At 62.4% G+C, this 57,054-nt stretch carries 50 protein-coding genes and 1 pseudogene (1 of these 51 only partly in view); 20 read left to right on the top strand and 31 right to left on the bottom strand.

Annotated elements, in window-relative coordinates; translation table 11 throughout:
* On the top strand, positions 1-286 hold a 286-nt coding region (locus QOS90_RS07115; protein WP_283600545.1), incomplete at its 5' end, for a transposase.
* 1,018 nt (positions 287-1,304) lie between these two features.
* Here the strand turns inward: QOS90_RS07115 and QOS90_RS07120 are convergent.
* Entirely contained in the window at positions 1,305-2,765 is a 1,461-nt protein-coding gene (locus tag QOS90_RS07120; RefSeq protein WP_085273760.1) for an MFS transporter, read from the bottom strand.
* 98 nt (positions 2,766-2,863) lie between these two features.
* On the opposite strand from QOS90_RS07120, the gene QOS90_RS07125 reads away from it, so the two are divergent.
* Complete coding sequence (locus QOS90_RS07125) at positions 2,864-3,694, top strand: helix-turn-helix transcriptional regulator (RefSeq protein ID WP_050580792.1); 831 nt, start codon at positions 2,864-2,866, stop codon at positions 3,692-3,694.
* Between the two features lie 447 nt (positions 3,695-4,141).
* Here the strand turns inward: QOS90_RS07125 and QOS90_RS07130 are convergent, their stop codons facing one another.
* Positions 4,142-4,657: a cupin domain-containing protein gene (locus QOS90_RS07130; protein WP_097151358.1), complete on the bottom strand. Its 516-nt coding sequence runs from the start codon at positions 4,655-4,657 to the stop codon at positions 4,142-4,144.
* Positions 4,658-4,814: 157 nt separating this feature from the next.
* Here QOS90_RS07130 and QOS90_RS07135 point away from each other — a divergent pair, with 157 nt between their 5' ends.
* The 4 genes from QOS90_RS07135 to QOS90_RS07150 all read left to right on the top strand — a co-directional run bounded on the left by QOS90_RS07135 (position 4,815) and on the right by QOS90_RS07150 (position 10,421).
* Positions 4,815-6,602 (top strand): thiamine pyrophosphate-requiring protein, encoded by a 1,788-nt coding sequence (locus QOS90_RS07135; protein ID WP_085273763.1) that lies wholly within the window; start codon positions 4,815-4,817, stop codon positions 6,600-6,602.
* Positions 6,603-6,700: 98 nt separating this feature from the next.
* Positions 6,701-7,228 carry a (2Fe-2S)-binding protein gene (locus QOS90_RS07140; protein WP_027596505.1) on the top strand — a complete coding sequence of 176 codons (528 nt, stop codon included), beginning with the start codon at positions 6,701-6,703 and terminating at the stop codon, positions 7,226-7,228.
* Entirely contained in the window at positions 7,225-8,226 is a 1,002-nt protein-coding gene (locus QOS90_RS07145; RefSeq protein ID WP_085273764.1) for an FAD binding domain-containing protein, read from the top strand. Before QOS90_RS07140 ends, QOS90_RS07145 begins: the two co-directional genes overlap by 4 nt.
* On the top strand, positions 8,223-10,421 hold the full coding sequence (locus tag QOS90_RS07150; RefSeq protein WP_085273765.1) for a xanthine dehydrogenase family protein molybdopterin-binding subunit: 2,199 nt from the start codon (positions 8,223-8,225) through the stop codon (positions 10,419-10,421). Before QOS90_RS07145 ends, QOS90_RS07150 begins: the two co-directional genes overlap by 4 nt.
* 124 nt (positions 10,422-10,545) lie before the next feature.
* Here QOS90_RS07150 and QOS90_RS07155 read toward each other — a convergent pair whose 3' ends face one another.
* The 4 genes from QOS90_RS07155 to QOS90_RS07170 all read right to left on the bottom strand — a co-directional run bounded on the left by QOS90_RS07155 (position 10,546) and on the right by QOS90_RS07170 (position 15,740).
* Entirely contained in the window at positions 10,546-11,799 is a 1,254-nt protein-coding gene (locus QOS90_RS07155) for an OprD family porin (protein WP_027596502.1), read from the bottom strand.
* A 58-nt stretch (positions 11,800-11,857) separates the two neighbouring features.
* Positions 11,858-13,162: a CitMHS family transporter gene (locus QOS90_RS07160; protein WP_027596501.1), complete on the bottom strand. Its 1,305-nt coding sequence runs from the start codon at positions 13,160-13,162 to the stop codon at positions 11,858-11,860.
* A gap of 122 nt (positions 13,163-13,284) precedes the next feature.
* Positions 13,285-14,598: a C4-dicarboxylate transporter DctA gene (dctA, locus tag QOS90_RS07165; RefSeq protein ID WP_027596500.1), complete on the bottom strand. Its 1,314-nt coding sequence runs from the start codon at positions 14,596-14,598 to the stop codon at positions 13,285-13,287.
* A gap of 62 nt (positions 14,599-14,660) precedes the next feature.
* Positions 14,661-15,740 (bottom strand): 4-oxalomesaconate tautomerase, encoded by a 1,080-nt coding sequence (locus QOS90_RS07170; RefSeq protein WP_027596499.1) that lies wholly within the window; start codon positions 15,738-15,740, stop codon positions 14,661-14,663.
* 147 nt (positions 15,741-15,887) lie between these two features.
* Here QOS90_RS07170 and QOS90_RS07175 point away from each other — a divergent pair, with 147 nt between their 5' ends.
* Positions 15,888-16,781, top strand: a complete 894-nt coding sequence (locus QOS90_RS07175) for a LysR family transcriptional regulator (RefSeq protein WP_085273766.1) — start codon at positions 15,888-15,890, stop codon at positions 16,779-16,781.
* Between the two features lie 60 nt (positions 16,782-16,841).
* Here the strand turns inward: QOS90_RS07175 and tcuB are convergent, their stop codons facing one another.
* From tcuB to QOS90_RS07195, 4 genes are all read right to left on the bottom strand, one after another.
* Positions 16,842-18,023, bottom strand: coding sequence for a tricarballylate utilization 4Fe-4S protein TcuB (tcuB, locus tag QOS90_RS07180; protein ID WP_027596497.1), 1,182 nt, complete (start codon positions 18,021-18,023; stop codon positions 16,842-16,844).
* Positions 18,004-19,458 (bottom strand): FAD-dependent tricarballylate dehydrogenase TcuA, encoded by a 1,455-nt coding sequence (gene tcuA / locus QOS90_RS07185; protein WP_085273767.1) that lies wholly within the window; start codon positions 19,456-19,458, stop codon positions 18,004-18,006. The genes tcuB and tcuA overlap by 20 nt, the downstream gene beginning before the upstream one ends.
* A 148-nt stretch (positions 19,459-19,606) precedes the next feature.
* On the bottom strand, positions 19,607-20,527 hold the full coding sequence (locus QOS90_RS07190; protein ID WP_085273768.1) for a LysR family transcriptional regulator: 921 nt from the start codon (positions 20,525-20,527) through the stop codon (positions 19,607-19,609).
* Between the two features lie 120 nt (positions 20,528-20,647).
* Positions 20,648-21,442 (bottom strand): substrate-binding domain-containing protein, encoded by a 795-nt coding sequence (locus QOS90_RS07195; protein ID WP_027596494.1) that lies wholly within the window; start codon positions 21,440-21,442, stop codon positions 20,648-20,650.
* 568 nt (positions 21,443-22,010) lie between these two features.
* On the opposite strand from QOS90_RS07195, the gene QOS90_RS07200 reads away from it, so the two are divergent.
* Entirely contained in the window at positions 22,011-22,499 is a 489-nt protein-coding gene (locus QOS90_RS07200; protein ID WP_085273827.1) for a DUF2878 domain-containing protein, read from the top strand.
* On the opposite strand, the gene QOS90_RS07205 is transcribed toward QOS90_RS07200, so the two are convergent.
* From QOS90_RS07205 to QOS90_RS07225, 5 genes are read right to left on the bottom strand one after another with little or no spacing between them, the layout of a single operon-like run.
* Positions 22,473-22,619, bottom strand: a complete 147-nt coding sequence (locus QOS90_RS07205; RefSeq protein ID WP_081717559.1) for a DUF2256 domain-containing protein — start codon at positions 22,617-22,619, stop codon at positions 22,473-22,475. The two genes, QOS90_RS07200 and QOS90_RS07205, sit on opposite strands and share 27 nt — an antisense overlap.
* The gene (locus QOS90_RS07210; protein WP_027596492.1) at positions 22,616-24,157 is read right to left on the bottom strand and encodes a cryptochrome/photolyase family protein; all 1,542 of its coding nucleotides are present in this window, start codon (positions 24,155-24,157) and stop codon (positions 22,616-22,618) included. The genes QOS90_RS07205 and QOS90_RS07210 overlap by 4 nt, the downstream gene beginning before the upstream one ends.
* Complete coding sequence (locus tag QOS90_RS07215) at positions 24,151-24,456, bottom strand: DUF6482 family protein (protein WP_027596491.1); 306 nt, start codon at positions 24,454-24,456, stop codon at positions 24,151-24,153. Before QOS90_RS07215 ends, QOS90_RS07210 begins: the two co-directional genes overlap by 7 nt.
* Positions 24,453-24,989 carry a DUF3833 domain-containing protein gene (locus QOS90_RS07220; protein ID WP_027596490.1) on the bottom strand — a complete coding sequence of 179 codons (537 nt, stop codon included), beginning with the start codon at positions 24,987-24,989 and terminating at the stop codon, positions 24,453-24,455. Before QOS90_RS07220 ends, QOS90_RS07215 begins: the two co-directional genes overlap by 4 nt.
* 2 nt (positions 24,990-24,991) lie before the next feature.
* Entirely contained in the window at positions 24,992-25,528 is a 537-nt protein-coding gene (locus tag QOS90_RS07225) for a chalcone isomerase family protein (RefSeq protein ID WP_027596489.1), read from the bottom strand.
* 201 nt (positions 25,529-25,729) lie between these two features.
* Between QOS90_RS07225 and QOS90_RS07230 the strand changes: the two genes are divergently transcribed.
* Complete coding sequence (locus QOS90_RS07230) at positions 25,730-27,058, top strand: SDR family oxidoreductase (protein WP_085273769.1); 1,329 nt, start codon at positions 25,730-25,732, stop codon at positions 27,056-27,058.
* A 38-nt stretch (positions 27,059-27,096) separates the two neighbouring features.
* Here QOS90_RS07230 and QOS90_RS07235 read toward each other — a convergent pair whose 3' ends face one another.
* Positions 27,097-27,621 carry a hypothetical protein gene (locus tag QOS90_RS07235; protein ID WP_027596487.1) on the bottom strand — a complete coding sequence of 175 codons (525 nt, stop codon included), beginning with the start codon at positions 27,619-27,621 and terminating at the stop codon, positions 27,097-27,099.
* A gap of 185 nt (positions 27,622-27,806) precedes the next feature.
* Between QOS90_RS07235 and QOS90_RS07240 the strand changes: the two genes are divergently transcribed.
* The 10 genes from QOS90_RS07240 (at position 27,807) to QOS90_RS07285 (ending at position 37,539) form a co-directional block, all read left to right on the top strand.
* Positions 27,807-28,664 carry an SDR family oxidoreductase gene (locus QOS90_RS07240; protein WP_027596486.1) on the top strand — a complete coding sequence of 286 codons (858 nt, stop codon included), beginning with the start codon at positions 27,807-27,809 and terminating at the stop codon, positions 28,662-28,664.
* Positions 28,665-28,830: 166 nt separating this feature from the next.
* Positions 28,831-29,295, top strand: a complete 465-nt coding sequence (locus tag QOS90_RS07245) for a PA2171 family ribosome-binding persister protein (RefSeq protein ID WP_027596485.1) — start codon at positions 28,831-28,833, stop codon at positions 29,293-29,295.
* A gap of 150 nt (positions 29,296-29,445) precedes the next feature.
* Positions 29,446-30,366, top strand: a complete 921-nt coding sequence (locus tag QOS90_RS07250) for an ABC transporter substrate-binding protein (RefSeq protein WP_027596484.1) — start codon at positions 29,446-29,448, stop codon at positions 30,364-30,366.
* Positions 30,363-31,511: a phosphotransferase enzyme family protein gene (locus tag QOS90_RS07255; RefSeq protein WP_085273770.1), complete on the top strand. Its 1,149-nt coding sequence runs from the start codon at positions 30,363-30,365 to the stop codon at positions 31,509-31,511. Before QOS90_RS07250 ends, QOS90_RS07255 begins: the two co-directional genes overlap by 4 nt.
* An 11-nt stretch (positions 31,512-31,522) precedes the next feature.
* Complete coding sequence (locus tag QOS90_RS07260) at positions 31,523-32,401, top strand: sulfurtransferase (protein ID WP_050580791.1); 879 nt, start codon at positions 31,523-31,525, stop codon at positions 32,399-32,401.
* Positions 32,402-32,521: 120 nt separating this feature from the next.
* On the top strand, positions 32,522-34,687 hold the full coding sequence (locus QOS90_RS07265) for a TonB-dependent siderophore receptor (RefSeq protein WP_085273771.1): 2,166 nt from the start codon (positions 32,522-32,524) through the stop codon (positions 34,685-34,687).
* A gap of 9 nt (positions 34,688-34,696) precedes the next feature.
* A complete protein-coding gene (locus QOS90_RS07270; protein ID WP_085273772.1) occupies positions 34,697-35,530 on the top strand; it encodes an HAD family acid phosphatase in 834 nt (277 codons plus the stop codon).
* A 19-nt stretch (positions 35,531-35,549) separates the two neighbouring features.
* Positions 35,550-36,146, top strand: a complete 597-nt coding sequence (gene pnuC / locus QOS90_RS07275; protein WP_027596479.1) for a nicotinamide riboside transporter PnuC — start codon at positions 35,550-35,552, stop codon at positions 36,144-36,146.
* Entirely contained in the window at positions 36,143-36,931 is a 789-nt protein-coding gene (locus QOS90_RS07280; protein ID WP_085273773.1) for a GntR family transcriptional regulator, read from the top strand. Before pnuC ends, QOS90_RS07280 begins: the two co-directional genes overlap by 4 nt.
* Positions 36,928-37,539, top strand: coding sequence for an HAD family hydrolase (locus tag QOS90_RS07285; RefSeq protein WP_085273774.1), 612 nt, complete (start codon positions 36,928-36,930; stop codon positions 37,537-37,539). Before QOS90_RS07280 ends, QOS90_RS07285 begins: the two co-directional genes overlap by 4 nt.
* A 9-nt stretch (positions 37,540-37,548) precedes the next feature.
* Here QOS90_RS07285 and bcsC read toward each other — a convergent pair whose 3' ends face one another.
* From bcsC to QOS90_RS07340, 12 genes are all read right to left on the bottom strand, one after another.
* Positions 37,549-41,067, bottom strand: coding sequence for a cellulose synthase complex outer membrane protein BcsC (gene bcsC, locus QOS90_RS07290; protein WP_085273775.1), 3,519 nt, complete (start codon positions 41,065-41,067; stop codon positions 37,549-37,551).
* On the bottom strand, positions 41,055-42,170 hold the full coding sequence (bcsZ, locus tag QOS90_RS07295; protein ID WP_085273776.1) for a cellulose synthase complex periplasmic endoglucanase BcsZ: 1,116 nt from the start codon (positions 42,168-42,170) through the stop codon (positions 41,055-41,057). The genes bcsC and bcsZ overlap by 13 nt, the downstream gene beginning before the upstream one ends.
* Entirely contained in the window at positions 42,170-44,452 is a 2,283-nt protein-coding gene (gene bcsB, locus QOS90_RS07300) for a cellulose biosynthesis cyclic di-GMP-binding regulatory protein BcsB (protein ID WP_085273777.1), read from the bottom strand. Before bcsB ends, bcsZ begins: the two co-directional genes overlap by 1 nt.
* The gene (bcsA, locus tag QOS90_RS07305) at positions 44,449-47,058 is read right to left on the bottom strand and encodes a UDP-forming cellulose synthase catalytic subunit (protein ID WP_085273778.1); all 2,610 of its coding nucleotides are present in this window, start codon (positions 47,056-47,058) and stop codon (positions 44,449-44,451) included. Before bcsA ends, bcsB begins: the two co-directional genes overlap by 4 nt.
* Entirely contained in the window at positions 47,055-47,759 is a 705-nt protein-coding gene (gene bcsQ, locus QOS90_RS07310) for a cellulose biosynthesis protein BcsQ (protein WP_027596472.1), read from the bottom strand. Before bcsQ ends, bcsA begins: the two co-directional genes overlap by 4 nt.
* Positions 47,756-47,974 carry a cellulose biosynthesis protein BcsR gene (bcsR, locus tag QOS90_RS07315; RefSeq protein WP_027596471.1) on the bottom strand — a complete coding sequence of 73 codons (219 nt, stop codon included), beginning with the start codon at positions 47,972-47,974 and terminating at the stop codon, positions 47,756-47,758. Before bcsR ends, bcsQ begins: the two co-directional genes overlap by 4 nt.
* Complete coding sequence (gene bcsG, locus QOS90_RS07320; protein WP_085273779.1) at positions 47,971-49,590, bottom strand: cellulose biosynthesis protein BcsG; 1,620 nt, start codon at positions 49,588-49,590, stop codon at positions 47,971-47,973. Before bcsG ends, bcsR begins: the two co-directional genes overlap by 4 nt.
* A complete protein-coding gene (bcsF, locus tag QOS90_RS07325) occupies positions 49,583-49,768 on the bottom strand; it encodes a cellulose biosynthesis protein BcsF (protein WP_085273780.1) in 186 nt (61 codons plus the stop codon). The genes bcsG and bcsF overlap by 8 nt, the downstream gene beginning before the upstream one ends.
* Positions 49,765-51,255, bottom strand: coding sequence for a cellulose biosynthesis protein BcsE (gene bcsE, locus QOS90_RS07330; RefSeq protein WP_085273781.1), 1,491 nt, complete (start codon positions 51,253-51,255; stop codon positions 49,765-49,767). The genes bcsF and bcsE overlap by 4 nt, the downstream gene beginning before the upstream one ends.
* A gap of 138 nt (positions 51,256-51,393) precedes the next feature.
* The gene (locus QOS90_RS07335; RefSeq protein WP_085273782.1) at positions 51,394-51,588 is read right to left on the bottom strand and encodes a hypothetical protein; all 195 of its coding nucleotides are present in this window, start codon (positions 51,586-51,588) and stop codon (positions 51,394-51,396) included.
* Complete coding sequence (locus QOS90_RS27575; RefSeq protein ID WP_371098643.1) at positions 51,582-51,836, bottom strand: dermonecrotic toxin domain-containing protein; 255 nt, start codon at positions 51,834-51,836, stop codon at positions 51,582-51,584. Before QOS90_RS27575 ends, QOS90_RS07335 begins: the two co-directional genes overlap by 7 nt.
* A 77-nt stretch (positions 51,837-51,913) precedes the next feature.
* Positions 51,914-54,427, bottom strand: a complete 2,514-nt coding sequence (locus tag QOS90_RS07340; RefSeq protein ID WP_143491086.1) for an immunoglobulin-like domain-containing protein — start codon at positions 54,425-54,427, stop codon at positions 51,914-51,916.
* A gap of 251 nt (positions 54,428-54,678) precedes the next feature.
* Here QOS90_RS07340 and QOS90_RS07345 point away from each other — a divergent pair.
* A pseudogene (locus tag QOS90_RS07345) lies at positions 54,679-54,879 on the top strand (hypothetical protein); the annotation flags it as partial.
* 36 nt (positions 54,880-54,915) lie between these two features.
* Here QOS90_RS07345 and QOS90_RS07350 read toward each other — a convergent pair.
* The 3 genes from QOS90_RS07350 to QOS90_RS07360 form a co-directional block, all read right to left on the bottom strand.
* Positions 54,916-55,557: an alpha/beta hydrolase gene (locus QOS90_RS07350; protein ID WP_027596464.1), complete on the bottom strand. Its 642-nt coding sequence runs from the start codon at positions 55,555-55,557 to the stop codon at positions 54,916-54,918.
* Positions 55,547-56,674 carry an MFS transporter gene (locus tag QOS90_RS07355; RefSeq protein WP_085273828.1) on the bottom strand — a complete coding sequence of 376 codons (1,128 nt, stop codon included), beginning with the start codon at positions 56,672-56,674 and terminating at the stop codon, positions 55,547-55,549. Before QOS90_RS07355 ends, QOS90_RS07350 begins: the two co-directional genes overlap by 11 nt.
* 134 nt (positions 56,675-56,808) lie before the next feature.
* Positions 56,809-57,054, bottom strand: the 3' end of a protein-coding gene (locus QOS90_RS07360; RefSeq protein WP_085273784.1) for an RraA family protein. It continues 417 nt past the right edge of the window; 246 of the gene's 663 nt are visible here — the last part of the coding sequence; its start codon lies off the right edge, out of view — the gene reads right to left on this strand; the stop codon is at positions 56,809-56,811.

Below are 57,054 nucleotides of genomic sequence, written 5' to 3' on the forward strand. Positions count from 1 at the left end.
TCACAAGACTGACAAGGTCAGGGCGTGGCTTGCGGCGAGGCCACGCTACAACATCCACTTCACGCCCACCTCGGCATCCTGGCTGAATTTGGTTGAGAGGTTTTTCTCAACGCTGAGCGAGAAGTGGATCAAGCGGCAGGCACATGTCAGCGTTAAGGATCTGGAGGCGTCGATTGAGCACTACCTGGAAACCTACAACCAGAATCCGAAGCCATTTCGGTGGCACAAGAAGGCCGAGGACATCCTTGCCTCAGTCGCTCGCGCGGCACGAGCGCTGGGTAGATGATTTTCAGTGGTATTTCTGAAACACCACACTAGGAGCTGAGCTCTACGACGCGGAGCTTGCCTATTATCGGAGTCGTTACTATACCGACGGTGAATTGACTCACCATTTCCCTCACCTGCAACTCCGGCCCTCAGACCACCGCGACCTCGTTCAGGCGGTTATTGAAGGGGTGAATGACACCCCATGCGACCGAATGTTGGCTCTCCTGATGATCGTCTGGCGCCTACGCAACAATCTCTTCCACGGCGCAAAATGGGCTTATGAGCTTCGCGATCAGCGCGAGAACTTCAGTCATGCGAACAGCGTTTTGATGCGAATACTCGAACGCCATGGCCAGCTCGGCTAAGAGCGCAGCCGCCCTTGAGGACCGTTTCCTAGCCAAATTGAACGAGTCCTCCGCGCTTGATCCAGGCTTCAGGCTCCCCGAATGCGCAGCGGAGGACCGTAAGCCTCACGATCCCATCAATAAATACATCGCTGCTCAAGCGAAGCAACCGCCGACCTCAAAGTGCCAGTATGGTAGCGCAGCAGTGAGAGCATTTGGAACCGGAGCGTCGTCTACGCTCACGCGCCATGCTTGGCGTCATACCCTAGGCACCAGTCTTCAGGCATGCCCGAACAAGCCGAGAATGGCGTACACTGAAGGCCGCTGACGACCACCCTCGCCCGTGTCAGAAATCGCCAGTCGCGATCGCCCGTGCACCTGGGGCGACTGGGGGCAAAACTGGGGGCATAGCTTCAAAATAGTCTTCTGAAACCACCGCCCTAGAGCCATGTCAAAATGTTCTTTGGGGATCCTGACAGCCTTTAAGGCGATTTAGAGGCATTGAAAAGCCGCCTCCAGCGTTGCGAGCCATGTATCAGCGATTGATGTCGAGCATTGTCGCAGGAACGCCCGTTCATCACTGGGGATAGCGACTGGCACGAATCCAATGCGTAAGCTGCGCCCTTAACCACGCCGCCTAAGGCTCAAATGGGCGCTAGCACAATCAGTTCACGTGCCATCGCACGCTTTCTCTCAACTGCCTACCGCCGGCTGCTGTGCCTTCGCCAACATCAGCAACAAAAGGCCAACCAGCAGCGCTGCCACCAAGTTGTAGAGCATGCCCGTGACGAAAGCCGCCACGTAGTGACCTGCCAGCACGACCCCGCCATCACCCGCGACCAGCGCCTTGTTGAACAGGATGCCCACTACCCCTACTCCCAGAGCCGCCCCCACCTGCTGGACAGTCGAGATCACTCCCGACGCCATACCGGCCTGGGCTTCATCGACAAAACCCAATACCAGGTTCAGCAGTGGCGTCATGATGAAACCCTGGCCGGCGCCGACCACCATCAGTACGGGGATCAACCCCGTGGGCCTCAGGGCCGCGCCCGCCATCCAAACCTGCGCAATCAATAGCCCGATCGAAACGGCATACACCATCGCACCTACAACGATGGCGCTCGCCCCCCATCTCGCCACCAGCTTGGGCGCGACGAGCGACGCTAGTACGAATCCCACGCTGCAGGGTGCGAAAATGCTACCCGCAGTCAAAGGATCAAGCCCCAGCCCGGTCTGCACCAACAAGGTGAAGCACAAGAAGAACGAACTGGACGTGGAATACACCAAAAACACCAGCAATGCGCCCAACGCGAAGTGACGCTGGGCCAGCAAGCGCATATCCACCAGTGGCAATCCGCCGTCTGCTCTTCGCTGCTCCTGCTGTCTATGGAAAAGTACCAGCAGTACTCCCGCCAGGCCCAACGACCCTAGACACCAGGCTGGCCAGCCTAGCGCCGGTCCTTCGATCAACGGCACTAGCAGCAGCACTAGGCCGGTGCTGACCAACCCTACGCCCGCCCAGTCCAGGGTAGGTCGCTGTGGTGCGCGCGACTCAGGGATATAACGTGCCGCCGCGATGGCCAACAGGCCGATAGGCACGTTGATGAGGAAGATGCTACGCCACCCCAGGCCGAACAGGTCGGCATGAATCAACCCGCCACCCAGCACTTGCCCTGCGATGGCGGCCAGCCCCAGGGTCATTCCCAGTAGACCAAAAGCACGACGGCTGTCGCCGTCATTGAAATTGACACGGATAGAGGCATAGATCTGCGGGAACAGCAACGCCGCCGCCAGCCCCTGTAATACCCGCGCAGCAATCAGGAAGCCGGCAGTGGGGGCCAGCCCGCACAGCAGGGAGGCGAAGGTGAACCCGGCCATGCCGATCACGAAGAGGCGGCGGCGCCCGAACAGGTCGCCCAGACGGCCGCCGGTAATCAGCAAGACGCCAAACGCAAGTTCATAGCCGGCCACGATGAAGCCAACCTGTGCGAAGCTGGCCGCCAACCCTGCTTGCAGGCTGGGGATGGCCACATTGACCACGAACAGATCGAAAATCGTCACGAAACCGGCTAATAGCAGCACCGACAAACCGAGCCAGGGCGGGCCGTCAACAGTGCGCACAGGCAGTACTGAAGGGTGGGAGTTCGAGTTCATCTTGCGCATCCTGAGAAGAGACGTCAGCATTCTCGAACCACCGTTAAGCGATTACAATTTAACCCTTTATGCTATTACTCAAAGTAACGAGATAAGCAATGCGAACCTTGGCACGAACACGCGTCGATCTGGCGGCATTCCTCCTGGCGCACCGCCAGCGGCTATCGCCTGTAGATGTGGGCCTACCCAGTGGTGGTCGCCGCCGCACGCCTGGGCTGCGACGTGAAGAAGTTGCCGCACTCGCAGGTGTCGGTTTGACCTGGTACACGTGGCTGGAACAGGGCCGTGACATAGGGGTTTCGGCTGCTTTTCTGGACAACCTGGCGAGGGTGCTGAAGCTGGATGCCGCAGAACGACGCCACTTGTTCCTGTTGGCTCACGAACGGCCACCTGCCGAACCCGGCAAAACATGGTGCGTGCTACCCCCACTGGTACGGCGCCTGATGCACGACTTGCCGCACCCCGCCTTTGTACTCAACCTGCGCTGGGATGTACTGGGCTTCAATGCGCTTGCTGATCAGCTGTTTAACTTTGGCTCGCACACACCCGAGCGTCGCAATTTACTGTGGCTGCTGTTTACCGATTCTGTTCTGCGAGAGCAATTGTATGACTGGGATGAACAGGCGCCGCAGATGTTGTCGGGCTTCCGGCGCGACTTCGCCCGCGCCCCACAAGATGCCGACATACATGAACTGGTGTCGGAGTTGGAGCGCGTTTCACCGGAGTTCAAAGTTTGGTGGCGCCGGCACGATGTTCACGCCCCCTCTGCAGGCATGCGCAAGCTGACGATTGACGGCAAGATCGAGCTGTTCGAGCACACCTCGCTGACCATCGACGAAGACCGCCACCTACGCCTGGTGGTCTATGCCAAGTTAGCAGAGCCTTCCGTCGCTCTGCAGGCACCCTCTGGCTATCAGCAGGCCGAATAGAGGGTGAACAACCAGAAAAGGCGCTCCGCCATGAAGCCAGCAAAACCACATACATTACTGCTCGCGTTGTGCCTGAGCCTGGGCGCCCCCCTTGCCTTGGCTGCCACAGACCTGAACGAACAGCGCGCCCCGGGCACACAATCCCATGACAATGGGCACATGAACGGCCAAGGCGATGCGACGGGCTCAGGAACACCAGGCGATAGCATGGGTACCGGTGATGGCGGTACTGATGACAATGGGACGGACAACACCGGAGGTGACGGTACCAACAGTAGCTCGGGAACCGGCGGTAATGGCTCTGGTGATAGTGGCACAGGCTCGGGCAGTGGAAGCAGCGGCTCGGCCGCTAGCGGATCAGGCTCAGGTTCCGGCAGTTAACTGAAATAGCCGATGCTATCTGGCGGCCCTGAGAGCGTTTTAGCGCAAGCCCCGTTAGCCGCGCACTTAACGCCAATGCGTCATCAATGCACCGCGGATGCCACTGACCGGGTCTTGCTCAGGGAGCGGCACCTTGGCGATGCGCGCCAGCGCGTGCGGGTGGGCGGCGCTGGCGGGCCGCTGGATGTCGTAGTCTTCCTGCCCGTGTGGATAGGCGCCGACCACCAGAAAGTCATCGCTGCATTGGATGCAGCGATGACCCGTGCCTGCCGGCAGCACCAGCACATCGCCGCGTTTTACGCTGACGCTTTGCCCAGATGCTCCGCCAAGCGTCAATCGGGCCTGCCCGCAAGCAATGCCCAGCGCCTCATGAGCGTTAGGGTGAAAGTGGTGATAATCGAAGATCCCGTCGCGCCACAGCGGGGTCCATTGGTGAGCCGCAAACAGTGCTTCGAAAGCACGGGCATTATCCACCGACGGATCAAGCTTCAGCCGATAGAACAGCACGGGAAAACGGCTGTTCGGCGTAGCGCCGTCGTCCTCGAAATACAACGCCTGTACGGCGGCATCTGCTGTGTTCATGAGCGTCACGATGCGCATCCTGATCGGTTGATGGGTTCAGGTTCGAACCCACCCGCTGTTGCCAAGTTCCAGCCGGCAGACGGGTGCGCATACCGTTGAAACTTTCCCGACACCTGCCAAGTCCAGACCCCTATCGATCACTAAACGGGAGCAGGTAATGACCGGCACGGTAGGCGACTTTCTGGTGGAGCGTTTGTATCAATGGGGCGTGCGGCGCATCTTCGGGTACCCCGGCGACGGCATCAATGGCGTGTTCGGCGCGCTGAGCCGGGCCAACGGCAAGATTGAATTCATCCAGGCCCGGCATGAGGAAATGGCCGCCTTCATGGCCAGCGCCCATGCCAAGTTCACCGGCGAGCTCGGTGTTTGCATCGCGACCTCCGGCCCGGGCGCCTCGCACTTACTGACCGGGCTGTACGATGCACGCATGGACCATCAGCCAGTGCTGGCCATCGTCGGTCAACAGGCCCGTGCAGCACTGGGCGGGCACTACCAGCAGGAGTTGGACCTGCTGTCGATGTTCAAGGATGTCGCCGGTGCCTTCGTCCAGCAGGCCTCTACGCCAGAGCAGGTGCGCCACCTGCTCGACCGTGCAGTGCGTACGGCCGTCGGCGAACGCCGGGTCACCGCTGTTATTCTGCCCAACGACTTGCAGGACCTGCCCTACAACGAGCCCCCGCGGGCTCACGGTACGGTGCATTCAGGCATCGGCTACAGCAAGCCGAGGGTATTGCCGTTCGACGAAGACCTGCAGCGCGCCGCCGCTGTACTCAACACCGGGCGCAAAGTGGCGATACTGGTGGGTGCCGGCGCCCTGCAGGCGACTGAGCAAGTAATGGCGGTCGCCGAACAACTCGGCGCTGGCGTGGCCAAAGCGCTGCTGGGCAAGGCTGTGCTACCGGATGATCTGCCGTGGGTCACCGGGTCGATCGGCTTGCTCGGCACCGAACCCAGTTATCAGCTGATGAGCGAATGCGACACCCTGCTAATGATCGGCTCCGGCTTCCCCTATTCCGAGTTTTTGCCCAAGGAAGGCCAGGCACGGGGCGTGCAGATCGACCTGCAACCCGACATGCTCAGCCTGCGCTACCCGATGGAGGTCAACCTGGTCGGCGATGCCTGCGAAACATTGCGCGCACTGTTGCCGTTACTTGAATACAAGACCGAACGGCGCTGGCGCGACAAGGTGCAGACCTGGCGTGCGCAGTGGGACAAGACCGTGGCCAAGCGCGCCCTGGTCAAGGCTGCCCCGATCAACCCGCAACGTGTAGTGCATGAGCTGTCCCCTCGCCTGCCCGACCAGGCCATCATCACCAGCGATTCCGGCTCCTGTGCCAACTGGTTTGCCCGCGACCTGCAGATTCGCCAGGGTATGCAGTGCTCGCTGTCCGGCGGCCTGGCTTGCATGGGCGCAGCCGTGCCTTATGCGATTGCTGCCAAGTTCGCCCACCCGCAACGGGCTGTGGTTGCCCTGGTGGGCGATGGGGCGATGCAGATGAACAACCTCGCCGAACTGATCACCGTGGCCAAGTACTGGCAACAGTGGGACAACCCACAATGGATTTGTGCTGTGTTCAACAATGAGGACCTCAATCAGGTGACGTGGGAGCAACGGGTCATGGAGGGCGACCCCAAGTTCGAAGCGTCGCAGTCGATCCCTGACGTGCCCTACCATTTGTTCGCTATTTCCATTGGCCTGCAAGGTATCTACGTAGACCGCGAAGAGGACGTTGCCGCTGCGTGGGAGCGCGCGCTGGCTGCGGATCGGCCGGTACTGATCGAGTTCAAGACCGACCCGAACGTGCCGCCACTGCCACCGCACATCAAGCTGGAGCAAGCGAAGAAGTTTGCCAGTACCTTGCTCAAGGGCGACCCCGACCAGGCGGGCATCATCGTCCAGACAGCCAAGCAGGTGCTCGGCTCGGTGCTACCAGGCAAAAAGTGATGGGCACGTCGGCTAACCGGCTGAACGTTTGCTCAGCCGGCCAGGTCGCACAACAAAGACGCAGCGGACTGCGCGAACCCTGACCGTGAGGACCTACCATGAGCGCGATCTCTCCCCATGGGGCTGAAGAATACCCCCTCCGCCTGACCCTCAATGGTCAACCCCGAACACTGCAGGTGCACCCCTGGACCACCTTGCTCGACCTGCTGCGTGAGCAGTTGGACCTGGTCGGCACCAAGAAGGGCTGTGACCATGGCCAGTGCGGGGCCTGCACCGTGCTGCGCGATGGCAAGCGTGTCAATGCTTGCCTGACGTTGGCCATCATGTGCGATGGGGCCGAGTTGGTAACCATCGAAGGGCTGGCCAACGGCGACGTTCTGCACCCCATGCAGCGCGCATTCATCACTCACGATGCTTTTCAATGCGGGTATTGCACGCCAGGCCAGATCTGCTCCGCCGTCGGGCTTGCCCATGAAGGGCATGCCGACACCCGCGAAGCGATCCGCGAACAGATGAGCGGCAACCTTTGCCGCTGTGGTGCCTACAGCAACATCGTCGCTGCGGTGGAAGAAGCCCTGCCGTTGATGAGGGCCGAGGCCCAGCCACAACGAGGGCCGAACCCATGACGCCCTTCAGCTACCACAAGCCCGCATCGGTCCGTGAAGCCGTCAGCCTGGCTGACGCGTGCTCGCACTTCATTGCCGGGGGCACCAACCTTGTCGACCTGATGAAGGAAAACGTGGTTCGCCCCAAGCGCCTTATCGATATTTCCGGCCTTGGGCTGAACGGCATCCACCCCACCTCAAACGGCGGCGTGCGGATCGGCGCATTGGTGAGCAATGCCGACTTGGCCTGGCACCCGACGATCGAACAGCACTACCCGCTGTTATCGCATGCCATCCTCGCGGGGGCATCACCGCAGTTGAGGAACATGGCCAGCACCGGTGGCAACCTGCTGCAACGTACCCGTTGCTACTACTTCTATGACACCGGCACACCCTGCAACAAGCGCGAACCAGGCAGCGGATGCCCTGCGCGTACAGGTATGAACCGCATCCATGCCATTCTCGGCGCCAGTGATGCCTGTGTCGCGACCCATCCCTCGGACATGTGCGTGGCATTGGCAGCGCTCGAAGCCGTGGTGCATGTACAGGGCCCGGGCGGTGAACGGCAGATACCCTTTGCGGGGTTCCATCGGCTTCCCGAGGGCACCCCGGAGCGCGACAATCACCTGGCAGTCGATGAACTGGTGGTTGCCATCGAGCTGCCGCCCCCGGCGTTCGACCACCATTACCGTTACCTGAAAATACGCGACCGCGCCTCTTACGCGTTCGCGCTGGTGTCGGTCGCCGCCGCCTTGAGCTTCGATGGCAAGCTGATCCAGCAGGCTCGCCTAGCGCTGGGCGGCGTTGCCCACAAGCCGTGGCGGGACCCGATTGTGGAGCGCATGCTGGCCGGCCAAGTGCCTTGCGAAGCGCTCTTCACCCGCGCCGCGCAAGCGTTGCTGCAAGGTGCACAGCCCCTGAGCCACAACGGCTTCAAGGTATCGCTCGCCCAGCGGGCAATCGTGCGGGCATTGAATGATGCGGCGCGCGGCGCCGCGGACTGGGGAACACGACCATGATCACACCCATACCGGTAGTTGGCACGCCCCTGGACCGCGTGGACGGCGTGGCGAAGGTCACCGGGCAGGCACGCTATGCAGGCGAATACCCCGAGGCGGGGTTGCTTCATGGCAGCGTGGTATCCAGTACCATCGCCTGCGGTCGGGTGCTCGACATCGACAGTTCGCAGGCCATGCGTGTGCCAGGGGTCATCGCCGTGCTCGACCATGGCCATCGTCCGCGCATCTCCAGTTACGACGACGACTACAGCGACGCCGATGCTGCGCAGGGGGCGCCGTTTCGGCCCTTGTTCAATGATCGCGTGCGCTACAGCGGGCAACCGTTGGCGCTAGTGGTCGCCGAAACTCTCGAACTGGCCCGCTATGCAGGTTCGCTGATCAGGATCGACTATGCCGAGGAAGCCCACCAGACAGACCTTGGCGCATGCCAACAGTCACATGCGGCACCTGCGCAAACACCGGCGCCGCGTGGCGACTTCGCCGGGCAGTTTGCCGGGGCCGCGGTGCAGGTGGATGCCACCTACCTGACGGCCAACGAGCACCACAACCCGATGGAGCCCCATGCCTCGACCGTACTGTACAAAGCCGATGGCACCCTGGACATCCACGACAAGACCCAAGGCACCCAGAACTGCCAGGACTACCTGCACAAGGTGTTCGGCCTGCCCAAGGCAAACATCCATGTGCGCGCGGCGTTCGTCGGCGGTGCCTTCGGCTCGGGCTTGCGCCCGCAGTACCAGTTGCCGCTGGCAGTGATGGCAGCGTTGCACCTGCAGCGCTCGGTGCGCGTCACGCTAACGCGCCAGCAGATGTTCACCTTTGGCTACCGGCCCCGCACCGAGCAGCGCCTGCGCCTGGGTGCAGATGCAAACGGGCGCTTGCTGGCGATCGCCCACGATGCGCTTGGCCAGACCTCCCGCTTTGAGGACTTCACCGAGCACCTGGTGGAGTGGAGCGGCATGCTCTACCAGTGCGACAACATTGCGCTTAGCTACCGCCTGGCATCGCTCGATGTGTACACCCCGCTGGACATGCGTGCGCCTGGGGCCGCGTCCGGGATGATTGCCTTGGAATGCGCCATGGATGAGCTGGCCTGTGCGGCGCAGATCGACCCGGTTGACCTGCGCCAGCGTAATTTTGCCGCCAACAATGCCAACGAAGGCAAACCCTACTCCAGCAAAGAGCTACTGGCGTGTTACCAGCAAGGCGCCGAACGTTTTGGCTGGCGTAACCGCAACCCCCAACCGCGCAGCATGCGCAATGGCAGCCAGTTAGTAGGCTGGGGTATGGCCGGTGGCGTTTGGGAAGCCATGCAGATGAAGGCCAGCGCCAAGGCCCATATCGATGCCCAAGGCCACCTCACCGTCAGCAGTGCCACCACCGACATCGGGACCGGCACCTACACCGTCATGACTCAGATTGCCGCCGACGCCGCTGGCGTCAGGGTGCAGGATGTCACCTTCATGCTGGGTGACTCCTCACTGCCCACCGCCCCGCTTCAGGGCGGATCGTTCACGGTGTCGTCGGTGGGCTCGGCCGTGCGCCAGGCCTGCCAGGTACTGCGCACCAAAGTGCTGGAACATGCGCGCAAAATGTACCCCCAAGTGGCCAGCACGCCCCGGGAGCAGATCGTTTTCGCCGAGGGCTACCTGCACGCGGGCAGCCATCGGCTGGTCTTGGCGGACATCGTTGCCAGCGCCCCCGGCGGGGAGTTTGCCGTGCAGATCGACGCCGAACCCGGCGCCAGGCGCCAACCGTTCTCCACCGCCACCCATTCGGCGGTCTTCGTGGAAGTCCACGTCGACGAGGATCTTGGCATGATCAAAGTAACCCGAGTGGTGAGCGCGGTCGCGGCAGGACGGGTGGTCAATCCGAAAACCGCGCGCAGTCAGATTCTGGGAGGCGTGGTGTGGGGGGTGGGCATGGCCCTGCACGAAGCAGCGTTGACTGACCATCGGTTGGGCCGCATCGTCAACCACAACCTGGCGGAGTACCACATCCCGGTCAACGCAGACAGCGGGAATATCGACGTGATCTTCGTTGAAGAGCACGACGATATTGTCAACGAACTGGGGTCCAAGGGTGTCGGCGAAATCGGCATCGTCGGGGTAGCCGCCGCGGTGGCCAACGCGGTCTACCATGCCACGGGCAAGCGTGTAAGGGACTTCCCCATCACGCTCGACAAGGTGTTGTGATTGAGACAGCCAACATCACACGGCGCAAAGCTCCTACGAGTCGACACCACGATAGCAAATGATCCCGTATTGGCCGTGCTTGGCTATCTCGAGGGCCACCACCTGTACTTGCAATGGTGCCGCATTACCAAATCGCAATGTCGTAGGTCAGGTAGATGCGATTACTGTCGCGCCCGCGGGAAAAATCAGAACGGTAGACATAGTTGCGTAGTTTTACACCCAGCCCTTTGACGGGCCCTGACTGCACAACGTAGGCCAGTTCCATGTCACGTTCCCATTCGTTGAGTTCGGCTTCAGCGGAACGACCGTTGTCCCCGCTCAGGTATCGCGCCATGAACGTGAGCCCAGGGACACCGGCTGCTGCAAAATTGTAGGCATAGCTTGCCATCCAGGTTTTCTCTTCCTCCTCGATGAACTTGCCGATGCCGACGTTGCTGAATGAATAAACCGTCGCACCGCTGATGTAGGGCAGCCCGGCATCGCCATCTAGCATCTGGTACCCGGCACCGACGGTGTGCCCGGAGTGGGTATACGACACCTGCCCACTGAACATGTCGTTGTCGATCTTGCCGCCATAAGCAGCTCCGCTGTCGCGGCTCTTGAAGTAGCGCAGGTCGGTGGTGAACACCCCGCCGGCCAAGGGTAGATCGTGCACCAGCCCTGCATAATCCTGGCGGTAGAAGTGCTCGAGCTGGCCGTGGAAGTAGCTCACACGCAGTTGCTTGCTGATGGCTAAGTCAGCACCCGCAAAGCTGAAATCGCCAGACTCGTCGCCGCCGTAACCATCCAGGTACAGGCCCGTGCTGTTGGACGAGTCGCGCTGCTTGAACCGATCCAAGTGGCCGGCGGTCAGCGTCAGGCCATCGACATCCGTACTGGTCAACTGCGTGCCCTGGTAGGTCTGCGGCAGAAGCCGGGCATCGTTATAAACAAGCACCGGTGTCTTGGGCAGCAAGGTACCGTGCTTGACCACGGTCTGCCCCACCCGCGCCTTGGCAGTCACGCCGGCACTGGCAAACTCGCCTGCAGCGCGGCCATCGTCATGGACCGGCAGCAGGCCGGTACCGCTGCGGCCACGCCCCGAGTCGAGGCGCACCCCTACAAGCCCTAGGGCGTCGAGCCCAAGGCCCAGCGGGCCTTGGGTAAACCCTGATTGGTAGTCGAGCAAAAAGCCCTGCGCCCATTCCACTCGCTCACTCTTGGCGGTCGCAGCAGCGCGGGCGCTCATGCCCTGTTCGTCGCGGAAGTTTTCGTTGAAATAGACGTTGCGCAGCTGCAGTTTGAGCTTGCTGTCGTCGATGAATCCGGCAGCGCCGGCCACAGGCAACCAGCCGCAGAGCAGGCCACAGGTGGCCCCACGGAAAACAGCTCGGGACATGTTCGATACTCTGTTGTTGTTATTGGATGAGGTGGGCGCAAGCTGCGCCCTATTTAGATCAGACGAAGAAGGACAAGGCACCCGTGAGCAAGGCCAGCGCAGTGATGACCAACGATGTCAAAACCGCCCACTTCACGGTTGCCTTCTGGAAGTCGCCGATATCTCGATCGACCATGCCCACCAGCAGCAGGGTCGAAGCCACCAGCGGGCTCATCAGGTGTACAGGCTGGCCCAGCACCGAGGCGCGGGCAATTTCTACAGGGTCGATACCATACGCGGCAGCCGCATTGGCCAGGATCGGCACAACGCCGAAGTAGTAAGCGTCGTTCGAAAGCACGAAAGTCAGCGGCATGCTGGTCAGCGCCACCACCAGCGGGAACCAGTGGCTCCAGGCTTCCGGAATCCAGTCCACGAGGGTCTGCGCCAACGCATCGACCATCTTCGTACCCGAGAAAATACCGGCGAAGATGCCTGCGGCGAACACCAGGAGCACCACGGTCATGGCGTTGCCTGAATGGGCGAGAATGCGCTCTTTCTGCAAGTCCAGTTGCGGGTAGTTGATCATCAATGCGGCGACAAAACCGATCATGAACAAGATGGCGGCGTGCATAACCCCCAGCACCAGCGCAGTCATGACAGCGATGACCAGCAACAGGTTCACATAGGCCAGCCGTGGGCGCTTGTGCGGGTTATCGCCGAGGATTTCCTTGATGTAGCAGTTACCACCACCGGACTCCAGCGCGATGTTGCCGATGCGTCGGCGCTCGGCGCGGCCAAGCAAGTAGGCTGTGAACACTACCCACGCTGCCCCACCGATGACGGTCGGCAGCATCGGGATGAAGTACTCGGTCGCATCCAGACCCAGCGCCGCAATGGCACGGGTGGCAGGCCCGCCCCATGGGCTCATGCCGCTCATGATGCTCAACGACAGCATCGATACGGTGGCCAGGATCATCGGGTTCATGCCGATACGCTTGTACAGCGGCAGCATGGCGGCACAGGTAATCATGTAGGTCGTGGTGCCATCACCGTCCAGCGCCACCAGCAGCGACAGCAAGGCGGTGCCGATGGCGATCTTGATCGGGTCGCCATTCACCCGCTTGAGAATCTTGCGGATCAGCGGATCAAACAGACCGGCGTCGATCATCAGGCCGAAAAACAGGATGGCGAACAATAGCAGCGCCGCAGACGGTGCGACCATTTTCAGCCCATCGAGCATCATCTTGCCAAGGTCCGGCGCAAAGCCGCCAATCACAGCGAAAACAATCGGAACGACGGTCAGGGCAACGATAGGAGACAGGCGTTTACTCATGATCAGGTAGGTGAAGGTCACCACCATAATCAGGCCCAGAAGTGCGAGCATGGTCTTTTCTCTTGTTTTTATTGTGTGCGGCCGTCTATAGGGCAGACGGCCCCCTACCCCACTCGACATCACTGGGATGTTGAGTGGGATTTTAAGTCAACAATGGGAGGTGGAAGCGGCTATTAGCCGTGATGCCGAGGTTCGGCTGACCAGCTGGCCTGCGCCGTGTCCGCTTCGCCCGGGGCTGCCGGGGTGCCGTTCAGGCGACGCAGCAAGGTTTCCCGATCACAAGCGTTCTCCGACAGTGAAATGACCACCGTGGCCACGGCATTGCTGGCCAGGCTAGTCAGGGCACGCGCTTCGGACATGAAGCGATCAATACCGATCAGCAAGGCAAGCCCTGCCAATGGGATGTCGTGAATAACCGTCAACGTCGAGGCCAGCGCCACGAAGCCACTGCCGGTGACGCCCGCAGCGCCTTTGGACGACAACAGCATGATCGCCAGCATTGTCAACGTTTGGCCCAACGTCAGATCGATGTTGCAAGCCTGGGCGATGAACACCGCCGCCAGTGACAGGTAGATGGCGGTACCGTCGAGGTTGAAGGAATAGCCGGTTGGCAGCACCAGCCCCACCACACCTTTCTTGCAGCCAAGCTTCTCGAGTTTTTCCAACATGCGCGGCAGAACGGGCTCGGTCGACGATGTGCCGAGCACCACCAGAAACTCCTCGCGAAAATACCGCAGCAGCTTCCACAGGCTGAAGCCGTGCGCCCGGCAGATACCCCCCAGCACGACCAGCACGAAGAATGCGCAGGCGATATAGAGTGTACCTACCAGCTTGGCCAATGCGCCCAGGGAGGTCACGCCATACTGCCCGACAGTGAAGGCCAGTGCACCGAAGGCGCCGATTGGGGCGAAGCGCATCAGGTAGCCGAAGATACGAAACACCATGGTCGAGGCCGACTCCAGTACATCGAGTACCGGTTTGCCTTTCTCGCCCATTGATGACAGAGCAAAGCCGCTCAGTACAGCGATGAACAACACCGGCAGCACTTCACCCTTGTTGAACGCCCCCATGAAGGTGTCCGGAATGATGTGCATGAAGAAATCGACCACACTGAGCTTGGCCGCAGAGGCGGTGTACTGGCTGAGGCCTACAGTGCTGAGCGTAGCCGGATCGATGTTCATGCCGACACCCGGACGGAACAGGTACACCGCCCCCAGGCCAATGATCAGGCTGACCACCGTCAATACCAGGAACAGCAGCAAGGTCTTGCTCATCAACCGCCCAAGGGAGCGCTTGTCGGTCATGCCGGCGATGCCGGTGACGATGGTGCAGAACACCACGGGGGCGATCATCATCTTGATCAGCTTGATGAACGCATCACCCAGTGGCTTCAGCGCAACGGCCTGTTGCGCCCAGAAGTGACCAACCACCACGCCCAGCAGGACAGCGCAGAGGATCTGGAAATACAGTGACTTCGCGAGTTTCATGAGGCATCACCCATTGTTGAAATTGTGCGGATGCGATGGTTGCCAACGTGATCCGCCCCTTCCTACCCTGCCATCCTGCGCAAGGTCGGGGCGTAGACGAAGCCTGAAAAGAGTCGGCGTGCGGTTCTCACCACGGAGGCCTGAAGTGTCTTGCCATCGGCACCGCTGCGCGTAAGCGCCACGTCGATACCGCCGCTCGGGTGCTCCAGACGGACCTCTTTCAATTGCTGGGCTTGATCCCCAAGCATGTCCAAGATCACCGTGCCAGGGCTGACGCAGGCAGTCGCCAGGCCGATAGCACCGGTAATGGCCAGGGCACGGTGACAGTTATGGGGCATGAAGTAGCGGACCTGCAGCGTGCCGTCATAGCGCGCCGGAGAAACCAACACTGGCTTTGGAATCACCATGCCGCTGACATCGCCCAGCCCCATCGCCTTGCCTGCTTTCAGGCGCAACGCCTCCAGACGCTGTAGCAGGCGCGTGTCCGCATCCAACTGCGCCGGGGTCTCGGAGCCTGTGACACCCAACTGGCTGGCATCGACGATCATCATTGGCATGGCCATGTCGATGCACGTGACTGGCACACCGTCGATCACATCCTGGGCCTGGCCAGTCGGGAACAGCTTACCAGTCTTGCTGCCTACCGCATCGAGGAAGGTCAGGTGCACCGGGGCGGCAGTGCCGGGTACCCCGTCGATCGCCGTACGGCCTTCATAACGCACGATCCCGCCAGGTGTTTCCACCAGCGAGTTGACGAAGGTGTTGGTGTTCAAGTTACGGATGCGTACCAGGGTCTTGCCATCCTGGGGCTTGACCAGCCCTTGCTCAATAGCGAACGGGCCAACGGCGCACAGCATGTTGCCGCAGTTGGGCGCAGTATCGACCCGGCGCTGGGCAACCATGACCTGGACGAAGAGGTAATCGACGTCGGCGTCGGCATGCAGCGAAGGGCTGACGATCGCGACCTTGCTGGTTTGAGGGCTACCACCGCCGATACCGTCGATTTCCAGTTCATGCCCGGAACCCATCAGGTTGATCAGCAGTTCGTCGCGTTCGACCACATTGGCAGGAAGATCCCATGCATGGAAAAAGGGCCCCTTAGAGGTGCCACCGCGCATGAGCACGCAGGGAATTCGTTGCATGATTTTGCACTCTTGTTGATCAATGGACATCATTGATGTTGTGGGCACAAGACTGACAGCTCTGTATAAATCATTCCAATGCAAATATCGTAGGCATTATTGCGATTCACACATCAATTTACGGCCAAGGTTGGGGAGTCAACTCAGATGGAATATGAGCTTCAAGACATTCGATCTTTCGTTAAAATCGCCGAACTAGGCAGTTTCCATGAAGCTGCAGAAGCCTTGCACCTGTCCCAACCGGCACTCAGCCGGCGGATAAAGAAGCTCGAGGAAGGACTAGGCACCTCATTGCTGGAACGCACCACCCGGCGCGTTAGCCTCACCAGCGTCGGGCGGGACTTTTTGCCCAAGGCCAGGCGCTTGCTGGATGACTTCGAAGATTCGATCCTGAGCATTCGCGAACTCGCCGAACGACAGAGCGGCCAGGTCACCCTTGCCTGTATCCCGACGGCAGCGTTCTATTTTCTGCCGTCGGTCATCCGCGACTACAACGAGCAGTACCCGAAGATCCGTATTCGCCTGCTGGACCTCAGCGCCAATGACGGGCTCGAAGCCGTGCTGCGGGGTGAAGCGGACTTCGGCATCAACATGATGAGCGGCCAGCACCCAGACATCGAGTTCGTCTCCCTGGTGCAGGAGCATTTCGTGCTGGCCTGCAGAAGAGACCACCCGTTGGCGAACCGTGACTCCGTCACCTGGACAGAGCTGGCCGACTACCGGCTGATCGGCGTAGGCCGCCTGAGCGGCAACCGGATGCTGCTGGACCATGCGCTGTCCGGGCTCAACCTGCGGCCAAAGTGGTTCTATGAGGTTCAGCACCTGTCCACCTCGCTGGGCATGGTCGAGGCCGGGCTGGGTGTGTCGGCCATGCCTAGCCTGGCCATGCCAAGCGCCGACCACCCGACGCTGGTCAGCGTGCCGCTGATCGAACCGCAGGTAACCCGCACACTGGGATTGGTCTATCGCCGAGGGGCGTCTCTGTCGCCCGCAGCGGAGAAGTTCGTGTCGATCTTGTTGGACAAATGGCCGAACCGTTGAAAGCAATGCGCGTCTTGCGGCCTGACGCAACGCAGGGTAATTACGGGCTGCGTTCATGGCTCATTCCTCCCCCAAACCCAGTGGGTTGGGCCGGCGCTTTTCGATCGCAAATTTGAGCAGTGCGGCGCTGCGGAACAGGCCATGGGCGAACTTGCCGTATGGCAGCGTGATGAATAGCGCCATCACCGCACCCAAGTGAATCGCCAGCGCAATTGCCATCGCTGCAGTATCACGCAGGCCCAGCAAGGCAAGGCCAGTAGCGCTGACCAGCAGCAGAAGCAGGATGAAAGCCCGGTCCATGGGGCGCTGGGCAACATCGCCCTGCTCCGGTGCCCTGCGAAGGTTGAGCATCAGAAGCCCGGCCGGCCCGATGATCAGGCCAACACCACCCAAGGTTCCCAGCAGCACCGGTGCACTCAGCAATGGATACGGCGCCTGCTGGCCCAATAGGTAGTGGTACCCGGTAGCGACCACAGTGGCAGCGAAGCACAACAGGAAGCCGTAGAAGGTGAAATGATGGAAACGACGGCGCCAGAGCGTGTATCGATCATCGACATCAGTGCAGCCTTGGCCATGCCCACCGTCCAGGTACTTCAGGGTCAACGCCGCGCTCGAGGCCTCGAACACTGCCCCCTTGGCCGGTTGCGCCAGGGCCTCGGCAGGCGAGACCGAGCGCCAGAAACGCCGTATCGCCACCGTCAGCGCCACCGCTGCCGCGGCAAAGACACCGCCGAACATCAAGGCCAAGGTGTTGTGCGGGAAGACAGCATAGAAGTTCCCCGCCAACCGCCCCGGCAGCAATGTGCCGTTGACGTACAACGTCAGCAGCAAGAACAGTGACAACGCGATTACCAAGGCACCGGCGACAAAGGTGCCGTTGTGCCGATACAGTCGACCAAAGAGGGGCGGCCAGGCGTAATCGGCATATGTCTGCCCGCGCACTCTGGCCATCGCCTGTGGCACGTTCACGGCAAATTCGTGGGGCTGAGCATACTGGCAGGCGTGCAGGCAGGCGCCGCAGTTGTGGCAAAGGTTGGCCAGGTAATGGATATCGGCCTTGCCGAACTCCAGCCTGCGGGTCATCGCCGGGAACACAGCGCAGAAACCTTCGCAGTATCGGCAGGCGTTACAGATCCGCATTTGCCGATCGACTTCCTGCTCTTCCAGGTTCAGTACCGGGATCAGTGCAAGGCCCGGCTGGGCGGCATCCGGTTGGCGTGGTTCAGGCAGTTGTGCGGTCATGGCGATTCTCTTGTTCTGGATAGACGTGTCCTGCCGCTGCCGCGGCGCTGGTCCCGGCGATGCGGCCGAAAGCGGTGCCGATGGACATGCCGACACCTGCGGTGTAACCCTTGCCCAACACGTTGCCCGCCATCATCTCGCCGGCGACGAAAAGGTTCGGGCTGGGGCGCCCATCGAAGTGAACCGCGGCGGTTTCGTCGGTGCGCAGCCCCAAGTAGGTAAAGGTCACGCCAGGACGCAGGGGGTACCCGTAGTAAGGCGGGGTATCGAGCGGGCGCGCCCAGTGGCTTTTAGCCGGTTCGAGGCCCACGGTGTGGCAGTCGTCAAGGCGCGTGTGATCGAAGGTTCCCACCTGGCAGGCACGGTTGTAGGCACGCACGGTTTCAACGAAGGCCTGCACGGGCAAACCCAGCAAGCCGGCCAACGCCTCCAGGCTGTCGGCGGCAGTGCCTGGGAAAACCGGCGGCATGAACCGACCGAGCGCTTTCTGGTCGATGATCGAAAAACCAACCTGCCCCGGCTGATGTGCCACCAAGCGCCCCCAGATGGCATAGCGCTTGGGCCAAAAATCCTCGCCCTCATCGTAGAAGCGTTCACCGTCGCGGTTGACCACCACGCCCAGCGACACGCAATCGATACGGGTGCAGATACCCCCGTCGTACAGGGGGGCACGGGCATCGATCGCCACCATGTGCGCCTGTGTCGGGTCGCCAATCTTGTCAGCGCCCTTTTCGATCATGCGGCGCAACAGCACGCCGTCATTGAAACGCGTACCGCGAATCAGGAAATTGTCCGAAGGCCACTCCCCTCGCTCGTTCTGCCCCCAGGCCTCACGCAACCATTGGCGATTGGACTCGAAGCCGCCGGCGGCGAGGACGCAACTGCGCGCTTCGATGCGCTCGGCAGGCAGCTGTCGCCCGTGGGACTCACGCGCTGGCACATGGGCCGCAACGAAGCGACCGCCCTGCAGTTCGATGTCGGCCACCGGTGAGTCGTAGCGAATCTGTACCCCGAGGTTTTCGGCGCTACGGTAGTAGGCATTGACCAGCGCCTTGCCGCCGCCCATGAAAAAGGCATTGGTCCGTGCGGTGTGCAGCGCACCAGACAACGATGGCTGAAAATGCACGCCATGACGGCGCATCCACCCGCGGCAATGGGAGGACGCGCGAATCACCAGGCGCGCGAGCTTCTCGTCAGTCTGGCCACCGGTTACCTTCAGCAGATCCTGCCAGAACTCTTCTTCCGGGTACGCCTCCACCAGCACGTCCTGCGGGGCATCATGCATGCACCGCAAGTTACGCGTATGTTGCGAATTGCCACCGCGCCAAGCGCGGGGTGCAGCCTCGAGCAGCAGCACGCTGGCTCCGGCCTCGCGCGCCATCAGCGCGGCACAGAGGGCGGCATTGCCCCCTCCGATGACTAACACATCGATCATTTCGCCTCCAGGTCGCGAAGAGCCAAATGTTCGGGGGCTCTTCGTGGCCACGGACTTTAATCAGTGCCCGGAGGGTGCGAAACGCGATCGCCGAGGGGAGGCATTCAGTTTTACTAAAGGGGTTGGGTGAGAGGCCCCCGAGCCTGGGTCAAAGCAACCGGGCCCCAGGCCATCGGCCCTGTTCCACCAAGTCCCGGGCGACATCCTGCAATACGATCCGTGTCGCCAACGCGGCCGGCGAAAGTTCGTCATCGGTCAGGCTGACAATCACATTGCGACGCTGCGCCTGTGCTTCATCGATAGCGAACACGCGCAAGCCCGCCTGATGCGCCCGGGCCACCGTCGCGCCAGGCTGAATGGTGGCGGCATGACCGGCACAGACGCAATCCATCAATAACGACAGGCCATCGACTTCCATGACGATGCTGGTCTCTAGCCCCGCCCGTTCGAAAATCGCGCGCATTGTCGTGCGTAAACCATGCTGTGTACTGGGCATCACCAAGGGTAGCGTCGCGATCTGCTCCAGTGTTAACGACTCGCCCCACTCAGCGTTGACCAGCGGCGCAGGAACCAGCACGAACAGTCGCTCTGTCAAAAGCGCCCGCACCTCTAATCGCGGCCCTGTTTCCGTCTGAAACAACACCGCCAGGTCAAGGTGCCTGGTATTGAGTTGGTTGGTCAGATAGCCAGATAGCATTTCCACCAGGTGCAGACGAATGTTGGGATAGCGTTCGCGCATCCTGTCGATCAATGCCAGGCCTAGAATCGACGCCGTGGTCGGTGCCAGCCCCACGCTGGCATAGCCGCTCATGCGCCCGCTTTGTGCCGCCAGGACGGCATGTTCTGCCTGGCGCAGCGCCAGGCGAGCATGGTATTCGAAGGCCAGGCCCGCTGCCGTCGGGGAGACGCCGGTACTCGAACGTGTCAAAAGCCGGGTACTTAATTCACCCTCCAGCTTCGACAGTTGCTGGCTCAATGCAGAGGCGCCAACCCCAAGCTCGACCGCAGCCCTGCCCAGGCTGCCGTACTCCAATACACCCAGAAAATAGCGAAGTTGACGCAGCTCCATACAAGTCTCTTTCAACGACCGGCCCAAGTGCTGAGCCATGTTAAAGGTATTTGCAGAGCCTGGGCGGTTCAGCTGGTCGTAAGTACGCTACAGCCTCGGTATCGGCGCCCGCATGTATGGTTAGCTGGCGGTATGAGGCAGTGGCGTCAGACCACTGTCTTCGATCGCGGCGTCGGCTTGTGGCGAGGCAAGGTAGTCGAGTAGCGCCTGGGCTGCGGCATGATGTTGGCTCTTACTGACGACCGCGCCCGAATACATTGTCATTTTCTGCGCTTCGGCCGGGATCAAACCAACGATGTCGATGCCCTTTACCGGCTTGAGCTCGCTTAGCTGTTGAAAGCCGATCTGCGCCTGGCCGCGCGCGACCACTGCACCGACGGGTTCAGCCGGTATCATGTGAGCCTTAGCCTCGAACTGTTCACCGAGCTGCATGCGAGGAAACAGGGTCTTGGAGAGGTATACCCCGCTCGCGCTGTCAGAGTAGGCGACAGCGCTGCTGTTTTGCAGCACCGTGCGCAATCCCTGCATGGTGCTGATATCCGGCTTCGGTTCGCCCTTGCGTACGGCCATGGCGATGAACGATTTCCCAAGATCGACGCGGCTGGTTTTGTCCGCTTGGCCGTCGGCCACCAGGTTGTCTAGCGCCGAGCCCACCATCAGGACAACATCCGCCTGCTCACCGCGGGCGAGCCTATTCGGGACAGCCTGTGGGGTCTCCCCCATAGAGGGCGCGGCAAGTACTTCCAGCTTCACACCGAACTTCTTCTGATAGATTGGGGCCACTTCCCGGATAGCGCCCATGATGCCGCCTGAACTCAGGACGGTCAGCGTTTGAGCGCCTGCTTGCGCGGCGTCAGCAGCCGAGCAGGCGATTGACGTAATTAGCAGGGCAGCAAAGGGCAGCATTCGACGCATTGGAACGTTCTCCGCAGGAAAAAAGAACGGCATGTTACCGAGGCGAAGGGCGTGCCCATGGTTAATCAATCCTTAAGAATGTTTCACACTTTCAAAAGGAAGCCATCGAGGTACAGGCTGTTTGCACAGTCCTATACCCAACGCTGCCAGTCCATGCTAGACACCGTCTGTGGATCCGACGCACTGCGCTAGCGACGTTACAAGGTCAGCACTGGCCCGCATGCGTGTCGGCCTTGGGCAGCTTGACTGAAAAGCGGAATAGGTTCCTTCGTAGCACTCATCCGGTCATTCAGTATCAAAATGAACACCGAACAGCGGGTTCGCGAACTGCAAGCGGAAATCGCTCACTTACGTACCCGTTGAGTGAGGCCAGGACTGGATAAGAAGCTGTACAACTTCGTTGACTTGTACAAATTTAGTCATAGGCTTCAGCTATATCCTTCAACAGTTCACTGTTGCTTGAGGATCATCTGGAGCCAAACATGTCCGTTTTTCAGCCATTCGCCAAGCCCTTCAATAATCTTGAAAGGGGCAATCTCGACGCCCATTTTTGTCCGGCCGGTGAATGATGCCCAGCAGCTGGCTGATCGCCAATGCACTCTGGTTGCAGGCCGGTTGGTGGGCTTGCGTGCTGGGCGCTCGGTACCCTGGGTTGTTGCTGCTGGTGCCACTCGGCCTGGCCATACACCTGTGGCTCTGCCCGGACTACAAGGTAGAAATCAAGGCATTGTTGCGTGTCGCATTGGCCGGCTGCGTGCTGGATAGCGTGCTCGGGGCACTGGGCGTATTCAGCTTCGATACGTGGCCCCTGCCCTTGTGGCTGGTATTGCTGTGGTGGGTGCTGGCCAGCGGCCTTCGCCATAGCCTGGCCTGGGCCGGCCGGCCTTACTGGCGCGGCGCGTTGCTGGGCGCCCTTGGCGCCCCACTGGCCTACGTCGGTGGCGCCAGGTTGGCGGGGGTCGGCCTGCCGCTGGGTGTGATTGAAACCGGCTTGTTGCTTATGCCGGTGTGGGCCCTGGCCCTGCCATTACTACTGCACATCGCGGCGCGGCGCTGACCGGCGGCAGCGTTCGGAGCAATAGCGCACCTCGGCCCAGCAGCGTGCCCAGCGCTTGCGCCAATTGAAGGGTCGGCCACATACCACGCAGGTTTTGCTGGGCAGCAGGCTCTTTTTCATACCACCTCGCCAGCATCCAGCCGCGCCAGCAGTGACTGACCACGCAACCACACCGCTTCGCGATGGCCAGGCGGCATGCCGTCCAGGTTACGGTAGACCATGACCAGGCGTGGATTGGCCGACAGCTGAGCGCGGTGACGTATCAGAAAATGCCAGTACAAGGCATTGAATGGGCAGGCATCCTCCTCGACCACATGGTCGACCTTGTAGCTGCACGCCTTGCAATGGTCGGACATCCGCTGGATGTAACGACCACTGGCACAGTACGGTTTCGACCCCAGGTACCCACCGTCTGCATGCATGACCATTCCCAGCGTGTTGGGCAGTTCGACCCAGTCGAAGGCATCCATATACACCGCCAAATACCACTCGCAAATGGCGTCTGGCACGATGCCGGCCAACAGGGCGAAATTACCGGTGACCATCAGCCGCTGGATGTGGTGGGCGTAACCCAAGCGCAACGTCTGCCCGATGGTTTGCGCCATGCAGCGCATGCGGGTGGCGCCCGTCCAGTAGAATTCCGGTAAGGCACGCTGGTTACCCAGATGATTGAGCCCGGCATACTCAGGCATGCGCAGCCAGTAGATGCCATGCACATACTCGCGCCAGCCAATCAACTGGCGGATGAAGCCTTCGGCGGCATTCAGCGGCACCCGCCCCTCACGCCACGCCTTGTCGACGTCGTCGCACAGGCAACGCACATCCAGAAGGCCAATGTTGAGTGCCGCGCTGATGCGCGCATGGAACAGGTACGGTTCGCCTTCTGCCATGGCGTCCTGGTAGTCACCGAACGCCGCCAGGCCGAAATCGAGAAAATGCTGCCAGAGCTGATGAGCCTGCTCATGGGTCACGGGGTAGTTGAACCCGTCCACGGCCCCGTAATGGTCACTGAAACGCTGCCGAACCAAGGCCACTACCGCTGTCGTGATCGCGTCTGGCTCAAACTGCGCAGCGAACGGCCCTCGCAACTGGCGCGGCAACGGCTTGCGGTTGTCCCCATCAAAATTCCAGGCACCGCCTGCGGGGCTGCCATCGGCCTCCAACAGCAACCCGCAACGCTTGCGCATGCCGCGGTAGAAATGCTCCATGCGCAGCTGCTTACGCCCCTGCGCCCACCGCGCGAAGGCTTCACGCGAGCACAAAAAGCGCGTATCGCGGTGCCACACAAGCGGCAGCTGCGCATCGCGTAGCGCCTGCTCCAGGCGCCATTCACCGCACTCTGTCAGGTGGATGTGCGTGGCGCCCAATGCCTGCTGCCAGCGACGCAGCTCGCCCGCAATGCTACCGCTGTTGCCGGCAGCGATAAGCTCGACATAGTGCACCTGCCAACCCCGCTCCCGCAGCGCCTTTGCGAAATGCCGCATGGCACTGAAGATGAGGATGATCTTCAGCGGATGATGCGGCACGTAGCGGGCCTCGCCCTCCACTTCCGCCATCAGAATAGCGTCGCGGGTAGGGTCCAGGGCCCCCAGGCTTGCCAGGTCGAACGACAGTTGGTCACCGAGCACCAACCCCAGCCGCGGGGGCCGGGCTACCATTGGGTCGTCAGCGTCACGGGCACCCGCAGCGGCGCGATAGGTCCGTCACGCTGCCCACACATTTCATCATGCACCACCTGCTGCACCAGCATGCACGGCACCGGTGGCAGCTCGGCCAACAAGTGGCGCAGCTCGGTGGTGGAGCGCAGGCGAACGGGCTGACCATGATCATCAATCAACGTGACCGGGCCGGCACCGGTCAGTGCGCGGAGGATGTAGAAGCCACCTTCGAGCGACAGCAGTTCAAGCTCTCTGACTTCACCGGCCGTAACCCGTTGAGTAAGCGCATTCAGGTTCATGGTGTGCCCTCCGGCAAGCGGCGGAAGAACAGAGTGATCTGCCCAATCTCCACGCCCAGTTTGCTCATGCTCGAGCGGTTGATCAGGGTGTCTTCATCCATCAGGTACATCCAGTCGTCCAGGTCCACCTGCCAATGCTCCCCGTCTACCGGCAGGTCCAGCCGGTAGCGCCAGCGCAGCGCATTACCGGCCGATTCGCCACGGGCCTCACCGATCACGTCACCCGCTGTTCCTCGCCAGCGGCCCGCACCTTCCGGCACCAGCGTCCAGGTTCGCTGCTGACGCGTGCCATCGCTGTACAGAAAATGCTCATCGAGGATCAGCCGCTCACCGTCGCGGCGGCTGTCGATACGCACGTGAAAGCGCTTCACCACCTCGCCGGAACGCTTCTGGAACATCCCCCAGGCTTGCACCGGTCGTGAGAAGAATGCCGCCAGGTCGAGTTTTGGTTGCTCCTTGGCATAGTGCTCGACACCGACGTTGCCACAACTGCCGAGGAGCAGGCAGCCAACCAGTAACAGTGCTCTGTACATGTTTACGTCCCTCGGTCGTTGCCCGCCCGCCCGAGCAGGCGCTGGCGCAGCTGTGGGTCCCTGGCCCGTGGGTCGAGCCAGATGGCGAAGAATGCTCGGGAAAATTCCGGGTCGGCGATTACCTGGCTGAGTGTGCCATCGACATAGAAGCGAGCCCCTTGGCCTGGCAGGTACACACCCGTGATACGCATACCTGGGCGCACATCCACGAATGCCCCTTCAAGGGCCTTGCTCCACGCTGCGCGCTGCTGCGGCGTGATGTTGGCGTTAAGGCGGCGTATCTCCGCAAGGCTCGCGTCTACCAGCGTCTCCTTGGACAGCGATCGGTGGTAGCGCAGTTCCAGGGCAAAGGGCTGGTTCCAGTCCTGAACCGGGCCCACTGTCCACAGCCGGGCGCTGTATAGGCGCACGCCGAACCACGTGAAATCGCCAGCACCCAACGGTTGCGCCGTTGGCAATTCGGCTCGCCAGTCCGCCGCCACGGTCGACAGCGCAACCATCAGCACGCACAGGCTGGCCCAACGCGCAGGAGGCACCATGCTTACCTCGAACAATTGGGAAAATCCTGTACAAGAATAGCTTTTTGTATAGGTTTCAACAAACGGTAAGCACTGTCCATCCGCCGCTAAAAAAAAACCGCTGAAACGCTTGCTCTGAACTTTGTCCTGCCCAACGGATTCCCCTGCTTACTCACTGCAATATCTGCTGCACAGCCGGCTTTCAGAAAAGGGGTTTTCACCATGATCGATCAAGCGACAGGTATGAAACCAGGCGAGCGCTATTGCGTGGAGAACGTCGAGCGCGCCCATCAGTTCCCGGGGTACTTTCAAGACGGCAAGTATTACCTCGGCCCCGAACTGCTGACTGCGGTCGGCTGGCTCGAAGGCACGCAGTTCATCTACGACAGCCTGGATGCAGAAGGCAAACCCGTCTTCCCGGATCGGGTAGCGGGCACCATCGAGGGCTTGAAGCTGGTAATGGCCGACGGAACCACCCTTGATCTCACCCCCATAGAGGCCAGTGCCACCCTCGGGTCTATCGACCGTGAAGACAGACCAGCCCCAGAGCACGCTATGCCAATGAGCCCGACGCCGATCAAAGGCCCATTGCGCGGAAAGGTCGTGGTCATCACCGGCGCCTCCAGCGGCATAGGCCGGGCGGCTGCGCATGCGTTTGCCTGCAAAGGTGCGCGCCTGGTGCTCGCGGCACGCGATGAGGAAGCGTTGTTCGACGTGCTGGATGAATGCACCGACTGCGGCACGGACGCTGTCGCCATCACCACCGACGTCACCCACAGCGATCAAGTGGCAGCCCTGGCCACCCAAGCTGCCGAGTTTGGCCATGGACGTATCGATATCTGGATCAACAACGCCGGGGTTGGCGCGTTGGGCAGCTTCGACGAAACACCGCTAGAGGCACATGAGCAGGTGATTCAAACCGACCTGGTCGGTTATCTGCGCGGCGCTTACGTGGTGCTTCCCTACTTCAAGGCACAGCGCAGCGGCATACTGATCAACACCTTGTCGCTTGGCAGCTGGATCGCCCAACCCTATGCGGCAGCCTACTCGGCGAGCAAGTTCGGCCTGCGTGGCCTGACCGAAGCGCTGCGCGGTGAGCTGACGGCGTTCCCCGGCATTCATGTGTGTGATCTTTATCCGGCCGTCATGGACACGCCAGGCTTGCGGGACGCAGGCAACTACACCGGCCACGCGCTGACACCCCCAGGGCCGATCTACGACCCGGAACGGGTGGCAAACGCCATGGTAGCCTGCGCCATTTCCCCGAGCGCGCGCACCACTGTCGGCGCTGCCGCTCGCCTCGCCCATCTGGCCAGCTACCTGGTACCGGGGCTGCCTCAGTTGTCAGGGTGGCTCACGCGCTGGGGCTTGAACCGCAGCCCCAGCGCGGCGATATCTTCCGGGAATCTGTTCGAGCCACCCGATGACCGGCGAAGTGTGGACGGTGGCTGGAGAACTCAGAAAGATAAAACATCGTTATGGGTAGGTGCGGCGCTGCTGGGTGTCATTGCCGGGTTTGTCTTCACCCGTTCGCAACGCAGGCGCCGCTAGAGTTTGCTGGCAGTCATTTGCGCACAGCAGCGCGCCCGTCACGCGAGCTGGATATACACCGAGTAGCTGCCCAGCAAAACCCAGAACCCGAGAAAAATCCAAGGCGTGCGAAGGGAGAACAGCAAGGATTTCCGGTGCCCGGCCCGGGACGTCTCAGCCTCGCAGAATAAGGGCGATTCATCATAGGCCAGGCCCATCATCGGCTCACTGCGCAGCAAGTGGCTCTGCTTCAACTGCCAGTGCTCGATGATCCGGAACGCCGCGCGGATGCCTGGCCAGGCATTCAACGAGCTCAACACGCCGAGCAGGGCGAGAAACGCCGGCACGATCAACGTGAACATTTCCCCCCAGCTCTGGTTAAGGTTGCTCATCGAAGACACGAAGGCGATGACCAGGAACGACTGAGCGGCCAAATACGCATCGGTACGGTTGGCCAGGATAGTGGTCTCGTACTGGATTTCGCGTCGATAGAAATCCAGGCGTTCCTTGGGCGTGCCGAACATCCGCGCATTCTGCTGATCGATCTCATGCTCAGAGGTGGTGGGCGTAATGATTCGAGGCACTCGGGCGCTCCTGAAAGGGGTGAGAGCAGCGCACTGCTGATCAGCGATAGAGCGATCCCTTCAACGAAAATTCATTGCAAGTGGGTGGCAGGCCGTCCGTCGTTCAAAACCAGCATCCACTTCAACACTGGCTTCCCGCACGGTTCGAACGGTAATGAGCGTTCTCAACTGCAGGAGCTTCGACCATGAGCGACTACCCTACTCCGCCATTCCCCTCGCAACCGCAAAGCGTCCCCGGTTCGCAGCGCAAGATGGAGCCGTACCCGGACTGTGGTGAGCAGACCTATACAGGCCACAACCGGCTCGAAGGCAAAATCGCCTTGATCACCGGCGCCGACAGCGGCATCGGTCGGGCCGTTGCGATTGCCTATGCGCGTGAAGGTGCAGACGTTGCCATCGCCTACCTGGATGAGCACGAAGATGCGCAAGAAACTGCGCGTTGGGTCGAAGCCGCGGGCCGCCAGTGCCTCCTGCTGCCCGGTGACCTGTCGCACAAACAGCACTGTTACGCCATTGTCGACAAGACCGTGGAACAGTTCGGTCGTATCGACATCCTGGTCAACAACGCCGCATTCCAGATGGCCCATGAAAGCCTGGACGACATTGACGATGAGGAATGGGTGAAGACGTTCGACACCAACATCACCGCCATCTTCCGCATCTGCCAACGGGCATTGCCGTCAATGCCGAAGGGCGGCTCGATCATCAACACCAGCTCGGTCAACTCCGATGACCCGTCACCCAGCCTGTTGGCCTACGCCGCCACCAAAGGCGCCATTGCCAACTTCACCGCAGGCCTCGCCCAGTTGCTGGCCAAGCAAGGCATCCGGGTCAACAGCGTGGCGCCAGGCCCGATCTGGACGCCGTTGATCCCTGCCACCATGCCGGATGAGGCCGTCAGAAACTTTGGCTCGGGCTACCCCATGGGGCGGCCAGGGCAACCGGTCGAGGTCGCGCCGATCTACGTTTTGCTGGGCTCTGATGAAGCCAGTTATATCTCGGGTTCACGCTACGGCGTCACAGGGGGCAAACCGATCCTCTGACGACCATGAGGAGGCTTGTTGTTGCAGGCCTGGACGCTTCGTCTGCGCGCTGCGAACCATGCGGTAAAGACTTGAACCATTCGCACGCACATTACGTCCACCGCAACAGAAACGATGAGTTTGTACCCAGCAATCCGTTTTTCTCCGACCACCATGAGGTGCCTGCATGAACGCTATCGACCTGTTGATTCAAGACCATAAATTGGTGAAGAAGCTGCTGGCTGAATTGTCTTCAACCACCGAGCGAGCGGTGAAAAAGCGCGCCGAACTGCTGCACCGGATCGAGCAGGAGCTGCAAGTCCACACTGCACTGGAGGAGGACATCCTCTACCCGGCCATCAAGAAAGCCGGCGGCAAGGAAGAGGCGAAGATGTATTACGAAGCCAAGGAAGAACACCGTACCGTCGATTCGCTGGTGCTTCCTGATCTGCTTCATACCGAAACCGGCACCCTGGAATTTGCCGGGCGGGTGAAGGTGATGAAAGAGCTGCTTGAACATCACATCGAAGAAGAGGAAGGCGAGCTGTTCCCCACGGCGAAAAAACTGCTGGGCAAAGATCAGCTGGAAGAGATGGGCATTGCCATGGAGGCGCACAGGAAAATGCTCAAGGGCGAACGAAAGGCTGCATGAACCGAATGCGCCACAGCCAAAAAGAAATTAAAGCAGGCCAGTTTATTACCTGAAGGAATAAAAATAGCACCGAACGATATTGGTATATACCAGATGTCTACCCGTTAAATCTGCTCCCTGAGCCCCGAGGGCACCAAGGAGCACGAAAGGATGAACGCTGTACGGGTAATGCTGGAATATTTCCACCCTTGGCCAAATTCGGCAGGGTTCTACGTCGCAAGGGAGCGCGGGTGGTATCAGGACGCCGGCTTGTCGGTGCAACTGGTAGTGCCCGACCCCTTCCATGGCGACACGTTGGAGCACCTGCTCAACGGCGATGCGGATGTCGGCGTGTTTCCCAGCAATCGCTTGCTGGTCAGGCGCAGCCTCGGCCAGCCGCTGCTGGGTGTCGCGGCCATCAACCATCGGGGCCTTGAATCGATCCAGACCCTCACCGACTTCGGCATTCGCCGCCCCAGGGACCTCGCAGGCAAACGCCTGGCGCTCAACCCCACGCCCCGTGGCCTGGCCATGGTGCGCCATCTGGTGGCCGCCGATGGCGGCGACCCGGATGCCGTGATCATCGTCGACAGCAAAGTGCGCGAACTGCGCCCGGAAGACCTGGCGGCAGGCATTGCCGACGCCAGTTTTGGCGGCTACTGGGCCTGGGAAGCCTTGATGGACAGCCCGGTTGCGGCCGAGCGACGTGTGGTCTGGCCAGTCGATGACATTGGCGCACCGCGTTATCACAGCTACCTGCTGGGCGGGCAGCAACGCTGGTTTGAGGAAAACCCCGAGATCGCCCGCGCCTTTCTCGCCGCCACCGAGCGTGGCTTTCGCGCGGCGGCCGCTGACCCGCAAAGCGCGTTGGGCGCCTATGAGGCCGCCACCCCTTACTTTCCGAGGGCGCTGCTCAGCCAATCGCTACAGCACATCGCACCCACTTGGCTGCATGAGCAGCGCTGGGGCCAGCAACGCGAAGAATTGATCGCGCCCTACGCCCAGTGGCTGCACCACCACGGCGTACTGGCCGACGCCGACGCTTGGCGTGGTGCCACCAGTAACCGTTACCTGCCGGAGCCACAGGCATGAACGAGCCCTTGCGCATGGCCCATGGCATGGGCGTGCAGCCAGTAGAAGCCGACTGGCCCGCGCTGACTCAGGTGGATGTGGAAGCGGTACTGAGCCACTTCCCGCGGCTTGGCACCGTGGGCCCGCTGCACTGGCACAGCCCCCGCCCCTTCTCGGCTGCCGCGCAGGTGCGCACAGACCAGGGCGAGCTGTTCGTCAAACGCCACCACCGCAGTGTCCGCCAGCCCGCCTGGCTGCTGGAGGAACACCGCTTCGTTCAGCACCTTGAACAGCGTGGCGCGCCCGTTGCTACCCCGTTGCTCGACCGCAACGGCGACAGCGTGGTGGCCCTGGGTGATTGGACTTACGAGGTGCTGCCCTGCGCGCAGGGCCACGACCTGTACCGTGACGCGCTGTCATGGACACCCTTCCTCAGCCTGCAGCACGCCCATGCGGCGGGCGTTGCCCTTGCTCGCCTGCACTTGGCCGCCGAAGGCTTCACTGCGGGCGCCCGACGCACGCCCGTATTGATTGCCAACCTGCGGTTCTTCAGCCACCACGCGCCGCTGTCGTCCATCGAAGCAGCCTTGACGCAGCAGCCCGCACTGGCCCACTACCTCGCAGACAAACACTGGCAGCAGGCCCTGAGCGAACTCTATCTGCCCCATCACTGTGCCCTGCTACCCCTGCTGCAGCACCAGCCAGCGCTGTGGACCCACAACGACTGGCACGCCTCCAACCTGCTGTGGGACGAATCGGCAAACACCACGCAGGTGCGCAGCGTCCTTGATTTCGGCTTGAGTGACCGGACTTTCGCCGTATTCGACCTGGCCACTGCGGTAGAACGCAATTGCATTCCCTGGCTTGAACTCGATGCAGGCGGGCGCGCCGCCGCCGACCTCGACGCCGTCGATGCACTGCTGACCGGTTACCACAGCCAGCGGCCCCTGACACAGGCCGACCTGCTCACGCTCAAAGCGCTGCTGCCATTGGTCCATGTGGATTTCGCCCTCGCCGAAATCGACTACTTCCAGGGCATCGTCGGATCCCGGAGCAACGCCGACATCGCCTACCACAATTTCTTGATCGGCCATGGCCAATGGTTTGGCGACAGCGAAGGCACCCGCCTGCTCGATCATCTGCACCGCATCGCACGCGCGCGCTGACAGGAGCCCTTATGCCCGACATCCTCATTTCACCCAACGCCTTGCACCACGCCCTGCAACAGCCGGGCCTGGTGGTGCTCGACGCCAGTGTGGAACTGGCCGCCGCCCAGTTCGATGGCGACTACCGCGTCGCCAGTGGCCATGCGGCCTGGCTGGCCGAACACATCCCGACGGCGCGGCATGCCGACCTGACGTGCGAGCTGGCCGACACCGCAGCGAGCTACAGCTTCGCCCTGCCTTCGCCGACGGAGGCAGCCGCGGCGCTGGCACGCCTGGGCATCGCCGAGGCACGGCACATCGTGGTCTACGACCGGCATGAGGGGTTTTGGGCCGCACGCCTGTGGTGGATGCTGCGTAGCCTGGGCGTGGCCGCGTCGGTGCTCGACGGCGGCCTGAAGGCCTGGCGCCAGGCCAACCTGCCCTTGGCTCGCGGTGAACAAGCTCTGGCTGGTGTACCGGGTTCGCCAGTGTCGTTCACCGTCCATCCAGGGTATTGGGCAAACCGTGAGGACGTGCTGGCCGTACTCGATGGACAGGCCCCAGGCACGCTGGTATGTGCGCTGTCCAAGGGGTTGTTCGAGGGCAGCGCGGTGACCCGCTATGCCCGACGCGGCCATATCCCCGGCAGCCTCAACCGACCGGCGCGGCAACTGTTCGACGAGCAGGGCCGCTACCTGGCGCCCGACGCATTGGCCCGCGCACTCGGCCCCGCATTGGTCGAAGGCACGCAGCCACTGGTCCTCTACTGTGGCGGCGGTATTTCCGCGGCCGCCACTGCCCTGGCCCTGACGCGCCTGGGGCGCCAGGGCGTTTCGATCTATGACGGCTCGCTGCAGGAATGGGCAGCTGACCCTGCATTACCAATGACCACCGGAGCAACGCCGGCCTGAAGTTACACCCCCTTCAAGCGCCCGCTCAACGATGCTGTCGCCGCTGCATAGGCGCGGCATCGCGAGCACAGGTTTACCCGATTTTCGGTGCCACACCGCTGGTCACCCAGGAGTTCGTTCATGGCTTCATCCTTGTCTTTTCATCACCGCCACGGCCTTGCGCTGGGGCTGCTGAGCCTGTCATTGAACCCGGCCCTGGCCTGGGCAGACAGCACCCTGCTGGAGGCCATCACCGTGACGGGCGCACTGACCAACAGCTACCAAGCCACCTCAGCCTCGGTGGGGGGGCTGGGCGAGGCGCCACTGCTCGATACGCCGGCCTCGGTTGCGGTGTTCACCGAGCAACTGCTCAAGGACCGCCAGGCCAGGCTGCTCAGCGACGTGCTCAGCAACGACGCCTCGACCGGCGAAAGCTATGCGCCGATCGGTTACTACGAAAACTTCGTGGTTCGCGGGTTTTCCCTCAGCGCCGCCAACAGCTACAAGATCAACGGCAGCACTATCACCGGCGAGCAGAACGTCGCGCTGGAAAACAAACAGCAGGTCGAGCTGCTCAAAGGCCTTTCCGGGTTGCAAAGTGGCGTTTCCGAGCCGGGCGGGCTGGTCAACTACGTCACCAAGCGCCCGCAGAACGTACATTCAGTCACCGTCGCGAGCAACGAATCAGGCGAGCGCTATGTGGCCACCGACCTTGGCGGCTGGCTGGACAGCGAGCAGCGCCTGGGCGTGCGCGCCAACTTCGCCCACGAAGACATACGCTCCTACGTGGACAACTCGGACGGCAAACGCGATTTCGCCTCCCTGGCCGTGGACTGGAACCTCAGCGATGCCGCCCTGCTGCAGCTGGATGCCGAGTACCAGACCCGCGAACAGCGCTCGGTGCCGGGCTATCAGCTACTCGGCGGTAGCGTGGTGCCCAGCGGCATCGACCCCAAGGACCGCCTGGCCGACCAGCGCTGGTCGAAACCGGTGGGTATCGATTCGCTCAACCTTGGCAGCCGCTTCGAGTACCGCTTCGACGACAACTGGAGCGCCAACTTGAGCGCTTCGCGCAGCCGGGTGGTGATCGACGACTACAGCGCCTTCGCCTGGGGCTGCTATGGCGCCCCGAGCTGCTCCAGCTCCGTCGTGCCCAACTACTTCAGCCCCGAGGGCGACTACGATGTCTACGACTTCCGCAACCCCGACGATACCCGCCGCAACGACGAGCTCCAGGCGGCACTGAGCGGGCGCTTCGACAGCGGCCCTTTGCAGCATGAGCTGACCGTCGGCAGCAGCGCCCTGCGCCGTATCGTCGACCGCCGCGACTCGGTCAACGAATGGGTGGGCACCGCCAACATCTACCAGCCGGTACCCGACTTTGCGCCGACCAGCGAACCGCTGGGCCACACCTATCGGCGCCTGGACAGCCGCCAGTACGGGCTGTTCTTCAGCGACCGGCTGAGCTACGGCGAACACTGGCAGGCCATTCTGGGTGGCCGCCAGGTGCGCCTGGACGAAAAAACCTTCGATATCGACGGCAACACCACGCGCCATACCCAACGTTCGGAGTTCCTGCCCAACGTGGCACTGATCTACAAACCACGCCCGGACATCTCGCTGTACACCAGCTACAGCAAAGGCCTGTCACTGGGCGGCGAAGCGGCGTGGTTCACCACCAATGCCGACGAGATCCTGCCGCCCACGGTTTCACGGCAACTGGAGGTAGGTGCCAAGCGTGACTGGCAGGGCTTGAGCCTCGGCGCCGCGCTGTTTCGCGTCAGCAAGGCCTACCAGTATTCACGCCCCAATGGCGACGGCAGCTTCACCAACGTGCAGCAAGGCGACCAGGAAAACATCGGCCTCGAACTGTCCGCCAGCGGGCACCTGACCGAGCAGTTGCAGGTGTCGGCCAGTGCCGCGGCCATCCGCGCCCGGGTCGAGGACAGCGGCACTGACAGCTACGAAGGGCACCAGGCGATCAACGTGCCGAACGTACGCGCCAGCCTGCACGCCGACTACAGTGTCGCCAGCATCAAGGGCCTGGCCCTGCTCGGCGGCCTGCGCTACAGCGCCAGCAAGTATGCAAGCCAGGCCGGCAACGTGAAGGTCGACGGGTACACGGTGTTCGATGCCGGGGCGCGCTACACCCTGGACCTGGAGGGCTACGAAACCGTAGTGCGCCTGACCGTGGACAACCTCTTCGACAAACGCTACTGGCGTGATGTGGGCGAATACATGGGGGATGGCTACCTGTTCCAGGGTGCGCCGCGCACCGCTCGCCTGTCCGCCACCGTGAATTTCTGAGGAATCGCCATGACCCGGTCCGTCTCGCTGATCGCCACCCTGCTGGCAACGCTGCTCACCGGTTGCCAGCAGCACCCGCCCGCTAACGACCAGCTCGATGCAGTGCTCTGGGCCCAGACGTCGGTGGAACACGACCTGCTGTTCCGCCAGGTTTATGCCAGTGCCACCCAGCACCTCGACAGGGCCTTGGCCGACCCCGCCTGGGATGCGCTGGCACACGCACCGCGCGCGCTAAACGGCTTGCCACCGGCGCTGATCATCGACATCGACGAAACCCTGCTGGATAACGTCCCGCTCAACGCCCGTTCGATCATCAATGACCGCCCCTATGACTACGACGCCTGGTACCAGTGGGTCGACCGCGCCAAAGCCCCTGCCCTGCCCGGCGCGGTGGACTTTCTGCAGGCCGCCGCGCGCCGTGGTGTCACGCCGTACTACCTGACCAACCGAGCGCCAGGCCAGGAGCAGGCAACCCTGGAAAACCTGCGCCGCGCCGGTTTCCCCATCGACAGCAGCGCCCAGATCCTCACCGCCGGCACCGCCATTGGCGGTTGCCAGGCCAGCGGTTCGGACAAGACCTGCCGCCGTCATTGGGTGGGGACTCAGGCGCGGGTGCTGATGCAGCTGGGCGACAGTTTCGGTGATTTCATGGCCACCCGCGGCAGCCAGCAGGCCCAGCTCGACGCGGCCCGCCCCTACTTCGCCTGGCTGGGTGAACGCTGGTTCCTGCTGCCCAACCCCACCTATGGCGGCTGGTACAGCGCGCCGTATCAGGGGCGCGAAGGGTTGTCGGAACAACAGAAGCGCGCCTTCAAGCACAAGGTCTTGAAGCCCCAGTACTGACGCTGCCGAGGAGGCGCCCATGTCAACGTTAGAAATCATCGCCGTGCTGTTCAATATCCTCGGCGTGTGGCTTACCACCCAACGTATTCGCTGGTGCTGGCCGGTAAGCGTGGTCGCCGTGCTGCTCTACGCCTGGATATTCTTCGACGTGAAGCTGTATTGCGACATGCTGCTGCAACTGGTCTTCGCCGTGCTGCAAGGTTACGGCTGGTGGCGCTGGAGCCAGGGTTACAGCGTCGCCGGCAAGGTCGGCGTGCAACGCCTGCCGCGCCGCGAGGCCATCGTCAGCCTGGCGGCGGGGCTTGCTGGCGCAGTACTGCTTGGCGCCGTCATGCAGCGCTACACCGATGCCTCCGCGCCGTGGGTCGATGCGCTGCTGAGTTCGCTCAGCCTGGTGGCCAGCTTCTGGGCGGCACGCAAATACGTCGCCAGCTGGGGGCTGTGGATCGTGCTCGACAGCGCCTACGTCGGGCTGTTCCTGTTCAAGGACCTGCAACTCACGGCGGCCCTGTACGCCGGCTTCGTGGTATTGGCCGCCTACGGCCTGCTGGCCTGGCGCAACGAACTGCTGGCCCAGCAACAGCCCCTGCTTGCAAGCGCCGAGGTATTGCCATGAACCCGTTTCGCACCTCGTTCGTCAGCGAGTCGCAGCCACAGGCCACTTGGCGCGCCAGCCAGCCCCATTACCTGCGTATCCGCGATCAACTGGCCAGTGACCTGGCCAAAGGCTGCCTGCCCGCCGACAGCAAGCTGCCCGCAGAGCGCGACCTGGCCGAGCGTTTCGGCTGCACACGGGTGACCCTGCGCCAGGCACTGCAATTGCTGGAAACCGACGGCGTCATCTACCGCCAGGACCGCCGCGGCTGGTACGTCAGCCCCCCACGCATCCGCTACGACCCAACCGGCATCACAGGCTTCATGGAGTACGTCGCCACCCAAGGGCGCACGCCACGCACCGAGTGCCTGCACGCCGAGCGCCGCCCAGCCGGGGCCTGGCTGGCCAAGCGCATGGGCCTGGAGCATGCGGAGGAGCCGGTGTTCTACCTGCAGCGCCGTCGCTACGTGGACCAACGCCCGGTGCTGCTCGAGTGCAATGTGCTGGTCGCCGACTGGTGCCCCGCGTTGCTCGACGCCGACCTCAACACCTCGCTGACGGCCCTGCTGCGCGAACGTTTCGGCCGCGTGCAGTCGCGCAGCGAGTTGTGCATGCACCCTGAGACGATGAACGACTTTCAGGCCGATCTGCTGCAAGTCTCCCCAGGCTCGAGCAGTTTCTATCTGGAACGCCTGAGCTTCGGCGAGCGCGGCCAGCCCGTGGAGTTCGACCAGGAATTCTGGCGCCCGGACGCCCTCGCCGTGGTGCTGCAAACCCGCTACCCCGGCCAGGTCGAAGCGCTATGAAACACCTACTCGACACCCCATTGGAAACACGCTTGCTGGCCGCCGAAGGCCTGATTTTCGACTGCGACGGCACCCTGATCGACAGCCTGCCCGCCTACGCCAGCGCCTGGCGCGCGGGCTTCGCTGCGTCTGGCAAGGGCATGGACAGCGCATGGCACGCCGCCCGCTGCGGGCTCTGCGAGACGCAATTGATGACGCATTTCGAACAGAGCCACCAGGTCACGCTGGATCGCCCCAGGGTGGTGGCGACGATGCGCCAGCACTACCTGGCCAACCTTTCCCGGCATGTGCGTGAGATCACCCAGGTAACTGCCATCGCCAGGCGGTTTGCCGGGGTGAAGCCCATGGCGGTGGCATCCAGTGGATCACGCGAGATTGTCTTGAACTCACTGGCCGCACTGGGTTTGGTCGAGCTGTTCGGCGCCATTGTGACCATCGACGATGTCGGCAAGGCCAAGCCTGATCCTGCTATCCCTCTAGAGGCCGCCCGGCGACTGGGGCTGCCGCCTGCTCGCTGCCTGGTGTTCGAGGACAGCGAGCAAGGCCTGGAAGCAGCGCAGCGCGGTGGGCTGCCGGTGGTGGACATAAGACGGCTGAGCGCGCCTTAGATGCGCCTGTCAACGCCACTCGCTGTAAGGCTCCAGCGGCGTCACCGGCAGCGCCAGATTGCCCCGCCACGGTTCGAACAGGTAGCGCAGGTAAAGCATGCCATGGCTCGGTGCATAGTCATCGCTGTGCTGCCAGTCGAACCCGCCGCCCATCACCCAGTGATCGCTCAGCCGGCGTTCGAACAGACCGCGCAGGCGGTAACCCAGTCCGCTGCTGTTACTGGCGTCGCTGATGGCGTCGAGGTTGGAGTCGACGCCATACTGCGCCAGCACCTTGTGATTGACATGTGCATCCGGGTACAGACGGCTGCTGCCGCTGTGGGCCTGGGACCAACCGACGGAGCCCTCCAGCAGCAACGACCAGTCGTAGTTGCGCCAGGCATAACTGACCGGCACGCCGACCGACGTGTAGCGCTGCGGGCTGTAATAGCCGCCCTGCCCCAGGCTGTAGCCGCCCAGGTCCTTGTCGTGGCGCCAGTGCATCAGCGTCACGCCAACGCGCACACGCTCGTCAGCTTTTTCCACCAGGCGGTGGTAGTAGCCGGCCATGGCACGGGTACGCTGGTTGTCGGCCACGTTTTCGCCATACAGCCAATGGTGCCCCAGGCTGGCCCAAACCCCGTCATTGCCGCCTTGGTCCCAGCTCAGGCCAAGCGTGGCCCCGTTGGCCGTGACCCCACCCCAGCGCACACCCGTCGCCGGGTCACGCGCGCCCGCGAACGACAGCAGCGAGTTGCTCATCGGCCGCCGCGACGCAGTCAGCGACCAGCCGACCTGGCCGACATCGCCGTTGACCGTGGCGCCACCCAGCCAGTTGTTGACCTCGTAGCCTTGGGTGGTACCCAGGTCGAGGGCCCAGCGGCTGCCCTTCCAGCCCAGCGCCAGCACGCTACCGTCTGCGGTTTGCGAGCCACCGCTGCAGCCTGGGAAGGACACCCCGTCAGCGTTGCGGCCGACAAACTGGCAGGTGCCGAAATCCGTGGTATTGCGCCCCTGATCATTGAGTTCGAATGACCCCGCATCCATGCCGATGCGCTCCACGCGCGCAAAGGCGGTGCCGTCCTGCAACGGGGTATCGACATGCAACAAGGTGGACTGAGTGCTCAGTTCGGATGTGCCCGGCGTACCGTCGTCCTGGCGCCAACCGTAGTCATGCATCAGGGTCACGTGGGTATTGCGCTGTCGATACAGCGCATCGACATCGCTGCGCAGGCTGCGCGCCAACCAGTCATCGCCGTCCTGCTCTCGGCTGGCGAGCGTCATTGCGCGGTCGTCCCGTGGCGACACCGCCGCCGGGTCAAGCAACTGCGCATCGGCCATCGCTGCAGCGTAAAGGCTCAGCGCCCGCTGCGGGTCGTGCTGCGCCACCAGGCGGGCGGCGTCGCGACGCAGCAACGGATCAGGCTGCGGCTGCTGAACAGCCATCCGCTCAAGCAGCCTGGCTGCCTGGTCGCGCTCACCCAAAGCGACCCATACCGCCGCCATGCGCTGCTGGGCGTTACTGTCATCGGCAGCCAACTGTGGCGGCTGAGCGACCAGCAACTGCCGAGCGTGCGCGAGGTTACCTTCAGCGACCCAGCTTTCGATCACGCCCAGGCGCGCTGCGGGCTGCCCGGGCTGTAGGGCCAGCACACGCTGGTAATAGCCGCGCGCCTTGCCCGGCTCACCGCGTGCCGCTGCCCAGTCGGCCAACAGCATCAGGTCGTCCGCGCCGCCCTCGCCACGCGCCAGGTTGGCCTCAAGCAGCGCGGACGCCTGCGCGCTATGGCCTTGTGCCTGCAACTGCTGCGCCGAGGCCAGGGTCATGCGGCGCCGAATGCGCTGCTCCAGCCCCTGCATGTCAGCGCTCCAGGTGCTCTGCGGCACCGCCGCGAGGCTGTCCAAGGCCAAGGCATCTCGGTCGCTGGACTCCAGGAACAGGCCATGGGCATAGCGGGTCGCCGGGTCATTGGGCTGGCGCTGCACCAGCTTGGCGAATGCCGCGTCGGCCTCCCCGGTGCGCCCCAGGTGGCGCAGGCTGTTCGCCAGCTGATAAACCAGCCAGGGCTCATCCGGGGCCAACGCATAGGCCTGGCCCAGCGCCTGGCTGGCCGCCGACCAGTCCTCGCGCTGCAGGGCTTCATCGCCTTGCTGACGCAGACGCGCCAGTTGCAGGCTGCGGCGCAGGCTGGCGAACTGCGCTTGTTGCCGGGGTGGCAGGCTGTCGAGGTACGCCTGCGCCTTGTCGGGGGATTGCGCCTGGTACACCCGCATCAGGCCACGCACGGCACTTTCGTTATCTGGCGCCCTACGCCGCACCTGCAGGAATTGGCGCTCGGCAGCGGCTGCATCACCCTCTGCCAGGGAGACATCCGCCAGGCCCAGCAGGGCGTATTCATCTTGGGGGCGCTGCTGACGTGCCCGCAGGTAAATGGCACGCGCGCCTCGCACATCGTGTGCCTGCAAAGCCCGCTCACCTTTGTTAAGCAACGCCCAGTACTGGCTGGACGACTCCAGGTCCTTCCACTGGCTGATCCAGTAGGTGTCCTGCTCCTTGGCACTCGCGGCCCGAAACGCCGCATTGGCGTCTTCATAGCGGCCCTGACGCATCAGGGCATAGCCCAACGCACCGTGCAGGCCGGCATCGTCCGGGTACTGCCGCAGCGCCCGACGCAACTGGGTTTCGGCCTCGGCGTTACGGCCCTTGTCGAGCAACGCCTTGCCCCGTTGGCCGGCCTGCCAGGACGGGTCGGCAAGCAGTTTGCGTTGCTGTTGCAGGTTCTCGCTGGCCTGGGCCAACAACGGCGAGGCCGGGTAGCGCTGCAGAAAAGCTTGCCACGCCGCCGCACTGGCGGCGCTCACCGCCTGCCCAGACAGGTAGTCGAACTCGCGCTGGGCAGCGGCATCGCGTGCGCCAGGGTCGCGCGCCAGCTGGTCGAGCAGTGCCAGCGCTTCGCTGTCGCGGTTTTCAGCGAACAGCCAACCGGCCAGGGTCTGGCGCAGTCCCGCACTGCCTGGGTACTGCTGGTCCAACTGCTGCAACTGGCGGATCGCCGCAGAACGTTGGCCTGGCAGGTTGCCGCGCACGCGCCAGTAGTCCAGGGCCAGTTCAAGGCTGGGTGGCTCACCCGCAAACAAGTGCTCATACGCCGCCAGCGCTTCTTCATTGCGCCCGGTAACGGCCAGCAGCCGCGCCTGCTGCAGGCGCCGCGCGGCCTCTGGCTGCTGCAGTTCGAGCAAGCGCAGGGCTTGGCGTGCCTGCGGGCTGCCGGGCGCCAGGGCATTGATCCGAGCCTGCAACTGCTCGGCCTCGGTGATGTTCTTGTCGCGCAACGCCAGGCTCAAGGCTGCCAGCAGCACCTGCGGGTTACGCGGTTCCAGCAATTGCAGGCGGCCCAGCGCATCGCGCACCAAGTCGTCACGGTGCAGCGCCTCGCCCCGGCGCACCTGGTCCAGCAGCCATTGGCGTTGTTCAGTTGCATCCTTGGGTTGCGCAGCGGCCTGGCACGCCACTGCCGCCAGCATCAACACACCCATCATTCGCTGCATGGCGCGCTCCAGGCTGGCAACAGGCGACCGTGCGGGTCAAAACGGTAACGGGATTCATCCCAGCCCTGGCCAAACAGCGCCAGCACCTGGCTGTAATAGGCGTTGGCTTCGACCGGCTGCTCGCGCAGACGCTGACGCTGGGCAGCCAGGCCAGCAGCGTGTTCAGGTAACGCTGCCAGCAAGGGCAACAACGCAGCAGAGAACCCCGTCGGGCCATGGCCACTGGTGTTGCCGCTGTGTGCCTCCACGCGCTCTGGCGGCAGGCCTTGGCGTGTGGTCACGGTCGCCATCGGGGCATAGTGGGCAACGAGCTCGCTACGCTGGGGCGCATCCTTGGCCAACATACCGACCCACAGGTACACCCGAATGGCGTCGTAGTCACCGGCACTGCCATGTTGCGGGTCCGCAGCCAGTTCTCCGGCCGGTGTCCACAGCAGCCAGTCCGGGGCAAACCCCTTGGGCGAGGACGCTAACCACAAACGTCGTGTGTTGGCTGCCAGCTCACCCCACAGGGGGTCCACCAGGCTGAAGCGCTCTAACAATTGCAGCGGCAGGTAGCTGGGGTTCAAGCGAGTACCGCGGGCATCCTCGAAGCCGTAGTCACCCGGCAGCAGCATTACGCCCAGGCCCGGCAGCTTGCGCACGGTCTGGGCAGCGATGCGCCATAGCACGCGCTGGCCCAGTTGCGTGTACGCGGGCTCGTCCCACAGCCGCCCGGCCTCCAGCAGGCTGTAGGCGATCCACAGGTCGGCGTCGCTGGCGTTGTTGGCGTCCAGCACCTGCCACTGGCTCTGGCCGTCGCGGCCCCACAGCCAGGCTGGCAGGTGCCGGCCCAGGTCGCCCTCAGCCAGGTTATTGTGGGTCCAGCGCAGCACCTGTGCGAAGGCTGGCCGGTCATTGCCCACCAGGGCGAAGAACAGTGCATAGCTCTGCCCTTCCGAGGTGGTGATCAGGCGCTCGTCGCTCGGGTCGATGACCCGGCCATCCACGCTCACCCGTTCAGCCTTGAAGCGGTCCCAGGCTGGCCACGGGCAAGCCGGCGCGGCACTCACGAAAACGGGCACGCCCAAGGCGAACAGCCCTACCAGCCACTGACGCATCATCACCCCGCCTCACCCAGTCGACGCCGGCCAGCCCAGCGCAATGCCCGCCACAGCAAGAAGGCGAACAGCACCACGCAAACGGCCGCGATCGCCGCCAACAACACCGGGTGCTCGGACAAGTGGAACCACAGCAGCAGCCACCACGGCAACGCGCCAACAAAATAATGCTCGCCAACGAACTGGCTGGTCACACCACTGCTGCGTACCAATGTGACCGAGCCCGCCACGGCATCGAGCTTGCCCACATCGCCGAGCACCTCGCGCAGCAACCCGTAGTCGCTGTCGCTGTTGGCCAACAGGGCTACGACACTGCGCTGCTCATGAAACGGCGATTTCAGACCGGTAATGGCCGCGATCGGCGCCTGCGCGCTGACCGCCACGCGGCTGCTCGCTGCCACCGGCGTGGTATCGAAACGTTGGCTGCCTGGCAGCCCCGCGCTACGGCCTTGCAGTAACCAGTCACGCTGGGCGCTGAGCAGCAGGCCTAGGTTGGGCGCATCGCTCAATGCTTCGGGCAGGCTGCCGATCAGCAGCAGGTCGGCATCTGCCGCTGCTGCCTGCTTCCAGTCGTCGACCAGGCGCAGGCCAAGCGCTGGGTAACCGATCTGCCCGGCCAGCCCTCCCACACTGTCGAGCAAGGTGCCAACCTGCATCGCCGACGGGGTTGCCGGCATGATGACCAAGGTCTCGGAAAGGTCCGCCATGCGGCTGAACGGGAAGCCACTGCGGGCGAATGCGCGCAGGTCAGGCATGGCGATGTAATGGTGGTAGCCCGACAGGTCGATGGTCGAGTTTTCGTCGATCGCCGCCCGCACATCCACCGGCAGCGAGGTTTGGCAATGATCCCGCTGAGCACTGCCCAGGGTGCTGGCAAAGCTGAAATCGAAGCGCAACCGGTTGCGGTCGCCGATCTTCAACGCCGGCACCAGCGATTTCTCGGTCAAGGCAGTGCTGTCACCCGACAACACCGCCAGGCGCATCTGCTCAAGCTTGCCAGCACGCCGGTCGTTGCCCACCAGCGGCATACTGGTGATGTACTGGTCATTGACGCTGATACTCAGGCGCGATTCGTCGGTGACTGCCGGTGCCGTGTAGCGGTACAGCGTTCGTAGCGGAATGCCTTGGTTGCGCCAGACAAACAGGTCTGGCGGCAGGTTCAGTTCCAACGTCACCGGCCGCGGCTGCAGGCCGCTGACTTGCAACTGCTCAGGGTAATCGAGCAGTTCGGCGAAACGCACCGGCCGATCAGTACGCGTCCAGTTCGGCGCATCGTAGGGCAGGCGCGGTTGCAGCGCGGTCATCTGCTCGACCTTGACCCTGGCACCACGGAACAGGTTGTTGCCAACCGCCAGGGCCGAGGCTGCCTTGACCAGGTCTTCATCGTTGCGCCCCAGTACCAGTAGCATCTTGCTCCAACGGTCGCCGGGGTGATCGATCATCTGCAACACCGGGCCGTCCACCAGCGGAAACCTCTGCAGGTCACCCAGGAATGCAGGACGTCGCTCATTGCTGGCAAACACGATGCTGGGCCTGGGTTTGTCGGCAATGGCCGGCAGGCTGTTGTACAGCACCGGGAAGGACGCCTTGCGCCAGCCGGCCTGGCTGCCGAAGTAAGACGCCAGGATAGCCGCCGCGCGCTGCTCACCCAGGCTCGGCACACCACTGAACACCACCGGCAGCTCGACCTTGCCGGTGTCGCGGGCGTCGAAGAACGGCAGCGGGAAATACGCCAGGTCGTTGTCCAGCGCCAGTGCCTGCTCGTGCAACTGCACCTGGCTCTTGCGGTTCAGGTTCAGCCATAGGCCGCTGTGCGCCGGGTCTTCGCAGATGTCGGTGTAATGCCCGACGAATTCCAGGCGTACCCGGTTGAAGTCGCTGAGCAGCTTTGGGTCCAGGGGCAGTTGTCGGCGTACGCGCTGGCCCAACTGCTGCTTCTCGACCGGCACTACCCCCATCAGCTCGTCATTGAGGTACACGCGCAGGTGCGACAGGTTCGGCAACAGCGCGGGCGAAGGCGTGTAGTCCAGCTGCAAGGTGGCATCGGTAGCCAGGCGGTCGCGACGCAGGCCGAACTCGATGTGTTCGCTGTTGCGCACCCCTAACAGCAGGCTGTCGGACGCATGCCCGAGCTGCTCGAAGGTTTTCGTAACCGGCCAGTTCGGCACCGTGGCTACGGCTGGCTCGGCAAGCGGGGTTACAGCGTCGGCTGCGGCGCTCTGCGACAAGGCGGCAAACAGCGCCATCGCCAAGCCCCAGGTACGCGCGGGATAACCAGTCATCATGCGTCTCGATCAACAAGGTTCAGGGAAGGGAAAGGCCGCGGTGTGCGGGGCCTGTAGCTGGCCAGCCAGCGCGCCAGCGTACGCAGTGGGCGCAACCACGCACGCAGCCACGGCGGCAGGTGCTCGACCAGGCGCAAGTAACCAACGCCACCCAGCTTCAGCACATCGACCAGGCTGCGCAGCGGGCGATCGGCTTCATGCTGCTCGTGCCAGCCAAGCCAGGCATCGGCGCGGGCGAAGGTGCAGTGAACCAGGTCAATACGCTGTTGCTGGCTCAAGTCATGGAACACCAGGCCCACGTGGTGCCCGACAGTACGGGTGACACAGGCCTGGAAGGCGAATTCGCGCTGGCCACGGTTGAGCAGCAGGCGTACCCGCGCCCCCGGCTGCAGCTCAAGGCCCGGGGGCAGCTGCAAGCCAACACCGCCATCGGAGTAATCCACCAGGGTGCAGGGGTAGGCGTGGCCGCTGGCAAGCACCAGCCCCGCTGGCAAGCGCATTTGTACCCGGTGGGCGCGGCGCACCTGCCGCACTTCGGCGGCCACGGCAACGGCGGCGCCGATGATCAGCAGGTTGTAGACAACCCACAGCGAGCTGACGATCACCGTGCCGATTTCTGCTGTGGGGCCTGTAAACAGGCGCCACACGGCAAAGCCCAGGCCGGCCACGTTAAAAGCCGCGAGCCACAGGTAAGGCTGGGCGATACGCCAGTCGAACTGCTCCTGCTCCATCAGGCCGCCCTTGGCGGTGACGTTGAACGTGCCCTTCTTCGGCGCAAACAGGGCGACCGTGGTAGGGCGGGCGATGTACCAGGCCAGCACGGTCTCGTAGACCTCGCCCCAGAACGTTTGCCGGTACTTGCCCTGCATGCGCGAGTTGGTCAGGCTGGCATGGATCATGTGCGGCAGTACGTAGAGCAGGATCATCAAGGCCGGCGCATAGATGATGTAGGCATGCAGCAACAGGAACGCCAGCGGAGCGGTCAGGAACACGAGCCGCGGCAAGCCGGCCAGGAAGTGCAGCATGGCGTTGGCATAACACACCCGCTGGAACAGGCTCAGCCCGCGACCGAACAGGGGGTTGTCGGTGCGGAAGATCTGCACCATGCCGCGCGCCCAACGAATACGCTGGCCGATGTGCGCCGACAGGCTCTCGGTAGCCAGGCCCGCTGCCTGCGGGATGCTCAGGTAGGCCGAAGACCAGCCCTGGCGGTGCATGCGCAAAGCGGTATGGGCATCCTCGGTGACGGTCTCTACGGCAAAGCCACCGATGCTTTCCAGCGCGGTACGCCGCAGCACAGCACACGAGCCGCAGAAGAATGCCGCATTCCACATATCGTTACCGTCCTGGATCAGGCCGTAGAACAGCTCCCCTTCATTGGGGCGACGGCGGAACGAACCCAGGTTGCGCTCGAACGGATCAGGCGAGAAGAAATGGTGCGGCGTCTGCACCAGCGCAAGCGTTGAGTCTTTGAGGAACCAGCCCACTGTCAATTGCAGGAAAGAGCGCACCGGTACGTGATCGCAGTCGAAAATGGCGATCAGCTCGCTGTCTGTCACGCTCAACGCATGGTTGAGGTTACCGGCCTTGGCGTGCTTGTTGTCCGCGCGCACGATGTAGCCCACCCCGACTTCGTCAGCGAACGCCCGAAACGCTTCGCGCCGGCCATCATCGAGGAGGTAGATGCGCAACTTCTCTCTGGGCCAGTCCAGGCCCAGGGCTGCCAGTACCGTAGTACGTACCACTGCCAAGTCTTCGTTGTAGGTCGGGATCATCAGGTCGACCGTCGGCCAGTGCCCCGGGTTTGCCGGCAGGCTCGCCGGTTTGCGCTGCAACGGCCAGCTGGTCTGGATGTAGCCCAGGATCAGCACGAACCACGAGTAAGTCTCGGCCGCCAGCAGGATGACACCACACACCAGGTCGGTCGTGTCGTTCCAGTTCAGGGTCGAGGTGTAGCGCCACCACAGGTAACGGCAGGAGATGATCGTCGACAGCACGATCAGCATCAGTGTCGGGAAGCGGCCCGGCATGTGCCGCACCAGCATGGCAATGCCCAAAAGCAGGCAGATGAACACCAACTGCGCCAGGTAGCCGAACGGCTCGGTCACGCACAGCAAGGCCAGGCCAATGGCGCAGAGTGTCAGCACGCTATAGAACGCCCACCGGGCGAAGTCGCTCAAACCGCGCAGGCGTGCCGAGGCTTCTCGCTTGAAGGCACTGGCCCAATAGCGCCCGGGCAATTGTTGCAATCTGTCGATCAGCAGGCCACGGCACTGGCGTACATGCTGCCCCGCGATGCACCACTGCGCTTTTACTGTGCGCCAAGCTTGGCTGGCCAGCCCAGGTTCGCGTGGCACCGGTGGGCGTCGCAGTAGCAGCCACAGGCTCTGGATCAACACACGCAAGGGGTCGCCCAGGGTCGGGCGCTTGCCCGCCAGTTGCGGATACAGGCGCTGACGCTCGGCCAACAGGGCCTGCCAAGCGGGCGACTCCAGACGCAAGAACAGGAAGGCCAGCCAAACACCCAGGGTAAACAGCCAGGCAACTGGCCGCTGTGCGCCGCGGGCAGTGAACCAGGTGTAGGCAGACAGAGGGGTCAAGCTCACGACGGGCGCCTCGTCAGGCAACGCACCGCCAGGCTCTGCACATCCCGGCAGGCCAAGCTCTGCGGCGCGTAATGACCAAGCGGAGCTTTGCACGCCAAGGCTTCGAGAAAGGCCTCGTCGCGGTGCACCACCTGGATGGGCAACTGTTCACGGTACAGATCCCGCCACACCATCAGAAGGTCGCTCTGCAAGCGACTTGCCGGGTCGTAGCGATTGACCAGCAGCAAATCGTAATGCTCGACCTGCCGCCGCCCCAGCAACAGATGGCTGGCCATCTCGGCCTCGGCCACCAGTACCCGCACATCGGTCTCGACACGGGCAGCGACATCAGCCGGCAACTGCGGCACGTCGAACAGCAGCCAGTCAAAGTGTTTGGCCAATTCGACCTGGCGAGCGTCCCACGCGGCAGCATCGGGCGCCCGCTGCGGCGCGTCGGCAGGTAGCGCGCCGAAAGGCATCAGCCACAGCCCATCGAGCACCTCGTATACAGCATCGGTGCACGGCCGCCCTTCCCGCTCGGCAAGCGCCCACCCCTCGCGCGTGTCGAGGGGCAGGTTGAAATGCAACCCCAGCAGGTTGTCTTGGCACAGATCGATCAGCAGCACCCGCTCACCCACCTCCTGCAACGCATAGCCCAGCGCGGCCAGCAAGGCACTGCGCCCCAAGCCACCGCGCACCCCGTGCAACGCCAAGCTGGTCATGGTGTCACCCTCTCACGCCGCGGTGCCGTCATGGACAGCTCGCCCTGGGCGCTGGAGCGGCAGCTTTCACCCAGCAACGGCCAGCGCTGCAAGGCCTGCTGAACACCTACCAGCATGGAGATGTCCTGGTAGTGCAGGCCCGGCATATCCAGGTGCTGGCGCAGTTGGGCAATGTCGTCGCTACGGTCAGCGGGGTCAGCGTTGCCAGGTTTCATCGGCGCTCCTCGGGAATGGGCTGCCAGTCCGGCTGGCCTTGCAGGCGCATGTAGGCGCGCCCTTGGTAGTTCAAGACCTGCGCACCGGAGGTTTCCGCGACCTGCTCGGTGGTCGGCAAGTCGGTCAGCAGGCTGGGCACATCCAGCGCCTGCTGCTGGCCCAGCCCGGCGTACACGCGCGAGATCAGCTCGGACAGCGCCAGGTAGCTGGTGGGGGCCGAGACCCGCAGCGGCTCGCTGCGTGCAGGCTGCCCCATGCCGATGAACTTGAGGCCAACCGGCACATGGGTAATCGACGGCGTGGGGATTTCGCGCATGCCCGACAATTGCATGCGGTCGCCATGCAGCGCGGCGCCATGTTCCGGGACGATAGCCACGACCACCCGGCGGCCGCTGCGCTCCAGCTCATCGAAGAAGGTGCCCAGCTCGCCGAACAGGCGGTTGGCGCGGGTGGCGTAATCGGCCACGCGGGTCCCCCCATCGGCGGTAACGATGCGGTTACCGTCGTGCAGGCTGATGCTGTTGTAGAACAACGAAACATGATCATCCGCGGTGTCTTTGCGCTGCCCCCACCAACGCCGCAGCACCTCCAGGTCACTGGCAATCGGCGAGCCGTCGAAGCCGACCAATGCCCGCGGGAAATCGGTGTTACGCATACCAGGTTGCGGCATGTGCTGCTGGGTGATGTCGCCGATGAAGTTGTCGAACCGCCCGCTGTGGTTGAGCAAGGTATTGCTCTGGAAGCCAAGCCTGGCCAGGTTCTGGAACAACAGGCACTGCGCCGGGGCTGGCTGGTACAGGCCCACGTGGGACGACTGCCCACAGCTGGCACGCAACACACGGATAGCAGCTGGCCCGCTGTAGGAGGTGGCCGAGTTGAACTGATCGAAGACCACGTCCAAGCGCGAGAACAAGGGGTTGTCACGCAGCCCCACCGCCGACAGGTCGTCCCAGGCCAGCGAACAGATGTTGATCACCAGCAGATCGAACGGCTGCTCATCGGCGTTCATCGCAGGGAATGCCGTCACCCGTTCACGCTCATGGGTGAAAAAGCGCTCAAGCCAGCTGTCGAGTGTGGCGTTGTCGGCTATCGCAGTAGCCTGCACCGGCTCAGCGGGGTGGGTAGCGGCAGTGCTGGGCACCTGGCCCGCGCTGAACCCCAGTGACGGCAGGCCACCGACTGCCAGCCAGGCCAGCCCCAACAGGCTCAGGGTGCTCAGGCGCAGCCAATGGCGCAGGTACAGATAGCCCACCAGCAGCAGCATCAGCGCGCCCAGCAGGTTCCAGTTGATAAAGCGGGCCAGCAGTTCAAGCAGGTAATCCCACGAGAAATCGAGCACCCCTGGCTGCGCCAGCAGGCGGCTGAACGGCGGCAACCAGGTGTCCTGGTAGAACAGCGCGATGCCAATCGGCAGCGCCACCAACTGGCGCGCAACGCGCAGCCACTTACCCGGCAGCGGGATCAGCAGAAACACAGCGAACAGCAGGTTTGGCAGGGCCTGGAAATCGAGCATACCCAGGGCGACCAGCAGGAACTTGGCCAAAAAATAAAGGTTCCACCCTCCCAGTCCAGGCCATTGAGCCGGTACCTCGAGAGTGGTGCTTGCATTAGTCATTACGGGTTTCCTGGCGTCCAGCGCGGCGGCGTACGCCCAGCGGTTTCAAGTAACGGGGGCAAAGGCGGCGGCACAACCAGCCGCGCAACGCGGCGCGCAGGCGCAGCACCAGCAAGGCCAGCCCTACAGTGACCAGCGCAGTGATGCCAACCACTTGCAGCAGTTGCACGAAGTTCATACAGCGCCCCACTTGGCCAGTGCGACCCGGCGCGGCGCCAGGGCCGGCCGCTCGCGTGCGGGCAATTGCGCCGCCGCGTCAATCCGTGGTGGCTGTGGCACGTTGTCATCGAGGAAGGCAGGGGCGGCCAGGCTGTCGACGCCGGCAAGCACTTCCTGGCTGATGAACAGCTCTTTCCACGACAGCTGGAAGATGTGATCAAGCGCCTGTTCGACGCCTTCGGACCGGCAGGCGAACAGAAACAGGAACAGCACATCACCTACGACACAGGCGATGTCACCGTCGCGGCGGAACACGGTGCGCGAGCATGCCTGCAGCGGGGTCAGGCCAGGGGCCGGGCGCAGCACCAGCAACTGGTGGACAATTTCGCCGTTACGCACACCGTGCCACATTGTCTGCACCGCTTCAGCAAACGCGCCAGGCGCCACCAGCCCGCAGATCGCCAGCGGCCGCAAGCGCGCAAGCAAGGCATCGAAGTCGGTTGGCAGGTGCCGGCGCCAGACGTAACCCTGGATGCTCTCCACCATGGTCAGGAAGCGCGACAGGCTCGCGCCAAAGGGCACGATCTGGGTGGCCCCGCAGGCCAGCAGCAGTTGTTCATCCTGATAGCGCAGGGTGGGCGCCATCTCGCGCACTACCAGCTTCAGGGCATTGCCGCGCAACTGGCGCAGGTGGTGCAACTGACGCGCCAGGGTATCCAGACGCTGCCCACCCTCCATTGCAAAAATGACCGTGGCAGATACCGCCCGGCCGGCTTTGTCAGTCAGTTCGTCGAGGCTTTCGCAGACCTGCCAGTGCTCGGAGAAAGCTGGAGCGCCTTCCAGTACCGGCCGCTGGGCAAGGCACATCAGCTCATCGCCACCTGTGTCGGTTGGCGCCTGCGGCGACGCGGCAACGGCAAAACCTGCATCAAGGCGCACCAGCTTGATGTCCCGGGTGCCAACCTTGCCCAGCGCGTTACTCCAGAAGTGCTGCAGGTAACGTACCCCGCCTTTGCCTCGATACACCTGGGCCAACCCGTCGACGCCCTGGTTGAAGGCGCGCAAGCGCTCGACCAGGCCGGCGCACTGCCCGCCGCTGATGACCAGCATCAGCGCAGTCTCCGCCATCAATACCGTGCGCAGGGCATTGCACCATCCCTCGATCTTGCCGCCATCCCAGACGTCGGCAGGCGCCAGCACGATCAGCACACGCCCAGGCACATCGATACGGGGCAGGTCATCGACCAGCCGCAGCATCGCTTGCGGGTTGGCTTCATACAACGCCAACGCGTCCGGCCCCTGCACCGCATCGAGTGCGCCTAGCACGTCACCCATGGCTTGCGCATCGGCGATCAGCGCTGCCCGCGTGCGCCCGGGCAAACCCTCCACCACCTGGCGGCACAGCACGGTGGCGTCTTCTGCGGTGTCACAGGCCAACCAGTACAGTCCTTGTACATGAAGCTGGCTGCTTTCGGCCCCTAGGCCGGAAATAGCCAACAACGGCATTGCATTCGTCAAAACACTGGCTCTTCGTCAAAAATAAAATGGCTTACAGCGTGGAATTTCGCACGTGCGCCGATGACGCCTTTTGACTCACGTCAAAAAAGCGATAATTCGGCATGCGAATTCGGGGAAACGTCAACTTTACAGCACCGAGGCAGGGTAGTGGCCGTTTGAAATGTAATAAATTGCAAAGCCATGCTCAGTGACGTCGGCCGAAGCGAAAAGCCAACCGAGCAGGCTCAGTTGCATGGCCACCACCGGATCGCCATCGAGGCGCGGCAAGCGATCGGTCTTGCACAGCCCGACCACCAGCTGCAGTTCGCTCTCGCTCAGCACGCCCTTGAGCCTGGCCCAGAGGCATCAAGCAACAGGCTGTAGCGATGCGAATCGGCCAGCAACCCGGCGACGTGATCGGTACTGCCACTCCCGGCTTGCGGCTGTAGGACACAGTCCAAATGGCGTTGATACTGTCCGCCCACGTCGGTGTCATGGCACAGCCTGGCAAACTCAATGGCACAGGGTGGTTTGATGTTGCCTGCCCGAGCGTTGCTCAAGCGATTGCCCTTCGGCTGTCCGCCCGCCACGCTCTAATCGGCGGTGAAGCAGCTCAACACCATGCGCAGGGAAATGCGCGAAGTTGAGCTGTTCGTTTGAAGTTTCCCTAGACAGGTTTCATTGCCATGGCGCCTGTGACATTCGTATTATAAGAATTCGCAAAGTGAATTGTCTTTGTTGCCACGTGATAGAAAGATCCGGAGCCTGGGCCATTGTTGATACCTTCAGGAAAAAGCCTATGGCCTGTCCAGGTATGACGATTTAATGGCAACTGTGCCCCGTACAATACACGCAGATCCGGGATCAAATCGTCATTCACAGGCAGGGCCGACTCCGCTCTGACAAAACTCTCGGCACTGACCAAATTGTAGCTGCCTGGGCCGATCAGCACCCTGAAGCAATAACTCACCTGCACCGGATAGCTGATGGTTTTTTTCGCCACATCGGTGATCGTGATGGTTACGTCGCCATTGCGTAATGGCCAGACACGACCGTCGGCATCTACCCGAGCAATGGCTGGGGCACTTGAAGCATAGGTATACGGAGGGGTGCCGCCGGTGGGCAATCGCTGTTGGGACCTTGCAATATTGCCATTGACTTTGGGCGGGATAACGGCCCAGGCATTGGCCACCCTTTGACACATTTCGATGGCCCCTCCGCGCAGCACCATCGGGGCTTGGCTGACATCCAACGGGGCAACCAGCATCGCAGGCGTTGCGATTGTAAACTCCAGGTCCGCAGACGCACGATCAGGTGTGTTGGCCTGGGACACAATGTAGTAAACAACGACATCAATAGGGTTTCCATTGAGCTTCAGTTCAGCGGCAGGCACCTGGAACGAGGTCGGTGTATCGCCTGCGTCTATGCCTTGCGACTGCTCGTGGTACCCCCCATCCGAGGTTTCCCAGATCATTTGGAGCGTATAATCCCCCTTCACCGCGCTTAGATCCGGCAGCGCGATATAAACACCGTGTGCAAACTCCCGCCGGCCGGGGTCCAACACATTATTGGAACCGGAAAGATCGGTTTCAGTGGTGGGCGCCGGCAGCGTCTCGGCAAGATAACCAACGTAGAATCGCTGGTATAACGACTTGACCTTGTTCTTGCCCCGTTTCACGGTGTAGTAGATATCCACATAGCCCCCCTCCAAGGGCAGCAGGAACTTAGGCCCGTCCAAGCGTAACCGCAATTCACTGCTGACCTGGACTGCGGTGACACGATGCGTTCTGGGTTTGAATACCAGGCTACGACCGTCGGCAGCAACCCCGCGCATCACGACGTCAACAATATCATCCTTCACCAGATTGGCCAGTTGAGGAATGACCAGGTCTGCTACCGCCAGATCAGAGTCGGTCCACCAGCCATTATCCACACTTTCGGCGCCGTCTATCGACACTGCGGGCAATGCGTTGGATGCACGCGTGCCGATGAAATCAAGCGTGGCTGACTGTGACAACGTGACCGTATTATTGCGTTTTACTTCGTAATAAGCGCTGCCTGCACCATTGGCGAGGCCCCACAACTCCGTGGGGGACAGTGTAAAGGTAAGCACTTCGCCAGCAACTGTTATATCCACAGTACCCAGATCGGATGCTTGAGCAAGGCCTGCTTCGGTAGTGGCTTTCCATTTGACGGTTACACTATCGCCTGGCTGGAAATTGCCGGGGTCAGCTTTAATTTCCAGCCCTCTGCTGCCATAGATGTCCAAATTGAAAGGTTGGACAATAGTGCGTTTCAGGTTTTCCAGATCGCTGAGAGTGGGTGCAGCAAACTTAAGCTTCGATACGGCGACCTGTACACGGGTGGTTACCGACCATTCGGACTCGTTGCCAACCTCATCAACGACGTGGTAATCCACTTCAAGGTCTTTGCTGTCTCCCGCTGCCAGTACTGCAGCCTCCGGCACGGTGATGACAATCGGCTTGCCCATCTGTGCCGCTTGCACGCTATGCTCAACGGTTTCATGGCCCCAATACAGTACGACCGTATCGAAGGCCGCCATGCCCGTGTAAGCCGCAATCGTCACTTGCACGCCGCTCTTGGCGTCGCTTTCGCCTACCGGCCCCGTGGCCGGCGTTGTCAGGGTGGGCGCATTCAACGGCACAGGTGCTGCGTTACCCACATGCCCCGGTTGGCCGAATCGCACCTTTACAATCAACACCTGTGAAGTGCCCACAGTGCCATAGAGGCCAGCGCTGTCTTTGCGTGTAACGTAATACTTTACTTGCGCGTCATCTTTTTCCTTGATGAAGGCACTGGGCACGATCACTGTCAGGTACTGGTTGCTCACGTCCCCTGCTACGACCTTCGCGGGTACTCTCTTGCCGCTCCATTCTGCGATGATCCAATCATCCACGGCCATGCCCTTATAGGCAGGGATGACGACCACCACGCCGTCGTCAGGGTCCCAGACTTCCTCGTGGTTGATACCCACATCCGCGATTGAGACAGGCCACGTGGCACCGATGACCATAGGCCTTGGATAATCCGAAATCGCCTCTTTCGGATAGCGGCTCTTCAGGTGAAGATCAAACTCGATGCGCAAATCGTCAATGCCAGCAGGACTGCCTGGCACAATGCTATTCGGATTAACGGGGGGGGGTATCATTGTTGAGCTCATTTTTTCAGTCCTTCGATGCAGTTGGAGCCGCAATAAAACAAGCAACATTAGTTATGGGCGCCCCACCCAGCCCTCTTCAAGCGTAAGGGAAACAGGCGCGCAGGTGCGTTCAGCAACGTTACACACACGGGAACACTTCAACACCTGGTAAAAGTGATAGTTTTGATAGTGCCGGACACTGCATGACCACTACAGTACCAACCCCCGAGATGCATCAAACAAAGAAAGGTAACCCATACTTCTTCGGCATGAAGGTGCATATCGGCGCCAAGGTCGAGCATCCGTTTCGGGTGATCAGGCGTCAGTTTGGCTACGTGAAAGTGCGCTTTCGTGGGCTGATGAAAAACACCGCTCAGTTGACCACGCTGTTCGCCCTGTCGAACCTGTGGATGGCTCGAAAACAGTTGATCGCAACATCCCTAGGGAAAGCCGTGTTTCCCGTGAATGTCTGAGATACCAGGCAGCTATACATCAATCCTGCCGGGCGTTCAGCTTCTCTCGTTCAAATGCCTGACCACCTGGTCCGCTACCTGCGCCAGGCAGCCTTTGAAGAAGTGATTGGCCGCGCTATAGACAACGACCGGGCGGTGCTCTGGCCGTGCCCAATCAAGCAGGTTGGCCAGCGGCGCCATCTCGTCGTGCTCGCCATGCAGCAACAGGCAGCGGGATGGTAACGGCAGCGCTGGGTAGAACCGCCCGCCAGGCACCTCTCCCACCGGCAGCCCCAACAACGCGACAGCATGCAGCGAGCTTTCCAGCGTGACCGCGACCCTGGCAAACACGTGCGCACCAAACGAGAAGCCGACGAGTGCGATGGGCAGTTCGGGGTAACGTTCCTGCAGGTGCCTGACGACGACAATGCTGTCTTCGGCCTCACCTACTCCTTCGGCATGTGCGCCGGCAGTTTGTCCCACTCCGCGAAAGCTCGGGCGCACCACGCGCCAGCCTGCAGCGCACAGCTTGCGGGCCAAGGTCAGCGGTACCACGTGGTGCGGGCTGCCGCCCAGCAAGGGTTGCGGATGGCTGACCACCGCCACGCCCCTGACGGGCAACACCGGTTCATCGACAATCAATTCGATCAGCCCGGCCGGGCCCGTGATCAGCTGTTCGCTTCGTGCATCATCGTGCATCGCTATCTCCATCGACCGCTATCGTTTCGTCCGTTTCATTCGATGCCGACTTGGCTGCTGGCAACGCGCGCAACACCATCACTACCAGCCCGACATTGATTGCCGCCAAGCAGCCCAACGCCATGAGCACCCCCATGGCACCGAAGTGCTGCAGCAAGTAGCCGCCAACTAACGGTGTCAGTGCTTGGCCGATCAGTGAAGGCCGCGACATCTTGCCCATCAACACCACGTACTGCGACGGTGGCATCAACGCCAGCGGTAGCAGGCCGCGAACGATCGCTCGCAGCCCGTTGCCCAGGCCGTAGAGTAACAAGCCCACCGCTGTCGCGCCTGGCGCAAACGCGACTAACAATACGCCTACCGCAACCAGCACGACTGACACCAGTGCAGTCCAAATGGGGTGGCGCTTGCCCGCTAGCATCTGCAACACCCGCGAGGCGACCTGGCTCGGCCCCAACAACGCCGAAAGCGCGATGGCAGCAGCCAGCGAATAGCCCAGCCCTTGCAGAACCGCGACCAGTTGCACCGAAATGGCGGTCATGATGACCGCCCCCAGCGCGAAGATCCACGTCAGTTGCCGGTACACGCGTCGGTTCACGCCCGCGCTGCTCTGTTCGATGAGGCGCTTGCGCGGCGCTGACCGGACGGCGCTCGGCAGTACCTTGAGGTAAAACGGCGTTGTCACCAGAAGCACTGCGGCATAGCCGACACACGCGTAGCGCCAGCCCACATGCTCGATGGCAAATGCCACCAGCGGCCAGCACAGGGTTGTGGCAAATCCTGTAATCAGGGTGATGCCGGTAATGGCTTTACCCGCACGCTCGGCATACAGCGCACCCAATGTCGCGAACAGCGCTTCGTAGAGCCCAGCGGCCATGCCAACACCGATGATCACCCACGCGAGCAAAAACGTCGGCAACGTCTGGCTAGCCGCGATGATCAACAACCCGAGAGCAACGATCACGCCACTGCTGGCCAGTTGTGTCCGGCCACCGTAACGGGCAACCAGGCGGCTCGACAGCGGCGCAAGCAGGGCCGAGACCATCAGGCTCAGCGACAACGCGCCGTACACCCACTGGCTGCCCCAACCGGTCTCGCGCGTTATCGGCTCGCCCATGACCGCCAGCAAGAAGAACGAATCAGTGCGCGGGACGCACGCGCCTAGTTTAAGGCGATGCTGCGAGCGGTGCTAAACCCTCTGGGCATAACAGCTATTGACCCCTGCACCTGCAGGGGTCAGCACAATGCCACTTAGGACTTGCGTTGCAAGGTGTGGTAATTCAGCGCTTCGCGCGCTTGCTTGAGGGTGCGCCCTTCGCTGATCAACGCACGGATATCCGCTTCGACTGCTTCGATCTGACGGGCAACCTGAGCAACCTCTTGCGCCCGCTCACGGGGCACTACAACGACGCCGTTGGCATCGGCAACGATGATGTCACGGGAGCAGACACGGGCCTGGCCGATGGAAACCGGCTGGTTGACCGATTCGACCTGGAC

The sequence above is a fragment of the Pseudomonas sp. LAIL14HWK12:I10 genome (assembly GCF_900184205.1).
Lineage (GTDB): Bacteria > Pseudomonadota > Gammaproteobacteria > Pseudomonadales > Pseudomonadaceae > Aquipseudomonas > Aquipseudomonas kermanshahensis.

Excerpts from the sequence above, each read along its gene's own strand:
- QOS90_RS07215 (WP_027596491.1), bottom strand. The coding sequence starts at position 24,456 with ATGAACCTGAATGCGCTTACTCAACGGGTTACGGCCGGTGAAGTCAGA.
- bcsR (WP_027596471.1), bottom strand. The coding sequence starts at position 47,974 with ATGAAACCTGGCAACGCTGACCCCGCTGACCGTAGCGACGACATTGCC.
- QOS90_RS07225 (WP_027596489.1), bottom strand. The coding sequence starts at position 25,528 with ATGGTGCCTCCTGCGCGTTGGGCCAGCCTGTGCGTGCTGATGGTTGCG.
- QOS90_RS07170 (WP_027596499.1), bottom strand. The coding sequence starts at position 15,740 with ATGCAACGAATTCCCTGCGTGCTCATGCGCGGTGGCACCTCTAAGGGG.
- QOS90_RS07220 (WP_027596490.1), bottom strand. The coding sequence starts at position 24,989 with ATGTACAGAGCACTGTTACTGGTTGGCTGCCTGCTCCTCGGCAGTTGT.
- dctA (WP_027596500.1), bottom strand. The coding sequence starts at position 14,598 with ATGAAACTCGCGAAGTCACTGTATTTCCAGATCCTCTGCGCTGTCCTG.
- QOS90_RS07150 (WP_085273765.1), top strand. The coding sequence starts at position 8,223 with ATGATCACACCCATACCGGTAGTTGGCACGCCCCTGGACCGCGTGGAC.
- QOS90_RS07280 (WP_085273773.1), top strand. The coding sequence starts at position 36,143 with ATGAACCCGTTTCGCACCTCGTTCGTCAGCGAGTCGCAGCCACAGGCC.
- QOS90_RS07355 (WP_085273828.1), bottom strand. The coding sequence starts at position 56,674 with ATGGGCGAGCCGATAACGCGCGAGACCGGTTGGGGCAGCCAGTGGGTG.
- QOS90_RS07200 (WP_085273827.1), top strand. The coding sequence starts at position 22,011 with ATGCCCAGCAGCTGGCTGATCGCCAATGCACTCTGGTTGCAGGCCGGT.
- bcsG (WP_085273779.1), bottom strand. The coding sequence starts at position 49,590 with ATGACTAATGCAAGCACCACTCTCGAGGTACCGGCTCAATGGCCTGGA.
- QOS90_RS07260 (WP_050580791.1), top strand. The coding sequence starts at position 31,523 with ATGCCCGACATCCTCATTTCACCCAACGCCTTGCACCACGCCCTGCAA.
- QOS90_RS07155 (WP_027596502.1), bottom strand. The coding sequence starts at position 11,799 with ATGTCCCGAGCTGTTTTCCGTGGGGCCACCTGTGGCCTGCTCTGCGGC.
- QOS90_RS07230 (WP_085273769.1), top strand. The coding sequence starts at position 25,730 with ATGATCGATCAAGCGACAGGTATGAAACCAGGCGAGCGCTATTGCGTG.
- QOS90_RS07350 (WP_027596464.1), bottom strand. The coding sequence starts at position 55,557 with ATGCACGATGATGCACGAAGCGAACAGCTGATCACGGGCCCGGCCGGG.
- bcsE (WP_085273781.1), bottom strand. The coding sequence starts at position 51,255 with ATGCCGTTGTTGGCTATTTCCGGCCTAGGGGCCGAAAGCAGCCAGCTT.
- QOS90_RS07340 (WP_143491086.1), bottom strand. The coding sequence starts at position 54,427 with ATGAGCTCAACAATGATACCCCCCCCCGTTAATCCGAATAGCATTGTG.
- QOS90_RS07140 (WP_027596505.1), top strand. The coding sequence starts at position 6,701 with ATGAGCGCGATCTCTCCCCATGGGGCTGAAGAATACCCCCTCCGCCTG.
- bcsQ (WP_027596472.1), bottom strand. The coding sequence starts at position 47,759 with ATGACCAGCTTGGCGTTGCACGGGGTGCGCGGTGGCTTGGGGCGCAGT.
- bcsF (WP_085273780.1), bottom strand. The coding sequence starts at position 49,768 with ATGAACTTCGTGCAACTGCTGCAAGTGGTTGGCATCACTGCGCTGGTC.
- QOS90_RS07255 (WP_085273770.1), top strand. The coding sequence starts at position 30,363 with ATGAACGAGCCCTTGCGCATGGCCCATGGCATGGGCGTGCAGCCAGTA.
- QOS90_RS07145 (WP_085273764.1), top strand. The coding sequence starts at position 7,225 with ATGACGCCCTTCAGCTACCACAAGCCCGCATCGGTCCGTGAAGCCGTC.
- QOS90_RS07265 (WP_085273771.1), top strand. The coding sequence starts at position 32,522 with ATGGCTTCATCCTTGTCTTTTCATCACCGCCACGGCCTTGCGCTGGGG.
- QOS90_RS07175 (WP_085273766.1), top strand. The coding sequence starts at position 15,888 with ATGGAATATGAGCTTCAAGACATTCGATCTTTCGTTAAAATCGCCGAA.
- QOS90_RS07135 (WP_085273763.1), top strand. The coding sequence starts at position 4,815 with ATGACCGGCACGGTAGGCGACTTTCTGGTGGAGCGTTTGTATCAATGG.
- QOS90_RS07205 (WP_081717559.1), bottom strand. The coding sequence starts at position 22,619 with ATGAAAAAGAGCCTGCTGCCCAGCAAAACCTGCGTGGTATGTGGCCGA.
- QOS90_RS07130 (WP_097151358.1), bottom strand. The coding sequence starts at position 4,657 with ATGAACACAGCAGATGCCGCCGTACAGGCGTTGTATTTCGAGGACGAC.
- bcsC (WP_085273775.1), bottom strand. The coding sequence starts at position 41,067 with ATGCAGCGAATGATGGGTGTGTTGATGCTGGCGGCAGTGGCGTGCCAG.
- bcsB (WP_085273777.1), bottom strand. The coding sequence starts at position 44,452 with ATGATGACTGGTTATCCCGCGCGTACCTGGGGCTTGGCGATGGCGCTG.
- QOS90_RS07160 (WP_027596501.1), bottom strand. The coding sequence starts at position 13,162 with ATGCTCGCACTTCTGGGCCTGATTATGGTGGTGACCTTCACCTACCTG.
- bcsZ (WP_085273776.1), bottom strand. The coding sequence starts at position 42,170 with ATGATGCGTCAGTGGCTGGTAGGGCTGTTCGCCTTGGGCGTGCCCGTT.
- tcuA (WP_085273767.1), bottom strand. The coding sequence starts at position 19,458 with ATGATCGATGTGTTAGTCATCGGAGGGGGCAATGCCGCCCTCTGTGCC.
- tcuB (WP_027596497.1), bottom strand. The coding sequence starts at position 18,023 with ATGACCGCACAACTGCCTGAACCACGCCAACCGGATGCCGCCCAGCCG.
- QOS90_RS07245 (WP_027596485.1), top strand. The coding sequence starts at position 28,831 with ATGAACGCTATCGACCTGTTGATTCAAGACCATAAATTGGTGAAGAAG.
- pnuC (WP_027596479.1), top strand. The coding sequence starts at position 35,550 with ATGTCAACGTTAGAAATCATCGCCGTGCTGTTCAATATCCTCGGCGTG.
- QOS90_RS07285 (WP_085273774.1), top strand. The coding sequence starts at position 36,928 with ATGAAACACCTACTCGACACCCCATTGGAAACACGCTTGCTGGCCGCC.
- QOS90_RS07125 (WP_050580792.1), top strand. The coding sequence starts at position 2,864 with ATGCGAACCTTGGCACGAACACGCGTCGATCTGGCGGCATTCCTCCTG.
- QOS90_RS07195 (WP_027596494.1), bottom strand. The coding sequence starts at position 21,442 with ATGCGTCGAATGCTGCCCTTTGCTGCCCTGCTAATTACGTCAATCGCC.
- QOS90_RS07240 (WP_027596486.1), top strand. The coding sequence starts at position 27,807 with ATGAGCGACTACCCTACTCCGCCATTCCCCTCGCAACCGCAAAGCGTC.
- QOS90_RS07210 (WP_027596492.1), bottom strand. The coding sequence starts at position 24,157 with ATGGTAGCCCGGCCCCCGCGGCTGGGGTTGGTGCTCGGTGACCAACTG.
- QOS90_RS07270 (WP_085273772.1), top strand. The coding sequence starts at position 34,697 with ATGACCCGGTCCGTCTCGCTGATCGCCACCCTGCTGGCAACGCTGCTC.
- QOS90_RS07190 (WP_085273768.1), bottom strand. The coding sequence starts at position 20,527 with ATGGAGCTGCGTCAACTTCGCTATTTTCTGGGTGTATTGGAGTACGGC.
- QOS90_RS07250 (WP_027596484.1), top strand. The coding sequence starts at position 29,446 with ATGAACGCTGTACGGGTAATGCTGGAATATTTCCACCCTTGGCCAAAT.
- QOS90_RS07120 (WP_085273760.1), bottom strand. The coding sequence starts at position 2,765 with ATGAACTCGAACTCCCACCCTTCAGTACTGCCTGTGCGCACTGTTGAC.